Here is a 57,549-nt window from a genome sequence, read left to right as displayed (position 1 = left end):
CTTCTGGCACATCGAGCCGCTCGTGCTCGTGTTCAACGGCAGTCTGCTGGCGGTGCTGTGCTTTTACGCTTTCATCAACGCGGTCAAAGGCCTGCTCGACGGCGGCCGCGAACTCGAATTCGGCTGGGGGGTCTTCTACGCCGTGGTGGTCGCCGCGTTTTGCTTCTTCATGTTCTGGCGCGAACGGCGCGTGAATCGCGTGATCGACTCCGAACTGATCGGCCTCGACATCAAGAGCTGGTTGATGTCGGCGTGCATCAGCTCGGCGCTGCTGCTGGCGTTTTCGATTGCATGGCTGCTCGAACGCATCGGGCAAGGCCACCTGACGCCGTACATCGACCCCGGCGTGCTGGCCCTGCTAACTCTCGTGCTGATCCCGATGCCGATCGGAACCGTGATCGGCGCGGTCAAGGAAGTGTTGCTGATCACGCCGCCGGATCTGGAGCACGAGTTGCGCGACCTGATGCAACAACTGACCGCCGACTATGGCTTCGTCAAGCACTCGCACTACGCGACACGCGTCGGCCGAGGCCTGTTCGTCGAGGTGCATATCGTGTTGCCCGAGGCGATGGAGCACGCCGGCGTGCGCCAGCTCGATCATATCCGCGACAGAATCTCGCGCGCGATCGGTGAGTCGGGCCCGGACCGCTGGTTGACCGTCGCGTTTACGCGCGACCCGCGCTGGTTGTAACGACGCGTTGCGGGCGTGCGTTGCCATTCCCGTTTCCAACATGCGCATGCGATCAATAACGAACAAGGAATCGGTGTGTGTCGCGGCTAGTCACCGAACGGATTGCCGGTGTCCTTGACTTCGGTACTGAGGTTGTATTCCGCACGCATGGCCTTCAGTACACCCTCGATGTCGCGCTCGAAGCCAATCGCATTGCCGAAGTGGGTCATGTTCCAGTTGCAGCCAGTCTTGTCAGCCTCTTGCAGCTGCGGCCGCGGCACGCGAATCTTCACGCCATCATCGACGATTTCCTGCAGTCGATGAATTCTCCGATTGACCTCCTGCTGAAGCTGCGAGGCATTAAGCGTCTTGCGTATCATCCTGGGTCTCCTTGCGGTTGCTCGAGCCAGTCTAGCGCAAGTGAGGCGGTTCGCGACCCGGGGCGCTGAAATGCAAGAAGCGCCGACGCGCGCGCGAGTCTGGCGGCTTTAGACGACGCTAGTTGTGCGCCGCACCACAAATCCGTCTATTTTCGCTGTCGCCCGCCTGAATTGTTTCCCCGATAGCCAGACCTACGGATTCCGAGGAACATAGTCGTGCGCTACAAGTTGCACACGTGTAAAACCGGTGGGGGTAAGCATGGGACAACTCGACTTCAGCACCTTCGAACATGAAGGTTGGGAGCGGGTCGCGCAGGCCTATCATGAGTATTTCGGTGATTTGACCGCGCAGTCGAACCAGGCCATTCTCGAGACCCTTTGCATTCGTCGGGGTGCGCGTTTTCTCGACGTCGCATGCGGCCCCGGCTACCTCGCGGCGGCCGCCGCACTGTGCGGCGCGGATGTCGCTGGCGTGGATTTCTCGGTTGCGATGGTCGACAAGGCGAGACGCGTCTTTCCGGCACTTGAGTTCCGCGTCGGCGACGCGGAGGATTTGCCATTTCCCGACGAAAGCTTCTCGGCTGTGGGGATCAGCTTCGGAATGTTGCACTTCGCGCACCCCGAGCGCGCACTCGCGGAGGCGCTTCGTGTACTGCGACCCGATGGCAGAATTGCCTTCACGGAATGGGCGACACCGAACAAGGCGGTGGGCTTCGACATGGTGTTGAAGGCAATCGAGCAGCACGGGACGACCGATGTGCCCCTGCCGCCGGGACCAGCCCTCTTCCGGTTCAGCGATTGGCAGGAATCGAAGCGCACGTTGCTCGATGCCGGGTTCGTCCAACCCGAAATGCGGGAGTTGGACCTCACGCTCGTGCTTCATGCTCCCAATACCCCTTTTCATGCACTCCTGCGCGGCGGCGTGCGGTTTTCCGCGTTGCTACACGCGCAAACGCCGGCCGCGCTGGCGTCTATCGAACGGGCCGTCGCACGCGACGCCGAGGCGTATCGCAGCGATAACGGGGACCTGCGGCTTCCGATGAGCTGCGTTCTGGCCTCCGCGGTCAAGCCTTAGAGCGCTCGAAGAATCAGCGTTCATGTCTGGCGGCTTGGACTCTGTAGCGTGACCAGAACTAGACCGTCGCGGCCAGCTTGAATTCATCGAACCTGGCTACCGGTGGCGACAGTTCCTTGATTTCCAGGCGGTCCACCAGCGCTCCATGCGCACCGTCAACCAGCCAGTCGCAAATTCGCTCGAGGTCTTCAGCGCGCCCTTGCAACACAGCTTCGACCGAACCATCCATCCGGTTGCGCACCCAACCCGTGATCCCTCGAGCCGTGGCCTCCTCGATGCAAGCCTGCCGGTAACCTACCCCCTGCACACGACCGTAGACTCTCACCAGTCTGGTCCTCAAATCGGTATCGAACTGTGGTGTCATGGTGCACGCAACTCCAGGCTGAATAAAAGGCAGCGCAGTTGCCTCTCAACCTCCGCGCATCTCGTCGCTTTCGCCTGCGGAGTCTGTCGCCTCCCAATCCGCCTGGGTCGTTGCTGGTGGCGTCGCCGGCTGGACACGTGTCCACCACGCGGTATTTGCCGGTGCATGAAAGCGGAACTGCGTGCTCCATGCGGCCCAAAACTCCTGCTGCGCGGCCTGGGACGTCGGAAGAACAAAACCTAACTGCTCGGCGAGTGCCGGCAGATAAAGGTCAAACGCCGATTTGACAACGTCGCCCCAGCTTCTTGCCTCAAGAATCGCCAGCCGATACGCGATTACCGCAATAGCGGCCGCAATCGCGGCATTCTGTAAAAGATCGGCTAACACGTAATTTCCGCCCAGCCCGTCCGCAAGCCAGATGTCGAGCGCTCGCACGAACGTAAAGATGGACGTCAATGAACCCAGAACGACGAGTCCGACCAGAAAGTCAACTGGAGCTCTCGCGTCCGCAATGATTGCCTGATAGTCCTTTGGGATCACCGCAAGAAGACGCGGCCAGACGAATATGCTGTCGACCTTGTAGACTTCGCTCGAGTAACCCTCGAATGCACGCAACGTGTTCCCAAAGGCCGTAGAAAGAACGAGGTTTTCATAGCGAGGGAAATCACGCGCGTTGCGCTCCTGAGTGCGATACAGCCTCGCCCTTACGGTGGCTCTGTTCAATTCGGCTTTTCTGTATTCCGACGATTCCTTTGAGGCTTTGAGCCGCTCGATCGTACTGTTCTCAGTATCGAGTTCGGTACGGAGGCGTTCTATAAGGCCCAGCTGACGATTGCGGCGGTCGCGCTCATCGCGCTTCCAGGCCTCTCGATTGAATGGCCATTTGTATCCTTCGAGGACCTGATAAAACCAGTTGTTCAGCACCATCAAGAGCAGCGATAGAACCCATACGATTATGAGGAAAGTAAACAAGCCGCCGACCTTTTCGCTGTCCGAGGTCGCTTTGTTCAGCAAATCGCCGAATAGCGGGATGTCCGCATTAGCTGCGAGAAAACCTGTAAAGCCAAGCAGGGCTGGCAAAAAGAAGCCGAGGATAAATGCTTTGTCCAGTAGTTTCGATAGGCCCGAGAGCATCGGCGGTTATCCTTGGCAAGTTCAGCGACGCACTGGCGGCGGGTTGTCGTCATCGGGGTCTTGCTGCGACTGTCCCGGAAGACCTCCGAATTGAAGAGCCCTATGAACGGCATTCAAATCGATGCTTGCCAGTTTGCTCGGTGGCGTTGCTGAGCCGGAGTCGTCTACCAGATGTTGATAAAGGAAATCGACTACCGCTTTGAGGGCATTGAGGGCGCTCGCGTAGTCTTGTGCGGTCGCCAGGTCATGGACTTCTACGGCCCGCCTCATCACCAGTTCGCGTAGCGGTTCCGGTGCTGATTCATATTGGCGAGCAAATGCCGCGTTGCGCTTGATCTCTTCGAGCTGGTCGATCGCTATCGACGCACTCCTGCGGGTCTGCCCCCTGGGCACATGCATGGCGGCCCGCCCGGCTACTTTGGTCAGCAGTTCGACGATATCCCGAGACGAGTTTTGTTTCATCTTGGTCCTCCAGGAAGGAGGCAATTTGCCTCCCGGCCCCGCCCGGTCGTCAGTGCTCGAACCGTTACTCGATGTTAGTACAGCTGTTCGGTAGGAGGAAACAGTAAATCGTGTGCGCATGCCGCAGAGGCGTCGCGTCGGACTTCGCAATAAATGAACTATCGCGAGGCTTACTCGCTGCCGTCCTTCCCTGTCACAGGATGTTGCATGCGTCGCCGTCAACGTCGAAGCGCCCGATTCTCCGCGGGAACGTGTTGGTTTCGGACCGCCTCGGCCCACTCAAACTGTCTGGTGAATCCCACCATCCAATCCACGTTGCCGCTGTCGCGCGAGCAGCCGACGCGTATGCAGCCTTCCAGCGGCACGCTTGCCTGGCAGCCGGCTGCGTCGGCACAGTCTTTGCTTGCAGAAGCTGCGTCAATCGGAGATAGCCATCATGCGATGTTTTGCGGACTTCGTTCCCAGGCAAGCGGTGCGCGGCAGTGTAGCCGTACTGGCTGCCGCCCTACTCATAGCGGCATGCGGAACCGGCATTGCGGCATTCGTTGGACTGCTGCCGAAATCAGACGGGGTAGCGACTGCAGTGACTGCTACGCCGCTGGTCGAATTGCAGACCACGATGATGAATCTCATCGAATCCGGTTTCGAGGACGCTTCCGCCGCTCCCGATTGATGTTGGACACGGTTCGGCTCCAACTCTGCCGCCATTGGCTATGCTTCTGTCTGTGTCTTGCGCCTACCGCGTACTACACGAACATGGGAGCGAAACGTGGCAAGTATCGACTTCGAAAACCTCCGGCAGTTGTTTCCAGTCACCGACGATATTCCAGAGACCGCCCGCCTGGCGGAGCCCATTCATCAGCGCGTCTCGCTCGTCGATGGAGAACTGAAGGCATGGGATGGAAACTCCAAGACCGTGCTATCTCCGGTCTGCGTGCGACAAGCCTCCGGCGACGCTGAACAGGTCGTAATCGGCAGTTATCCCGTCATGGGCGAAGTCGAGAGCGATGCCGCGCTCGACGCCGCCGTGCGAGCCTACGACCACGGCCGCGGTGAGTGGCCGACGATGACGGTCGCGCAGCGCATCGGTTGCATGCAGGACTTCATTCGTCTGATGGCGGCCAGGCGCGATGAGATTGTGAATCTGATCATGTGGGAAATCGGCAAGAGCCTTGCCGATTCACAGAAGGAGTTCGACCGCACCATCAGCTATATGCAAGACACGATCTCGGCGCTAAAGGAGCTGGACAATAGCAACTCGCGCTTTGTCATCGCCGAGGGCACCATCGGCCAGATTCGCCGCACACCGCTTGGCGTCGTACTGTGCATGGGGCCTTACAACTATCCGCTGAACGAAACGTTCGCGACGCTCATTCCCGCATTGCTGATGGGCAACACCGTCGTATTCAAGCCGCCCCAATATGGCACGCTGCTGTTCTTCCCGCTGCTCGAGGCATTCCGTTCCGCTTTTCCGAAGGGCGTCATCAACACGATTTATGCACCGGGCGCGGTGGTCGTGCCACACATGCTCGCCTCGGGAAAGATCGACGTGCTTGCCCTGATCGGCTCGAGCAAGGTTGCAGACCATCTGAAAAAGCAGCACCCGAAGTCGCATCGGCTCCGCGCCGTTCTCGGCCTTGACGCCAAAAACGCCGCGATCGTGCTGGCTGATGCCGACATAGACCTCGCCGTGAAAGAATGTCTGCTCGGTACGTTGTCGTTCAATGGTCAACGGTGCACAGCGCTCAAGATCCTGATGGTGCACCGCTCGATCGTCGATACGTTTCTTGAGCGCTTCAACGCAGCGCTCAAGAATCTCAAGGTTGGTATGCCGTGGGAAAAGGGTGTGTCCATTACACCGCTGCCTGGCATGCATCGTACAGCCTACATGACTCAGGCGATTGACGATGCGAAAGCGAAAGGCGCGGCGGTCGTGAATGAAGGTGGTGGCGTGTTCTGCAAAACGCTTTTCTATCCGGCCGTGGTGTACCCCGTCAAGGAAGGGATGATGCTCTATCGTGAAGAGCAGTTCGGACCAATCATCCCGGTCGTGCCGTTCGATGACATCGATACACCGCTCGAATATGTCATCACTTCGGACCACGGTCAGCAGGTCAGCATTTTCGGCACCGACGCCGCCCAGATTGGCGCGCTGGTCGACCCGCTCGTCAACCAGGTGTGCCGTGTCAATCTCAACAGCCAGTGCCAGCGAGGCCCAGACGTCTTTCCGTTTGCGGGCCGCAAGGATTCGGCGGAAGGCACGCTATCGGTCACCGATGCATTGCGCGCGTTCTCGATCCGGTCCATGGTCGCAGCCAAGGAGACCGACTTGAACAAGACGCTGCTCGACACGATGGTCTCGAATCATCACTCGAAGTTCGTGAACACCGGTTTTATTTTTTAGCGGCTAAGTGCGGCTTTTGGAGGTTTGGCGGTTTCAGTGTCGGCGAGAATGCGCACAAATTCCCGCCGGCACCGCACGCATCAGTAGTGCTTTGTTCTTGGTTCAGGATGCGCAAAGCGGGTCACTGCGGCTCCGGATGAGCGAGGCCCGCTTCCTCGATAACCTGCTCGTATTGTTCCACGCCGACTACGGCTCGGTACTCCTGCATCAGCCGGATGAGCGCCTGCGACGTCTTGGAAATCACGCCGTGGACTTCCAACTGCTCGGCGTGCACCAGCGCCTGCCCCAAAGTTATGGCCACGTCGGTCTCCTTATTGCAGTTGAACAGCGAGCAAGTCGTTGGCGAACGCGGGCCGGGCGGAGGCAAGCTCCATCAGGTCGACGAAGCCCTCGCTGAGCGCAAACTCATGCAGCGCGTCATTGCCGCTGTCAGCCTTGATGCGACCGTAGCTTTCGACCATTTTCAGGTCGGTAATCAAGTACATCATCTCAACCTCTTTCTGCCGGGGATGCCCCGAGTTGTTACGTGCGTAGCTCGGCGGAAAGGGGCACTCCGTCGCGCCGTTTTTTCCTCTCCTGCTACGGTTCGAAGCGTAGGTCTCGTTGCTTAATTCAAGCTTAAACAATGCCAGCCGTAGGAAGTCACGCCGGGGACAGCGCTTCAGAAGCGCTCGCTGCGACGACGAATGCCGAAATCGCGTGGGTGATTCCGCGCACAGCTCGCCGCCTACACTCCGACCTCGAATATTGCTGCATCGCACTAAGCGACATCCCCGGTTGAAGCCGACCTTGTCGTTAATCAGGTATTGAATATGGTTCGGCGCCGACCTTGTCGTGATCCATTAGCAGCGGGAAGATCTGCCTTGTGTTGCATACCAGCCGGTAAAGTTAACCTACACTCAAGGCGCCTCAGCACCGCGGCCTTGTCCCCCGGTGCGTCTGCCGACCTCGCGCGACGCGTGCAACCGATGAGGACCCGTCGCGGCCCGCACAGGAGAAGAACATGCGCGCGCTCGACATCATGACTTCTTCGGTCATTACCGCCACACCGGATATGACTATCCACGACGCAGCGAAGCTATTCGTCGATCACCACATCAGCGGCATGCCGGTGCTCGGCGCCAATGGGCAGGTGATAGGCATCGTCAGCCAGGGCGATCTGCTCCATCGTGTGGAAACCGGCACCGGGCACGGCAAACGTCGATGGTGGCTCGAACTGCTGTCGTCGTCGGCGCGCGAGCAGGCCGCGAGGTATATCAAGGAGCATGGGCATGTGGTCGGCGACGTGATGTGCGAGAACGTCATTTCGATTCCCGAAGACATGCCGCTGCACCAGATCGCCGACCTGATGGAACGCCGGCATCTGAAACGCGTGCCAGTGCTGAAGGATGGGCAGCTCGTCGGCATCGTCAGCCGCTCTAACCTGATCCGCGCGCTCGCTTGCGCCGAGCCGATAATCGACACGGGCTCGCACGACGATGCGAGCCTGCGCGACGCAATCGTGCGCGAGATGCACGGACAGCGCTGGGGGCTCGCGAAACAAGGTGTGTTCGTCAAGGACGGCGTCGCGCATCTGTGGGGCATCATCGAATCCGAAGAGGAGAAGCGCGCGATCCGCATCGCCGCGGAAAACGTGCCCGGCATCAAGCGGGTGGAGAGCCATCTGGAGTCGCCGAGTGTGATTCCGACGATGTAGCCGGCGCGCCCGTCAAAGTGCCGAACCTTCCCTGATTGAGTGCGAGCGGCGCGGTTTCGGACCGCGCCGGGCTCGCACATTTGCTGGATGACGCAGCACGCGACTGATATTGAATGTCAGTCCGGAATCTCCGGCTCGACCAGCTTCGCAAGCTGCGCGAGCGACTCCTGCCAGCCGAGGTAACACATCTCGACCGGAATCATCTCGGGGATGCCCTCCTGCACGATGTTCAGTTCAGTTCCGCACGACACCTGCCGCAACGAAACGGTCGTATGCATCTGACCGGGCAGATTCGGATCGTCGAAATAGTCCGAGTAGCGGATCTTTTCGAACGGCACCAATTCGAGGTATTCGCCGCCGAACGAGTGACCCTTGCCCGAGCCGAAGTTATGAAACGACATCCTGTAGGTGCCGCCGACGCGCGCTTCCATCTGATGCACGTCGCAGGTGAAACCATACGGCGGCAGCCATTTCGCCATCGCGGCGGGTTCGAGGAACGCTCGATAGATACGCTCGGGCGTCGTGCGCAAAACACGGTGAAATTTGACGGTGCCGGTAGCCATGATGAGTGTGCCTTTCACGGGAGGGGTTGAACATACTGTCACGACGGGCCGCCGCTGCGGGAATCGACACGCGCGAGACCAGGCAAAACCCTGGACGGCTCTCAGCACCTGCGCGGCTCCTCGTTCATTACGAGCCTTGTACACTCGGCCGCGATGCTAGCAACGCGTGCTTTCTCTTCGCCTAAGATGGATTGTTCTCGCCATACCCGCAAAGGACGATCATGGGCATCGACTCTACCAGCCAAACCACCATCAAAGCATTCGTGTTCGATGTCTTCGGAACCGTGGTTGACTGGCGAAGCGGCGTCGCGCGTGAAGCGCAACCGTTTCTGCAGCGGTACGCACCGAATCTCGACGCATCCGATTTCGCGGACGCGTGGCGACGCGAGTATTCGCCTGCGATGGAAGAAGTGCATAGCGGACGCAGACCGTATGTAAGACTCGACGTGCTGCACCGGGAAAACCTCGTCAAAGTGCTGACGCGTTTCGGCATCGTCGACGTTACCGAGCCCGAGATCGATGAGTTGAACCTCGCCTGGCATCGGCTGGACCCGTGGCCCGATGCCGTCGATGCATTGCAGCGCCTGAAGGGGCGCTTCATCATCGCGCCGCTATCGAATGGCAACATTCGCCTGATGGTGGACATCGCAAAGCGTGCCGGTCTGCCCTGGGATGCCATTCTCGGCGCCGAAGTCGTCCGCGCTTATAAGCCCTCGCCGCGGGTGTATAGCGAAACGGCGGAAATCCTCGGCATCGCACCGCGCGAGCTATGCCTCGTTGCCGCGCATAACAACGATCTCGCCGCCGCCCGGCGCGTCGGTCTGAGCACCGCGTTCGTGCTGCGGCCCACCGAGCATGGCCCTCAGCAGACGAGCGATCTGAAGGCGAACGAGGCATGGGACTTCGTCGTCGGCGATCTGCACGAACTCGCGACGCAACTAGGCTGCCCGCGCTGACGCAAACCCACGTAAAGCGACGTACTGCAATAGCATGATCGTCTTGCCGTCGACGATTTCCCCTGCCTCGACCGCTCGCAACGCGGCTTGCAACGGCATTTCGATCACCTCGACATCTTCCCCTTCATCTTCGACGCCGCCGCCATCGTGGACGCGCATCGACGCCTCGTACTCGCCGACATAGAAGTGGAGCTTTTCGGTCACGGACCCCGGGCTCATGTAGGCCTCGAAAATCTTGTGGACCGCGCCGACGCGATACCCCGTTTCCTCCTCGACTTCGAGCCGGATGCGCTCTTCCGGCGAAGCGTCGTCGAGCAATCCGCCCGGCGCTTCGATCATCATGCCGTCGTGACCGTTCACGAACGCGGGCATGCGGAATTGTCGCGTGAGCATCACGTTGCCGGTGCGCGGGCTGTGCAGCAGGATCGTCGCGCCGTTGCCGCGATCGTAGGTCTCGCGGTTCTGGCGCTGCCATGTGCCGTCGCGGCGCAGGAAGTCGAACGTCACCTTTTTCAGGGTGTACCAGTCGTCCGACAGCAAGGTCGTGGCGACGATGCGAACCCGGTCTTTCGTTGCAGTCATGTTGTCCTCCTGTCGATCTCGACAATGATTCATGGTATCGTGCAACTTCGCGCAATTTCAAGTGATTTCGTGCAATCCAATGTTGACCACCCAACGCAAGAAAGCGATCCTCGACGAGCTCGCGCGCAACGGGCAGGTGCTCGCAGGCGAGCTGAGCGTGGCGTTTGGCGTGTCGGAAGATACGATCCGCCGCGATCTGCGCGAACTGGCCGCGGAGGGGCGCTTGCAGCGGGTCCACGGCGGCGCGTTGCCGGCGTCTGCCGCACTCGCGTCATTCGAGCAGCGTCAGGACATCGAGACGCTCGCCAAGCGGCGCATCGCGCGGCGAGCGGTCGAGCTGATCGCGCCGGGGCAAACCGTGATCGTCGACGGCGGCACCACGTCGGCGCTACTGGTCCGGGAACTGCCGGCCGATCTGCACGCGACCATCGTCACGCATAGCCCGAGCGTCGCGACGGCGCTGGCCGCGCATCCTTGCGTCGAAGTGATCCTGATTGGCGGGCGGCTCTACAAGCATTCGATCGTGGCCGTCGGCGCCGCGGCAATGGAAGGCATTTCGCGCATCCATGCCGACCTGTACTTCATGGGCGTGACCGGCGTGCATCCGAGCGCAGGGCTCACCACCGGCGACTTCGAGGAAGCCGCGATCAAGCGCGCGCTCGCCGCGCGCGCGGCGGAGACGGTCGTGCTCGCGTCGTCGTCGAAACTGAACGCCGCGTCGCGCTGCGTGATCGGTGATATCACGCTCGCGCAGACCATCGTGGTCGAGAAGAAGACCAGCGCGGAATTGACGAAGCCGATTGAAGCGGCCGGGGTGACCGTGGTGAGGGCGTAGGGTGTCTTCACGAATTGACTGATTCGCATCATCGTGGGCTCGAAGCGTCGCTCCACCGCCTCCGAACAAAGATAAAACAGACGACTTTTGGAGTGCTAGGATGACGCCGCACCCCGACATGATCCACGAAACGAGACAGTCGAGAGTGTGAACACGATGATGAAATCGTTGCGTTGTGCAGCCTGATACTCAAGTACAGAGGAGACACTCAATGAAACTTTCGAAGCTGCTGATTAACGCGCTGGCCATCTCCGCCTTCAGCTTTACCGCAATCGCGGCTCATGCCGAAGATCTGCTCGACTCGGTCAAACAGGCTGGAGTCCTGAAGATCGGTCTCGAAGGCACCTATCCGCCGTTCGACTCGCGCAACAAGGACGGTCAATTGGAAGGCTTCGACGTCGATGTCGCAAAAGCCGTGGCGGCGAAGCTCGGGGTAAAACCGGAGTTCATTCCGACCGAGTGGAGCGGCATTATCGCGGCGCTGCAGAGTGGCAAATTCGACGTGATCATCAACCAGGTCACCATTACCCCGCAACGCAAACAGGTTCTTGATTTCAGCCAGCCATACACGTACTCGGCCGCGCAGCTGATTCAACGCGCGGACGACAAGCGTGAGTTCAAATCGCTCGACGAATTCAAGGGCGACAAGAAGATCGGCGTGACGCTCGGCACCAACTACGACCAGATGGCGCGCGCAGTACCCGGCATCAACGTGCAGACTTATCCGGGCGCACCCGAGAAGCTGCGCGATCTCGCGGCCAAGCGTATCGACGCGACCATCGACGACAGGCTGATGCTGCCTTACATCATCAAGAACTCGCAATTGCCGCTGCGTACGGGCGCGGTGCTGAAAGGCGCCGACCAGGAAATGGGCATCCCGTTCCGCAAGGACAATCCGAAGTTCGCAAAAGCACTCGACGATGCGCTGACCCAATTGAAGCAGGACGGCACGCTCAAGAAGATCTCGATGCACTGGTTCGGTACGGACGTGACGCAGCCTCTCGCGCAGTAAATTTCTCGTTGTTCTCCCGTACCCGCGCCGGCCTGCAGAATGGTCGACGCGGGTACGTCGCTTGCTCTGCGAGCGGTTTTTCTCGCGGAATCGCTCGCGCTCATCGCTTCCATTGCTTCCAATCACGAAGCACGCGCAAATACGCGATTGCGCGCATCTTCCCCTTCGTTCATCACGTTTCGATCTTCATGCTGAGTGCATACAGGATGTGCTGCGCTGCAGTTGCCTGATGCTTCGAAAGCGTGCGATGCTTTCGGGGCCATTGATCCGGCCACCTCGTGCCGGACTCGCATGTCGTCGGGAGACGACGTCGAATGGCGTGCGAAGAGACCAGTGACATGCCCACAACCTTGGAGGCATCATGAGCACTCAATCACTGTCTCGCAGCAGCACCGCATCCAACACGCAGCTCTTCCCCAGCTTAAATGACCACTTCGTGCCGCGACGTTCGCCGATCACGCACGGCATCGCGTGCATCGCCACGCTCGTCTTCGCATCCGCGAGCTGTCTGGCCGATACCCAGGTGGGCGCCGCGCTGCCGCCCGCGCCCGACATCCTGTACGGCGATCTGTTCGTCGCCGTGCAAACCGCGCAGATCTTCAACGACCAGAAGACGTTCGTCGACTCGACGCCGAATGGCAGTCCCGCCGCGATCGTGCAGTTATACGAAGCGCAAAAGAACCAACCCGGCTTTTCGCTGCAGAAATTCGTCAGCCAGTACTTCACTCCCCCGCCCGATCAGAGCATCACGCCGCCGCCCAATCAGAGTCTGCGCGAGCACATCGACTGGCTCTGGAGCGGCCTCACGCGCACGACGACGAGCGCGCCCGACTACAGCTCGCTGATCCCGATGCCCAAACCGTACGTCGTGCCGGGCGGCCGCTTTCGCGAGGGCTACTACTGGGATACCTATTTCACGATGCTGGGGCTGCAGGAGTCCGGACGTGAAGATCTCGTCGACGATATGCTGGACAACTTCGCGTACATGATCGACACGTTCGGTCATATCCCGAACGGCAATCGCACGTACTATCTGAGCCGCTCGCAACCGCCGTTCTACTCGTATATGGTCGAGCTCGCGGCGCAAAAGGAAGGCAATAAGGTCTATCAGAAGTACCTGCCCGAGCTGCGCAAGGAATACGCGTACTGGATGCAAGGTTCGGCCAGCACGCCGCGCGGCGGCGCCACGCGCAATGTCGTCGTGCTCAACGATGGCACCGTGCTGAACCGCTACTGGGACGAGCTGGACACGCCGCGCGACGAGTCCTATCTCGAGGACGTGCAGACCGCGCAGGCGAGCGGCCGGCCGGCCAACCAGGTCTACCGCGATCTGCGCGCGACCGCCGAAAGCGGCTGGGATTTCAGCTCACGCTGGTTCGGCGACAACCAGACGCTCGCCACGGTGCGCACGACATCGATCATCCCCGTTGATCTGAACAGCCTGCTATTCCATCTCGAGACGACGATCGCGCGCGGCTGCTCGGCGACACGCGACTTCCATTGCGTCGTGCAGTTCATCGGCTACGCGGCACGTCGCGCGGAAGGCATCAACCGTTATCTGTGGAATAGCAACGGCTACTACGGCGACTACGACTGGCAACTGCGCAAGTCACGCGACAACCAGACCCCGGCGATGCTGTATCCGCTGATGGCCGGCGTGGCGTGGCCCGATCGCGCGTGGAAGACTGCGCAAACCGTGCAGAACGTGCTGTTGAAGCAAGGCGGCCTCGCGACCTCGATCTATAACACCACGCAGCAATGGGACGCACCGAACGGCTGGGCGCCGTTGCACTGGATCGCGATTCAGGGCCTCAAGCGCTACGGACGCACCGATCTTGCTCAGTCGATCGGCACGCGCTTTCTCGCGGATGTCCAGAACGTCTACAACACGCAGCAGAAGCTCGTCGAGAAGTACATCGTCGAAGGTGCGGGGGAAGGCGGCGGCGGGGGTGGCGAGTATCCGCTGCAGGACGGCTTCGGGTGGACCAATGGTGTGACGTTGATGCTGCTCGATCTGTATGGCAATGGGCAGTGAGGCGCCGCGGCATGTTCAGGCGAGTGCACTGAGCTTGGCCTTATGATTCCAGATACATCCCGAGTGGAAGCAGAATGATCTGGCTCGCCAATGTTGTTCTCGTGCTGCACGCGCTGATCGTGGTGTTTATCGTCGGCGGACTACTCGCGATCTGGATCGCCCACGGTTTGCGACTCCCGTGGGCGCGCAATCGCGCGTTTCGTACGCTGCATGTTCTCGCCATTGGTATCGTCGCAACGCTCGCGGTGCTCGATGTGCCGTGCCCGTTGACCGTGCTGGAGGACTATCTGCGCACGGGCACGGCTGGTCCGCAAGGCTTCATACAGCGGTGGGTAAGCGCCTGGCTGTACTACGACTTTCCACCGTGGGTGTTCGTGGTCGCCTATGTGGCGTTCTTGCTGGCGGTGATTCTTACCTGGTATCGAATTCGGCCACGGGCGTGACTCGAATATCGCATTTTTAATTCGATGGAGGATACGTTTGCACCGGTTAAATTTACCATTTAATTCTATTTTTTTAAACGCAATTAATTCCGACGACTTTCCCACGAAAATCCAATGCAATGCGGATAAATCCGGACAGCATTTCTCCCCGCCAAGCCGCCGAGACCGCACTGGTGCTCGCTGACAGACGCTCTTTATCTCGAATAGCATAATCACCGCTCCATCCTTGACAAGACCTCATTTCGCATTCTATTTTCACTCTTGCTGTAAGCACCGGAAAGATTCAATTTTAGATTTCTCTTGAAATGTCGAGATAAATCGACAGGGAATTCCTTTGCCCATTCAATCGATAACTCTGGAAAGCAAATAGAAATATCAACGCAAGCAAGTTGAATCAATGAATTCGGAAGAGCTGTCCATGCAAGCGCTGCGTGCCTTCGAGTGCGGTGCGGGTTATTCGATCTCCAACGCGCGCGACCGGCGAAAAGCGGCCTTTGTGTAGCGGTATCACTCACCAGGGAACGAGATGAAACCAGACAGAAAGAGTACCGACGATGGCCGCGTCCGTCGTCATGGCCGGCTAGCCGCGCTAAGCGTGCTGACACTCGGAATCGTGATCGTCGCCGGATGCGGCGGCAGCGATGGAGGTTCGTCGGCGTCGGCGGTCCCAGGCAGCATGGCGCAAGCCGCATCCGCGCCGCAGACGCCGTCCGCCAATCAGCCCTACACCGATCTCACCTCCTATTCGACGAGCGCGACGTCCGGCATTGCGTCGTCACTGGTCGCCGAGAAAGCGGCGATCATGCATTACCAATGGACGTCCGGCAGCACCACCATCAACTACACGACGACCACCGGCCATCTGACCGCAATGGATCTGACGAGCGGCGCACCCGAAGCGACGATGTCTTATGTCGCCTACACGGCGCCGAGCACGGATGGCAAACCGCGGCCCGTCACGTTCGTCTATAACGGCGGGCCGGGCTCTTCGTCGATCTGGCTGCGGCTCGGATCGTTCGCGCCGACGCGCGTCGCGACCACCGATCCGCTGCTGAACGGCACCAGCTGGCCGAACTACCCGCTCGTGAACAACACCGAAAGCCTGATCGACACGACCGATCTCGTGTTCATCGATCCGCCGGGCACGGGCCTCTCCGAAGCGATCCTGCCGAACACCAACCAGACCTATTGGAGCACCGATGCGGACGCGAACATCATGCGTGACTTCATCATTCGCTACCTGACGGTCAATTCGCGCAGCAGCTCGCCGATCTATCTGTACGGTGAATCGTACGGCACGCCTCGCACCGACATCCTCGCGCTCGCGCTCGAATCGGCCGGCGTGCACCTCACAGGGATCACGCTGCAGTCCTCGATCCTGAACTACTTCGCGGATGCGATCGAGGCGGTGGCGATCACGGGTTCGCCCAATCAGCTCGCGCTCGAAACCGATACGTTGAGCGGCTACATGCCGGGCTATGCCCAGGTCGCGGCGTACTACAACCAGGTGTCGCCCGCGCCAGTGAATCAGGCGACTTACGCGCTTCGCAGCGAGGCGTTCGTGACCGCCAACTACAACCTGTTCAAGAACTATTCGCTGTACTGGACGTTGAGCCAGCTCGGCGCGCCGACTTACGCGGGACCGCCGAACTTCCCGCCGACGTGGCTCGAGAAGTTCTGGGACGCCGAATCCGGCCTCACGTTGCAGGCGATGCAGGGTTACTTCAACATCAATCCGTTCAACATCACGCTGGTGCCGGGCTCGACGATCGGCCGCTACGATGGTCGCGTGTCGTTGCCCAACTCGGACCCGCGCCTGCGAAGCGACGGCGACCCGTCGGACATCCTGATCTCGCTGCCGTTCACCAATGCGTTGGCCACGCAGATGCCGGATTACCTCGGCTACACCGCACCGAACGCCGCGTATATGCCGCTGAACGACGCGGTCATCGAGGCGTGGAATTTCTCGCACGGCGGCCAGCCGCTGCCCGACACGATCCCCGATCTGCTCGGCGCACTGAAGCTGAATCCGCAACTGAAGGTGCTGGCGGAAAACGGCTACCACGATCTGGCCACGCCGTTCTTCAATACCGAGAAGCAGCTCGCGCGACTGAAGACGGTGCAGGGCCTCGAGCCGAATCTGCAGGTCAACTTCTTCCAGGGCGGGCATATGATTTATCTGGATGACGTGGCGCGCCCGCAGATGAAGGCGGATCTGGCGGCCTTCTATGGCGGCACGCCGATAGCGGGCGCACTCACGCTCGCGACGCTGCCGCAGCCGTGGGCCGACGAAGCGCCCGCCGCCACACCGACGAGCGAGGCGGTCGCCGCGGCCGCGCCCTGATCGATGGTGGTTTCGCTTCGCGCGAGACCCTCCGACTACTTTTTATGGCGAATGATCATGTCTTCAATCGATATCTTTCGACGTGCGCTGGCGTTGATCGTCCTCGGTGTGGTCGTCGGTAGTGCGCACGCGCTGCCGCCTCAGCCGGTCGCGCCCGTGACGCTACCCCACGGCGGACACGGCGTCGACGGTCCGTTCTTTCCTCATAACCGTGCTAGCGCGGTCGCGCCGACCACCGGCTCGACATTGCAGCAGCAGGCTCAGCAGCGCATGGAGAGCAGGCTGGGCGCGAATTCGGTGCTCAGCAACGGCTCGTCGATCACCAAGGCTCAGGCGCAAAGCAATGGGCTCGGCTATATCGCGAGGCATTTTGACGAGATCGATAGCGCGCATTCGGGTCGTGTGACGTTGAACGACGTGCGGCAGTATCTGCAGCAGCATCAGCAGTGATACCCGATTAGGCCATCGGTCCCGTAGGTGGGACGGCCGGCGAACGCGTCGCGATCGTGCGACTTGGCGCCGGCCGTTTGTGACTACGCGCCGCGCGGATCGCTTACGCTCGCTTCTCCGCCGCCGCCTGGATCATCTTCCATCCATTGCCCGCCGGATCGCGAAAGCCCGCATCGACGCTGCCGAAACGATCCACCGGCTCCTGCGTGAATTCCACGCCGCGCGCCTTCAACTGCTCGTAGCTCGCGCGACAGTCGGCAACGCAGAGCACCAGCGGCGGCATCGCTCCCTTCGCGACCATCGCGCGCAGCGTTTGCGCGGTCGCCTCATCGTGGATCGGCGGCCCCGGCGCGAACAGGCCCAACTGGAAAGTCGGCTGCTCCGGGTGCTGGACCGTGAGCCAGCGGTAAGCGCCGTTGCGCACGTCCGTGTGGACGCGAAAGCCGAGCTTGTCGACGTAGAACGAAAGCGCCGCGTCCTGATCGTCGACGTACAAACCGACCACATCGATACCCTGATTCATGACTCCTCCCTCGGTGGTTGAGGGCTCGACTGTATCGCCGAGCACCGAGCGGCGCTTCTCCAAAACTGCGCTCGGCTCGCGCGCCGGTTCAATCCAATTCGTTGAACTCGACGCGCCGGCCCTTCATCACCAGCGGGATACGCTCGCCCTGGCCCGTCAGACAACTCAGATCGCCCCTGCCGATGATCTCGGCGGGGGTCAGCACTTGTGCGCGGATCGAAAACTTGTCGCTTTGCATCCGATGGCCCGGGCCGAGCAGATCGGAACCGAAGCCCATCTTGACCCCGGCGCGCTTGAAAATCTCCAGCGACTTCGAACCGGCTTCACGCACGATGTCGATCTTGGCCGCGCTCTCGGCCGACAGGCCATAGCGCACGCCCATGCAAGGCCTCGCTATACGCGCGGGAATCGTCGACATAGCTTCCTTCCAGAAAGGGCGGCGCCGTGGCACCGGGCTTGGTCGAACGAGTATAGGAAGTCGAAATGGGCGGGTCTTGGTTGGAAACCGCATCGAATATGCGGATTCCGGCATCAAGGCGCGGCGGGCGCGAGCACTGCCTGATTCATGTTTTCTCGCTGGCAGGAGGCTCGGCAGCGTCGCCGTTCGCGCGGCGGCGCTTTTCCAGCACCGCGGTCGTCAGGTCCGGACGTTGCGCGGCCTTCAGCACACAGGCGGGCACGCGTTCGAGTTCGGTCTGATTGGCGCGTGCCTGCACGCGCATCTCGCTCGGGCTCAGGCCGGTGATGTCGCGAAACACGCGGCCGAACGTGCCGAGGCTTTGCCAGCCGGTCGCGAACGCGATGTCCGTGATGCCGAGGTCGGTGTCACGCAGCAGCGTGGTGGCTTGCTCGATACGCCGCGTCAACAGATAGCGGTGCGGCGGCACGCCGAAGGCCCGCTTGAACGAACGCGCGAAGTGCGCTTCCGACACGCCGCTGACTTCAGCCAGGCGCCGCACCGGCCAGGCTTCGTGCGACGCGGCATCGATGCGGTCTTTCGCACGCAGCAGGCGGCGCAACAACACCGGGTCTTCGAGCGCTTCGGCGCTGCCCGGGATGGGAAGGGGCTGGAGTTCAGGGTCGTGTGAGCGGGACATGAGTTCGCATTGGAACGGCTCGTCGAAGAATGCGCTGGTGAAAGGGCCGCCGCGGCGACCGCTTCAAGCGGTCTGCTCGGTCTTGCCGTAAGTGAGCCGGCCGTTTTTCGACAGCAGCACCGCGACCGGCCGCGTCATTTCGAACTCGGAGAAAATGATCGTCATGCTGGCGGTGATCGGCACCGCGAGAAAGGCGCCCGGCACGCCCCACAACGCCGACCACACCGCCATGCTCGCGACAATCGCGAACGGGCTCAGGTTCAGCGAATTGCCCGTCAGATACGGATCGAGAATATTGCCGATCACGAAGTGAATCGCGGACAGCGAAACGAGCACGATCAGGACCGAATTCACGTCGCCGAACTGCAGTACCGACATCAGCACCGGGAACGCAACCGCGAGCACCGAGCCGATATATGGCACATAGTTCAGCAGCGCGGTCAGTATCGCCCACAGCCCGGCGAACTCGAGGCCGACGCTGCGCATCGCGAGCCAGCAGAGCCCGCCGAGCAGCACGCCGAGAAACGTCTTCAGCGCGAGATACGCGCCAATGCGCCGGTTGATGTCGATGACCACGCCCCGGATGCGCGCCGCGTTGGTCGAATTGGCGGTCATGTTCGCCAGCTTGTCGCCGAACGTGCGGCGCTCGAACAGCAGAAAACTCGCATACAGCACGATCACGAACAGGTCGATGATCATCGACGAGAGCGACGCCAGCAGGCCCGTCACCATCGCCTGAATGTTGAGTTGCGTGAGTATGTTCCGCCGCAGTGACTCCCAGGTCGGCTCGCTTTCGAGGTGCAGCAGCGTCGAGATCTTGTGGATCATCAGCAAGACCGAGTCCTGGTAGCGCGGCGCGAGCGCGACGAGCGCGTCATAGTTGGCGACCAGCATGTCGACCGCGAAGAAAATCGCGGCGCAGATCAGGAACATCGACAGCCCATAGCGCAACTGCACCGGCAGCCGCGGGCCGATCAGCGGAATGCGTTGCAGCAGCCGCGTGAGGTCGACCACCAGGTACACCGCGATCGCGCCGAACACGATCGGCACGAAAACCGCACGCCCGATATACAGCAACCAGCCCACAATCAGCAGCAGCAGCACTACGTATACGGACGCTTGCAATCTGTCGGTCATTGGTCAGTGCTCCATGAATCCGCAAACAGGTGCGCCCGCGCTCGACCCGAGGACGACGGCGATCGCCGCGCACGCGCCCGCCGTACGAGCCCCTTACACAGCAGGCCGCGCGATGGACAGAACCGATCTTCGCACAGAACGATGACAGCTCACATATAAAGCGCGCCAGATCGTTCCGTCCGCAAACTCCAGGCCGATACCTCGAAATGCGCCAGCAGTATGTCGCGAAACGTTGTGATGCGCCGGTCTCGCTCGTGAAACCATCTGTTACGCTGTTTTAATCGGTTTCGATCACCTGAGGTGTTTCGACGCGAGCGCCTGCGCCACGCGGTGACAGCGTTCAGCCAAATCCACGCAGTGAAACCCGCGCCGCGCGTGGCGGTGCGATGTCCGCACTTTGTCTGTGCGCGATGTCCGCTGCACGCATCCCTCTCAATTCACGGCATGGAGAACGAGATGCTGCAACGGCTGGGGTCGCGATTCGTCGCATTGGGTCTGATCTGGACATTGTCCGCTTGTGGCGGCGGAGGTGGCGGCAGCGGCGCGGAGCCGGGCGGCACCGGCTCGAACGGCGCGGCCGGAGCGACCACCCCCGCATCGAGTCCCGCGCCCGCGTCGAGTTCGACACCGGCATCAAGTCCAACTCCGGCATCAAGTCCAACTCCGGCGTCGAGCCCGTCGGGCGCATCGGACGCGAGCGCGACGACGCCCAAGCTCGCCGCCGCGACGCCGATCATCGACGGCACGACACTCGGCGCCGCCATCTGGCCCGCGGGCGCCACCTCAGCGGGGGGAACCGGTCAACCCGTCGGCGGACTGAACTGCGCGTTGCGCAGCACCGCGTACACCTATGCACACGTCTCGATCTACCAGAACGGGCAACTCCTGACGCTGCCGCCCAACATCGGCATGGTCGAGCCGACCGTCTCCGCGCCGACTGGCTGCGCGTATCCGGTGCACACGGTCGATTCGAGCGGCAAGATCCATATGGACGCGACGACCGGCGCGACTTATACGCTCGGCCAGTTCTTCTCGATCTGGGGCGAGCCGCTGAGTGCGTCGAACGTGGCGGGTCTGACCGCCTCGCCGATCGCGATCTACGTGAACGACGGCGGCACGCTCACGCAATACACGGGCGACCCCGCGAGCCTCGTGCTGAAGCCGCACGACGAAATCACGATCATGGTCGGCACGCCTGTCACACAAGTGCCCACCTATACGTGGACCGATCCGCCGCCGTTCGACCCGAACCCGATCACGCTCGTCTTCGGAGGCGTGGTCGGCTCGTCGTTCTGGCCGAACGGCACGACGTCGACGGGCGGCAACGGCTCGCCGGTCGACGGCCTGACCTGCGCGCCGAACATGAGTGTGCTGTACCACGTGCACGCACACCTCGCGATCATCAAGGACGGGCAATGGCTCGCGTTGCCGGCGAACGTCGGCATCCTGTCGCAATGCACGTATGAAATGCACACGCACGACAACACCGGCATCATCCATATCGAAGCGCCGAACGAAAAGACCTATACGCTCGGCGACTTCTTCGATATCTGGGGCGAGCCGCTGACGAGCACGAACGTCGCGGGCATCATGGGCGACGTGGTCGCGTATATCAACGACAACGGCGATTCGCGCCGCTATATGGGCGACTTGCGCAATATCGAACTGACATCGTTGCGCGACATCACGCTGCAGATCGGCACGCCGCCGGTGAGCACGTTGGCGACGTATTCGTGGTACGAGCCGCAGTAACATCCGCCGCAGGCTGCATCACTTCGCCGTGACGCGGCTTCAACGCGGCGTACCCGAATGCCCGATGCCGCCCGGCCGGCGCGGCATGATGCCCGCGACGGAGCGCGGCGCCGTGTTCGCGACCAGAATCATCGACGCGCCGGCAAGACCGCTCGACACATGCTTCAACGCATGGCCGGCGATCACGTGATGCGTGAGCTCCCATATCTGCCAATCGAGGCTTTCGAAAATCTTCGCGACCCCGTAGAAGACGATCACGAGCGTCCATGCGATCACGCCGTCCACCTTGCGCGTGAGCGTCATGCCGACGATCAGCATGAGGCCGCCGAACTGCAGAATCGCGTAAGGCCACAGGCTGTTGAACACCAGCCAGTAGCCGACGGTGGCGGGCGACACGACCACCATGATGAGCATCTGCGCCCAGCCGACGCGCTGTCCGCTCCACGACGTCCATAGCATCGCGAGGATGCCGGCGAACACGATCGTCATCGGCAGGCGATCCCAGACGAGCGTCGCGTCGTTCGGCGCCATGTGGTAGTAAGCCGAACCGAATGCGGTGAACAGCAGCCCGATCGCGGCGACGACCATGCCGGGGAATTGCGCCGGCTGGTTCGACGCATGCCGCGTGACCCAGCGCAGACAGAGCACGCCGGCGATCAGAATGACGACGTTCGAGAGCACGTCCGCCGCATTGTGCAGCGGCCCCAGCGAGCGCTGATCGGCGAAGTGGTGATACGAGGCCGGCTGCGCGAGCGGCCATATCATCTGCAGCACGGTGCCCGCCACGAAAAGCAGCACGCTAGCCAGCAGCAAGCGGGAGATCTTCACGTTGCTCGACTCCACAGTGGGGCGAAACGCTCGAAGGCGCCGTGAACCGGACCTTTTACGCCTCCTGGCGACCCTTTACGCTGACGCGAAGCGGATCACGTTCGCTCGCACGGAAACCGTGCGGGCGATGCGCAGCCGGGTTGGCCCCCGTTCGAATTCGCGCAGCCTGCTCGTATCATCGGACAAAGCGCCTGGCGCAACAAGAGCGTCGGGCGGCGCACCGATGGACATGCGCTCATAGTATTCTTCTCAACCAATGCAAGCTGCGTGCAAGAACGCGCGACCCAAAGGAAGACCCGGACTCCATGCAAGCGCAGATACCCCACCCGTCGTTCCCGCATCGTCGATGGAAGGGCGCGCTGTGCGCGCTGCTGTGCGCAAGCCTGCTCGCCGGCTGCGCGCGGTTACCGTCGCTCGAGGACCGCAAGGAGTCGCATGCGTTGTCGCCCGCGGTGGCGGCCACCACGGATCTCGGTCGCGCGGTCGCGCCCGAGCTGGCCGCGCACGCGGGGCTGGCGGGCATTTATCCGCTGGCGGATGCCCATGTCGCGTTTGCCGCGCGCATGGACCTGATCCGTTCCGCGCAACGCACGCTCGACATCCAGTACTACATCTGGCGCGACGATCTGACCGGCACGCTGCTGCTCGAACAGATCCACGAAGCGGCGGACCGGGGCGTGCGGGTGCGCCTGCTGCTCGACGATCTCGGCATCGCGTCCGCGCTCGACCCGACACTCTCGGCGCTCAACTCGCATCCGAACATCGAGGTACGCCTGTTCAACCCGTTCGTCGTGCGCAGCCCGAAATTCCTCGGCTTTGTAACCGACTTCTCGCGCGCCAATCGGCGCATGCACAACAAGTCACTGACCGCCGACGCCACCGCGACGATCCTCGGCGGCCGCAACATCGGCGACGAGTACTTCGATGCCACCGACGGCGTCGTCTTCGCCGACCTCGATGTCCTCGCGATCGGACCGGCCGCGGCCGACGTGTCGCGCGATTTCGACCGCTACTGGGCCAGCGCGTCGGCGTATCCGGTCGACAAGATCCTGCCGCACGAGAGTGTCGATGAACTGGCCACGCTCGAGCGTGATGCGCAGGCGATCGAACAGGCCCCCGCCGCCGCGGAGTACAAGGAAGCGCTGCGCGGTCCGCGCGTCGTGCAGAACCTGCTCGACCACAAGCTGCCGCTCGATTGGGCCAAAACGAAGATGATCAGCGACGACCCCGCGAAAGGCTTGAACGACGCGCCGCCGGAAGCGCTGATTCCGCACCAGCTACGCGAAGTGATGGGCCAGCCGACGAAGTCGCTCGACCTCGTCTCGCCCTATTTCGTGCCGGCGAATACGGGCACGCAGTTTCTGAGCGGCCTCGCCGCCCAGGGCGTCGATGTGCGCGTGTTGACGAACGCGCTCGAAGCGACCGATGTCGCCGCCGTGCACTCGGGCTATATCAGGCGGCGCGTCGAGTTGCTGCAAAACGGCGTGCACCTGTACGAATTGCGGCGCGTGGCGGGCGTCACCCAGAAGAAAGAACAGTCGCCGGGGCCGTTCGGCAGCTCGGGTTCGAGCTTGCATGCGAAAACTTTCATCGCTGATTCCCAGCGGGTTTTCGTCGGTTCGTTCAACTTCGATCCGCGCTCCGCGCATCTGAATACCGAGCTTGGCCTCGTGATCGACAGCCCCGATCTCGCGACGCGGGTCGATCGAAAATTTCTCGCTTTGCTGCCGACGGTCGCGTACGCGGTGCATCTCGACGCAAACGGCAAGCTGTACTGGATCGAAACCAACGACGGCGTCGAAACCCGCCTCGGTACCGAACCGAATGCGACGTGGTACGCGCGGCTCGGTGTATGGATGCTGTCGATTATGCCAATTGAGTCGTTGCTATAGCTTGCGGTTCAGAACCGTCGCAAATCGCGATCCCGCAATGGATCGGGCGAGCGCTGCGTCGCGCGCAACACGCCGTTGGTGTCGAACGCAAAATTGAACAGCATGTGGTTGATGTTGTTTTCGATGTAACGGTACGACCAGACTTCGCGTTGCGAGAGCCGGAAAAACTGCGTCTGCACGGGGCGGCCGAAATTGGTCAGCACATCCTCGCGCGTCCATTTGCCGATTTCCGCGCGATTGAATTCGCTCAACTGCAACACTTGACGCACGCTCACGATCTTGCCTGAAGCGTCGATGTCGGCGGCGACGGTGGTCGAACCCATCGGCTGGGTCGGCCACATCAGCCTGCGGCCGCCTCCGGGCAGGTCATAGGTTTCGCGCGGCGGACCCATGCGGGCGATGATCGCCGCTTGATCCTGGCCAGCCTGGAATTGCTGCCACGGTTGCGCGCAAGCCGCGAGCATCAACGCCGTCACGCACGTGAGCGCGGCGCGGCGCAAGACCAGCGGCGCCCGTGCCGTTCGCGCAACAGCGTTTCGAACGTGGGCGACTCGGGCAAGCATGGGTTCCTCCCGTTACGTTCGATCGCGCGTCGATCGGGAAACCCTCACCGCGCAAAAGCCAAGGCGACACCGGCAATGCGCCCGCTCGCCGATGGCTGCACTGAGGTAACCGACGCTTACTGCACGAGCTTCGCGCGCAGACGCGAGTGCTCGTCCGCAGAAATGGAACCGGACGCCTTCAGCTTGTCGAGCTTGTCGATTTCATCGGCGACACTGAAGCCCACCACATTGCGCAAATCTTCGCGCATCTGCCTGGCCCGCGCCTGATCGCGTTCCGCCATGCCGCGATGCTGCGTGAGCAGATACGCGAAGATGCCGATATACGGCAGGATGATCAGGAAAATCACCCACAGAACCTTGCCCCATCCCGACACGTCATGGCGGCGGAACAGGTCACTCGACACCGTGATCAACAGCCAGAACCACAGAATAAAGATGAAGATGGAAAAAACGTCGGCCAGAAAATTCGGGAATGTGAAACCATCATTGAAGAAGAGCATTGTTGTTCTCCAGTCATTCCGGTTGCAATTGAAAGGCGTAACGGATTTCGACCTATGGTTGCCTGCTATGGATGGCGCATACGATTAAGCATGGCAGCGCTGAAAATCTACCATGACCGCATGTCGATTGGGCACGTGCATTGATACTGTATGAAAGACATGCGCATGATGCGGAACTTTTTGTCTTTATAGACTATTCCGATCAAGTAACGCGAGCAATTTTTAAGGATTCCCTTCGATTGGCCATTTCTGACGATCTGGCGATCATGCCGCTGGCACTAGACATGCATCATGTGAAAACGATGTCAAATGCGAGCGCCATTCCTATGCAAAAAAAATGCCAAAAAGAGTGCTTGCGAGATGCATCGATTGAATGGCAGCCTTCGTTCACTTTCGTAAACAAACCTGAATAAATTCGGAGCATGCGTCAGCAGCTAGCCCGGACCACGAGTGCATCCGCAGGTGCCGCAGCCGGATCGGTCACCTCGATTGTCATATGCGTGAGCGCGCTTTTCGCTGCAAACGCATCGAGCCACTGCCGTGCGAGGCGCGGCAGCACGTGCTGTTCGATAAAGCCGATCAAAAGACGCGCCCCGGTCTCCTGCACGAGGCAGCGCCCGACGATGTAGTCGACCACCTCCGACGCATAGCTCAGCGCGATGCCGTGGTTATCCGCCATGCGCCGAACGACGCGATCGAGATGCAAACGCACGATCCGCGCGAGCGAATCCGAGCCCAGCGGACGATATGGCACCAGCGTCACACGCCCGAGGAAGGCGGCCGGAAACGCCTTCAGCAATTCCGTCGCAAGCGCGGAACGCAGACCGTCAAAATCCGGTGCAAGCATTTCGTCCGCGCATAGGCTCGAGCTCAGATCGGCGCCCACATTGCTGGTCATCAGGATGGTCGTATTGCGGAAATCGATATAGCGACCATCGCCGTCTTCCATGCAGCCCTTGTCCAGCACCTGGTAGAACATTTCATGCACGTCGCCGTGCGCCTTTTCAATTTCGTCGAGCAGCACGACCGAGTACGGACGTCGGCGCACCGCTTCGGTCATCACACCGCCCTCGCCGTAGCCGACGTAGCCAGGCGGCGCGCCCTTGAGTCCCGAGACCGTATGCGCCTCCTGGTATTCGCTCATGTTGATCGTGATGAGATTCTGTTCGCCGCCGTAGAGCGCCTCCGCCAACGCGAGCGCGGTTTCCGTCTTGCCGACGCCGGACGGTCCCGCGAGAAGGAAGACGCCGAGTGGCTTGCGCGGGTCCGCGAGCCCGGCGCGCGCCGTCTGCACGCGCTCGCCGATCTGTTGCAACGCGTCGTGCTGGCCGACCACGCGCGCCGCCAGCGTGGCGGGCAGCATCTGCACGGCGCTCACCTCGTCTGTGATCATGCGTCCGACTGGAATACCGGTCCAGTCAGAGACGATGTCGGCGACGATCGCTTCGCCGACTTCCGGAAACACGAATGGCGTAGCCGCCTGCAGGTTCGATAGCGTGCGCTCCCGCTCGCGCAACGTCTGCAGCTCGCTCGCCGCGCTATCGTGCGCGTCGGCCTCAGGTCCGCCTGCCGCGGCGCGCGCGCTCACGGCCTCCCGCGCGGCCGCCAGCGCCTTCGCCGCCTCGGACTGGGTCTGCCAGGCGGTTTCGACAACACGATCCTCGAGCTCGAGGGTTGCGATGGTCGCGTTGACGTCGGCCAGCGCGGCCTCGCTGCCAAGCCCGATACGCACCTCGTTCCCGAGCAGCTCGGCTTCGACGCGCGCCGCTTGCAAGCGCTCGCGAATCCGCTGCAATTCGCGCGGCGGCGCATGCTGCGATAGCGCGACGCGCGCGCAGGCGGTGTCGAGCAGGCTGATCGCCTTGTCAGGTAACTGACGCGACGGAATATAGCGATGCGACAGTGTCACGGCTGCGCGAATCGCTTCGTCGAGAACCACGACGCCATGATGGCTCGCGAGCGTCCGCGCGAGTCCGCGGACCATGTCGATCGCGGACGGCTCCTCCGGCTCGGCGATCTGCAGCACCTGAAAGCGCCGCGTGAGCGCCGGGTCTTTCTCGATGTGCCGCTTGTACTCGGCCCACGTCGTCGCGCCGATCGTGCGCAACGTGCCGCGGGCGAGCGCCGGTTTCAGCAGGTTTGCCGCGTCGCCGGTGCCGGCCTGACCGCCGGCGCCGATCAGCGTGTGAATCTCGTCGACGAACAGCACGACCGGAGCCGCCGACTTCGCCGCCTCCTCGAGTACCGACTTCACCCTGGCCTCGAATTCGCCCTTCATGCTCGCGCCCGCAAGCAGCGCACCGACGTCGAGGCTCAACAGCCGCACGTCGGCAAGTTTCGGCGGGACTTCGCCGGCCGCGATCGCGCGCGCGAGACCTTCGACGACCGCCGTCTTGCCAACCCCGGCGTCGCCGGTCAAAAGCGGATTATTTTGGCGCCGCCGCAACAGCACGTCGATCATCGTGCGAATCTCGACTTCGCGGCCAACCACCGGATCGATTTCACCGGCGCGCGCACGTGCGGTCAGATCTGCGCAAAACTGCGCAAGTGCCGCCGCGCCCTTCGCCGAGGCTGCGAGCGCACCGGACCCCTCGCCCGGCACCGCGGACGAAAAGTCGCTCTGGTCGTACGGGGTGTCCTTCTCTTCGGGGGAACCGTCGATCCAGGCCGGCAACGCATCGTGAAGGCCGTCGACGGCAATCTTGCCGAACTCCGGCGAAATGGCCAGCAGCAAGCGCCGCAAATCCGGCGTCTCGACAAGCGCCGCCATCAGCCATGCACCGCGAATCCGCCCGTCGCCGAATGCCAGCGTCGCGACGACCCACGCGCGCTCGATTGCCGTCTCGACATGATGCGAAAAATCCGTGAGCGCGCTCGCCCCGGACGGCAGCGCGGCAAGTGCCCTCTGCAGGTCCCGCTCGAGCAGTTCGCGGCTGATGCCGCAGTGTCTGACGATGCGGTGCAGGTCGCTATCGGACTGCGCGAGCAGCTGGTGCAGCCAGTGCACCAGCTCGATATACGGGTTGCCGCGCAGCTTGGAAAACGCCGTAGCGGATTCGATGCTCCTGAAGAGCGTCGCGCCGAGCTTGCCGAACAACGCGTGGCGTGAAATGGACATGGTGACGTTGCAGGTAAAGATGTTTGTTGCGGAAAGGCGTGGCTCTGCCGTGGCATCCGGCACACCGCGCGCAGATATCCGAAAAAGCGTGCTGGCCACACTGATCGAGCGACAAGGATAGCCGGTCGATCGCTGCGTGTATTTGGGCCGTCGCCCATATTCCGCTCGAGGTGCGCGAAGTAGCATTCACATCTGCCAGGCGCCAACCGCATTTTTAGTTGGTGATCCTTTTATTTCTGCGTCGGGAGAGTCTTTTACCAATGCGCGCTTTACAGACAGATCTGATTCGCCATTGCATACCGGCCAAGCCATGACTGGATATCACGCTCGTTGGGACCATTCGCCTTTCGAAGCGGGTGCGCTGAGGACGTTCGCACGAACCATCCAATCTCTCGGGCTCGTTCGTACCGCTTCGCGCAACGGTCACGCCGGCGTGGCGTGTTCGTCTGACGCTGCTCCGAGCGCGCATCCCGACCTTCAGCTTATGCCCGATTTGTTACTGAACCCGCCTCTCGAAAATACGAACGCGCCTGAAGAATCCGTCCCGACACCACCGTCGAGCGTGAATCCGCGCGCGGACCGGATCGAGCCCGTGCTCACGAAGCCGGATGACTTCAGCGACCTGATCGCACTAGCCGACGAGGACGATGACGATCCGCTGCAGTTGCGGCGCGAACCGCATGCAGCGGAACGCGGCGGACACGACGGCATGGCAAAGCTTCTGGCAGCCGACATCGATGACGCGGACCCGCTCGCCGCGCTCACGCTCGAATACCGTGACGCGCTACTGAACCGGAAGAGCGAGAACGGGCCCGAGCCCAAGGCGTCAGCCGAAGCTCGGAGCGAGTCGATCATCGGGTCACCTCCCGATCCGTTCGCGGAACTTGTCGATCCGTCGCGGACGGAAGCGTCCGTGTTCGACCTGCTGACGCAGGGGAAGAACATCGACACCCTGCTCGATGGTCTTGACTCGTTCGGTGCCGAGCAGATTTTCGAGGCGGACCAAACGCGCGAGATCCTCGCGCTGCTCGCGCCGCGCGGAATTCCCGCACACCGTGCGGGCAGGACCGCGCTGCTCGCACGCGAAGAACATCACCTGGTCAGCATGGACAGCCACATCGCCATGCCTGAATCGATCGAATACGAAGAGCCTGCATTTTCAGATGAACATAACCGCTGACCTGCCCAAGTCGGACCCTCCAACCCTCAGCAGCCTGCTCGACGCGCAGACCTACGGCGAACTGAAGGAGCAAACCATCGACAAAGTGCGCAAGCATCCGTCGAACGTGCGCGAACGCTGGCTGCTGTTCGAGCTGTTGTGCCTGGACGGCGAATGGAACCGCGCGCTACAGCAGTTGCAGACGTGGGCCACGCTCGAGCCGGAAGGCACATCGCGCGCCCAGATGTATCGCGGGCTGATCCGCAGCGAGATGTTCCGCGCCGAGGTGTTCGCGGGTCAGCGCACGCCGGGCGAGATCGAGCCGCCGCTGCCCGAATGGGTGAAAACACTGCTGCAAGCCAACCTCGAGCTCGGCGAGGGCAATCTCGCCGCCGCCGACGAACTGCGCGGAGCCGCGTTTGACGCCGCGCCGGCCACGCGCGGCGAAAGCACGCCGATCGGCGAATTCGAGTGGCTGACCGATAGCGATAGCCGGCTGGGTCCGGTGTGTGAGCTGACCGTCGCGGGCGGTTATCGCTGGGTGCCGTTCGACTCGATGAAATCGCTGACACTCGGTCCGGTCACCGCGTTGACCGATCTCGTCTGGCGCTCGGCCGTCGTGGGCCTACGCGACGCAACTGTCCTGCGCGGCTATCTGCCGGTGCGCTATCCCGGCTCGGAAACTGGCTCCGCTGCCACCCGGCTCGCGCGCGAAACCACCTGGAAAGACGTTGGAGAAACGGGCGTGATTGCGCTCGGCCAGAAAACCTGGAGCACCGACAAGGGCGACATCGGCCTGCTCGACATCGCCGAATGCCGGTTCAATCACGACGAGCGCGTATGACCAGGTCCGACGCGCGGCACCGGCAAGCCTATATGCCGTCGCTGATCGACCGCCTGCTCGACGACGCGCCCGCGCGGCGCAGCGAGCGGCCCGACGCCTATGCGCCGAATAGCGAAGGCATGCGCCGCATCATCCAGCGTGATCTGAGCCTGCTGCTCAACACGACGAACCTGGACGACGAAAGGGACATCGCGCGCTACCCGATGCTAGCCGAATCGGTCGTCAATTACGGCATCCCCGCGTTGTCCGGCAGCTACCTCGCCAGTCGCAACTGGGAGACCGTCGAGAAGATGGTACGCAACGCAATCGTGCGCTTCGAGCCGCGTCTGATTCCCGAGTCGCTGCGCATCCGGCCGCTCAATAGCGAGAACCCCGTACGCTACAACCAGCTCGTGTTCGAGATTCACGGCCTCATGCGCTGGTCGCCCTATCCACTGGAATTTCGCATCCAGAGCGCATTCGACATCGAAACGAATCACGTCACGTTCGACGCGGATACCGGCAGGGGAAATTGACATGGACCCGCAATTTCTCGACTACTACAGCCGCGAACTGACGTACATGCGGGAAATGGCCGGCGAGTTTGCCGCGCAGCACCCGAAAATCGCGCGCCGCCTTGGCATGGAGGGCATCGACGTTGCCGACCCGTACGTGGAGCGGCTCATCGAGGCATTCTGCTTCATGTCGGCGCGCACGCAGATCAAACTCGATGCCGAGTTTCCGCGCTTTACGCAGCGCCTGCTCGAAGTGGTCTATCCGAATTACGTCGCGCCGACGCCGGCGATCGCGGTCGCGCAGTTGCGTCCGAGCCTGCGTGAAGGCGATTTCACGAAAGGGCTGAAAGTGCCCCGGGATAGCATGCTGCGCTCGGCCATCCCGCCCGGCGAGCAAACCGCGTGCGAATTCCGCAGCAGCCAGGACGTAACGCTATGGCCTATCGAGATCGTTGAAGCCCGGCTTACCGCCGTGCCACCGGATATCCCCGACACCGATCGCCATCTGTTGCCGCACGTGCAATTGCGCGGCGCTTTGCGGCTGCGCCTGCGCACAACCGGCGAAGTGAAGTTCAGCCAGATGACGAACTTCGACCGGCTGCCCATCTACATCGGTGGCGACGAACGTATCGCTTCGCATCTGTTCGAGCTGATCCATGCCGGTAGCGTCGCTTCGGTCGTGCGCGCGTATGGTGCGTCGCGAGACGAAGGGCACGTGGTCGCGAAAACGCCGGTCGCATTCGAAGGTCTGCAAGCGGAGCAGTGCCTGCTGCCGCTTACCTGGAATACGTTTCACGGCCACAACCTGCTGCAGGAATACTTCGCATGCCGCCAGCGCTTCTATTTCTTCGCGCTGACGCAGCTCGCGGCCGGTCTCGCGCGCGTGGACAGCAAGGAAGCGGAGATCGTGCTGCTGCTCGACCGTCTGCCGGAAGAGCTTGCCACGCACGTCGACGCAGCGCGTTTCCTGCTGTTCTGTACACCGGTCATCAACCTGTTTCGCAAACGCACCGATCGTGTCGAAATCAATCGAGCGCAAACCGATTTTCATCTGCTCGCCGACCGCACCCGGCCGCTCGACTATGAGATTTTTTCGGTGTCCCGCGTATTCGGTCAACGGGCGCAGACATCGCTCGAAGTCGAATTCAATCCGCTTTATCAAACACTGCATAGCGACGTGGGCAACCACGGCCGCTATTTTTCGGTGCGTCGCGAGCAGCGCGCGCTGTCCGCCAATGCGCGCAGGTACGGCACCCGCACGCCGTATATCGGCACCGAGGTCTACGTGTCGCTCGTCGATCAGGCGGAGGCGCCGTACGCCGACGACATCCGCTACCTGTCGGTCGAGGCGTGGGTCTCGAACCGTGACCTGCCGCGCCTGATTCCGCGTAACGGCAAAACCGACCTCACGATGTCCGACTCCGTGCCGATCGAAGGCGTGCGCCTCGTGCATGCACCGAGCGCGCCGCGCGCGCCGTACGCGAGCGGTGAAACGGCGTGGCGTCTGATCCGGCAGCTGAGCTTCAACTACATGCCGCTCGCCCAACTCGACCACGGCGACGGCGGCCAGGCGCTGCGCAACATGCTCGGCCTCTTCATCGCGCCGGGCGAGCGCGAACAGGCACGGCAAATCGAGGCACTGGTCGGTGCACGCACCGAACCGGTGGTGCGGCGTCTGCCGGGCGACGGGCTCCTCGTCTATGGGCGTGGCGTGCGCTGCGAACTGACGGTCGATGAAACCGGCTTCTCAGGCATCAGCCCGTATCTGTTCGGCCTAGTGCTCGAGCATTACCTCGCGCGCCACGTTTCGATCAACGTGTTCACGGAAACCGAACTTCGTTCGATGCAACGTGGCCTGATCACCCAATGGCGGCCGCGCATGGGCGGACGCGGAGCGGTATGAGCATGGCTGGGACATTTGCGAGCGCCGTTGCGCCGACGCGATCACCGCTCGATCCGCAATCGCTCGACGCCTGGTTCGATCCCGACACGCCGTGGCAGTCCGGCTTTCTGAGCCTGCTGCGCGCGATCGCCGCGCGCGACCCGCTGATGCCGTTGCCGGGCACCGCGAGCCTGCCGCAAGAAGAGCCGTTCCGGATCGGTCAGCACCCCACACTGGCCTTTGCGCCGCGCGAAATCGCGTCGCTCGGCACGCGAGACGGCCGCCTCGACGTGCGGCTGTTCGGGCTCGGCCTGTGGGGGCCGCAAGGGCCGCTGCCGCTGCATATGACGGAGCTGGCGCACAGTCGTGTGGAAAGCCACCAGGATCATGCGCTCGTCGGGCTCGTCGATCTGTTCCATCACCGCGCACTGTCGCAGTTTTATCGCGCGTGGGCTTCAGGGCAAGCCACCGCGTCGCTCGACCGTGCCGGCGACGAAACGTTTTCGTTCTACGTCGCCAGTCTGATCGGCGTCGATCCGGCCGAGGCGGGGCAGTCCTGTCTGCCCACGCACTCGCGTTACAGCGCGGCGGCGCACCTCGTGCGCGAGGCGCGAACGCCGCACGGCATCGAGGCGACGCTCTCGCATTACTTCGGTGTTCCGATGACCATCGAGGAGTTCGTGCCGCACTGGATCCACCTGTGCGCATCGGAACATACGAGGCTCGGGGTGCCGGGGCCCGCGGCGATCATCGGTGAATGCGCGCAGCTCGGCGAGGCCATTCCCGACCGGCAACACAAGTTCCGGCTCGTCGTCGGTCCGCTCGACCTCGATCAGTATCTGCGCCTCACGCCACACGGCGAGGACTTGCCGACGTTCGTCGAATGGGTGCGGGCCTTCGTCGGCCATGAATACGCGTGGGAGGTCAAGCTGCTCGTCAACCCGCGTGCGGCGCCACCCGCCTGCATCGGCACGTCTCAGAGACTTGGTTACTCGACGTGGCTCGGTGATTCCGTCGACGACCTTCCGGTCGTCGGCATGGTTTTCGAACCTGAACAGTACAACGACCGACCCCGGAGTTCCTTCGCATGAACGCCAACACTCCCGCCGTCGTGCTGCGCTACGCCGATCTGCTCGAACCGGTGTCGGCGCACGCGCCTTGCGGTCCCGATCTCGAATACGATCCGGCTTTCGTGATGCTGCAGGCGGCCGCGGCCCCACGCGCCGAAGCGCAGTACGGCGACTTCGTCGACGTGCCGCCAACGGCCAACTGGGCCGACATCGAACGCGATTGCCGCGCGCTGCTGCTGCGGACGAAAGACATCCGCCTCGCGGTGATCCTGTTGCGTTGTCGAACCCGGCTCGACGGCGCGGCCGGCCTGCGCGACGGACTGGCTTTGCTGCTGGCGATGTTCGAATGCTATGGCGAAGCGCTCCACCCGCTGCCAGTGTTCGAAGGCGAACGAGACCCGGCGATGTTCGCCAACGCGATCGGCGGACTCGTCGAACCGGATGGCATGCTGGCCGATGCGCGCGACATCCCGATGCCGCGGGCGGCCGGGCTGCAACTGCATTTGCGCGATATCGAAAAATCATTCGCGACGCCGCGCCAGAAGGACGCGCTCGCCCCTGAATCCGTCGCCCGCTTGCTAAAGGAATGGTGGGGCCGACGCGACGCGGCGATTGCCGCATTGGTCGAAGCGCAGGGTCTGACGCAGCGCATCGCTGACTGGTGCGATGAGACGCTCGGCGTCGATGCGCCCGATCTCGGCGCGTTGTCCCGAGCGCTGCAGCCATTCGCGCAGCATCGGGTGGACGGCGGCGGTGCGTCCGCGCCGGCGCCTGCGGCCCCCCGAGCCGCCAACGAGCAGGACAACGATATCGTGCGTGGACCGGCGCCGGCTAGCGTCGCTACGGCAACCCTCGCGCAGTCCGACGCGCCGGCCGATCCGCCAATCACCGCGCCGTGTCCAACGGATCGCTGGAGCGCGCTCGCAGCCATTCAGGAAACACGCATGTGGTTCGAACAAAACGAACCGAGCAGTCCCGTCATTGTTTTGCTGCGCCAGTCGGAACGAATGGTCGGCAAACGGTTTTCAGAACTCGCCCATATCATTCCCGCCGATTTACTCGCTAAATGGGATGAGTTCGACGGTTGAGGCAATGTGCGCGCATCTGCGTACTTTCTCCGCTGTCGGCCCCTACAGTCCGCCGGTCAACCAACAAGCTCCAATGAAAAGACTCGTTCAATTTTTTATCCTGATTTGCTTCGCGATACCCCATTTCGCGTTCGCCACCTGCACCCAGTTGAAGCCTGCACAAATCTCTGAACTGCTGTCTCAAGGCTACATCGCGGGGTATCCAATAGCGGTCAACATACCGTTTCAGGAAAGCTCGGTATCGATCGATCCGGGCTTACCGGTCGGCTCGGTGATCGCCACGGGCTTGTCGCCGGCGTACGCTACCTATGGGAACTTCGCGGACTGCACCAACGGGGGCACGGTCACATTCGGCTATTTCAACGCAACGCCGTCCACGATGTCAGGGGTCTATAACACCAACGTTCCCGGAATCGGCTTTCGTGTGACCTACCTTCGCGCGAGCGGCACGAATTCGCCACTTCCGTTTACGCCATCCTTTCCCGCCGGCGAGCCCAATCAGGTGATCTACGGTCGCTTCGGCATTGGCTCGCAGTTCCTGATCGAACTGGTCAAAACCGGCGACATCGCGAGCAACGTCGACGTGATGTTCAACACCTTGGGAACCGGCATTGCCGATGGTGACGGCAGTCGGGTCGTGACGATCACAGGCGGCAGCATCAACGTCAAGGTTCTTCCGAGTTGCTCGGTCAATACCAGCGCACTGAACATCGATTTCGGCACGTTCGGCCCAAGCGATGTGTCGACCACGAACGGGCCGACCCAGCCAGTCGACTTTACGGTGCTCTGCACCGGTCCCACGCCACCGGCTTCGATCACCGCTGCACTTTCCGGAACCCCCGATACCGAAGATAGCAGCATGTTGAAGAACACGGGCGCGACGCATCTTGCGATTCGTTTGCGGGACGTTTCAAGCAAAACCGTTTTCCGGCCCAACGATCCGTCGAGCACCCTCGTCCACGCACCGCGGGGCGCGATGCAATCGCCGTTCGCACTCGAGGCGACCGTGCTGCGCGTCGGCACAGCGACGCCAACCGCCGGCAAGATCCAGGCAACCGCAACAGTCACGATGACCATTCTTTAAACCGACTATCAACGGCGAACGTCTACCAGAAGCAACTAGCATGACCGAGATACCCGTGGCACCACCGAACTCGATCTTCGTGCAAATCGCGAGTTATCGCGACCCGCAGTTGGTCCCCACCCTGCTGGATTTGATCGACAAAGCTGGAAGGCCAGATCTGTTGCGGATCATCGTCTGCTGGCAGCATGCGCACGACGAAACGATGATCCAGTTCTGGCAGCAGGGCTTTGGCGAATGGCGAGCCGAACAGGCCGACAACTGGACCGTTCACCATCTCGGTCATCGTGAAGCGAAGATCGAATTGATCGACGTCCCCCACATGATGACGCAGGGCGCATGCTGGGCCCGCAATCTGGTCCAGCAGCGATACAGCAGTGAGCGCTACACGCTGCAACTCGACTCGCACCACCGCTTCGTCGACGGATGGGACACGCTCGCAATCGAGATGCTGGAGTCGCTACGCGATGAAAGCCCGAAACCCGTTCTGACCGCTTACCTTCCGATGTACGACCCCGAAAACGACGATGCGCGATCGAGCGACGAGCCGAGGATATTGGCCTATGCGAGGTTTTCCGGGGAAGGGGTCGTCCTGTTCCGCTCGAATACACTTTCCGACTGGAGAACCCGGGCTCGCCCGGTCCGTTCGCGCTTCTTCAGCGCACACTTCGCATTTGCCGACGGTCACTTTGCCGAAGTGGTCCGGCACGATCCCGACTATTTCTTTCACGGCGAAGAAATTTCGCTTGCCGTCCGTGCGTTCACCCACGGCTATGACCTGTACAGTCCGCACAGGCTGATCGGGTGGCACGAATATCTGCGTTCCTACCGCGTCAAGATGTGGAACGATCACAGTCACGAGGCCAAGGAACGGGGCGAAATCGACGAGCCCTGGCACGAGCGCAACGAGCGCTCATTGCAGCGCAATCGTGCGCTGCTCGGTATCGACGGACAAACGCTGGCTGACGCCGAGTTCGGCGAGTATGGACTCGGGGCCGAACGCACGCTCGCCGATTATGAGGCCTACGCGGGCATCAGCTTCAAGTGGCGCGGAGTTCAGCAGTCGGTATTGAATGACGATCCGCCTGTCCCGGGCTCTCAACGTCCCGACGAAGCGACATGGAAGGCCTCTCTGCTACGCGCAAACGACGTCCGTGTGTGCATACATCGGAATGGATTCGACAGGCATGTGCTCACGCCCGGCGTCGAGCACGCGTTGCCGGCCGCAACGTCGGTTGCCGTGGTGATCTACGACAACGGCGAGACGCAGCTGCGCCGGGAAACCGTCAACGCCAGCGGTCTTTCCCGATACCGGAAAAACGACTGGCTCGACTTCCATCTGACTTTCGAATCAGAACTTGGCCGGGTCCCAGCCAGTTACGTCGTGGAGTTGTTCGACGACGCCGGCAACGTATTGAGCCGGGTCCGACGCGTCATCGATGCATGACGCGTCCGCGACGACGACGCACCAAGACGCTTCCGGCGTCGCGCGGCCAAGAGGATTGCACCACGTCAGCGGATTCGGCGCGTAGCGGTATGGACTGGCTCCGGCTTCGCCGTTGCGATCGGGGCTGATGTAGCGGCCCGCGTGAGGATCATAAAAACGCGCGCCGTTGCAGTACAGCGTGGTTTCATCGTCGGCGTATTGGCCGGCATAGCGAAGCGGCTGCGCAAACGCGTCGCTGCTTTGCCACTCCGGCGTCACGAGACCGCCCCACGCACGATAACGCCCACGCCATACCACCCGGCCCGTCTCGTCCGTGAGCGCGACGGCCGTACCGGCCACGTCAGTGTGATAGTGATAGACCTGCGTGCTTTTGATCGCGCCATCATCGGCGAGGGTCTGGTCCACGCGAGCGAGCGGCGCGAAGCCGGTTGAGCCGTCGGGCTCGGGTTGATACAGGTAGGTGCGCAGTTCCATCGCGCGGTGCTGCTGGATCAGTCTGTGCCCTTGCCACAAAAAGCGCGTGAGCTGGTCGCGCTCCGGCATCGATAGCTGCTGCGTGCGCCGCGACGCAGTGGATTCGACACGCCTCGCGATACGCCGACCGATTGCGTCGTACTGGTAGCGCACGGTATGGCCGTTGCGATGCGCGGCGATGATGCGCCCCTCCGCATCCCAATCAAGCGATAGCGTATGGTCGCGGCCGCTTCTACGCACCAATTGTCCCCACACATCGTAGTCGTAACGATGTCCGCGGCATTCCCGCAACCGGTGGTCCGGACACACGGCCGGGAACCAGCTGCCGCCAGGCGTATCGAGCAGATTGCCAGCGGCGTCCCAAGTGAAATACTCGATGTCCCCGTTCTCCGACACCGATCGCAACAGACACCCACGCCGGTCGTAGTCGTACCACATCTGACCGTCGCTCTCGCCGCCCGTCCTGACGATCAGGTCAGCGAGACTGTAATCGGCTTCGCGCCACAATTCGGTGACAGATTCTGTCGCGGAGCCCGGCGTATCCACGTCGCGCCCCGTCACCGCGCGCCACCACACCGGCAAGCCGAGCGGCGAAAAGCCCGTATGCGTGCGCAAGCGACCTTGCGTGCGCGCAACCGGACGCCTCATCGCGTCATACCAGAAGCGCGCAATCTGCCGTTCGCCCAGTTCGATGAACGCGATGTCGCCGGTTTCGAAGCGGCGCGTACGCAGCTCCTGCCCCTGCGGCAGCTGAGTCGCGACAAGGCGTCCAGCGGCGTCGTACGTGTAACGCAGTGTGCCGTTTGCGCCGTGCTCGGCGATCAGACGGCCACCGGCGTCGTGTTCGAAGCGGATCTCATCCGCTCCGATACCGAGTAGCTCGCCTTCCGGTGTCGGCTCGCGGATCACGCCGTCGAGCAATCCGCCCGGCCCGTAGCAATATATATAGCGGTTATGCGCGGTTTCGCGCTTGGTCAGACGGCCCGCACGGTCGTAGTCGAACGTTTCGCAACGCTGTTGCTCGCCCGCCTTCCACGTGAGACAACGGACCTGCCCGCTAGCCGCATAGTCGAAGATGCGTTGCACGCCATCGGCGTCCGTGATCGACAGGCAACTGCTCGCATTCCACCGAAGCACCTGCACCGCGCCGTTCGCGCCTTCGATTCGAACCGGACGCCCATGTGCATCGTACCGACGCACGATCACGTGACCCTCTTCGTCGACCGCGCGTAGGACATTGCCGCGCCGGTCTCGATACCAGTGCCGGCTTCGGCCACTCGGGCCAACGAACGACGTGCGCTGGCCAGCCGCATTCCATCCGTGACGCTCGGCCTGTCCGTCCGGGCGCGTGATGGTCAACGGCCGGCCGAGGCCATCGCGCTCGATTCGCGTGACGGCGCCGAGCGCGTCGGTCACGCTCACGACGTAACCATTGACGTCATACTCGTAGCGCGTCGTGCTCCCGCCGACTCCCGTACGACGCGTCACCTGCCCCCACGCGTTATGCGCGAAGGTCGTGACGGTCCCCAGCGCATCCGTCGAGCGTACGACGTCGCCAGCGTCGCCATATTCGAAACGCGTGAATTCTCCCGACGGGGTCTGATAGTGCAATGGCTGTAGGCGATCGTTGCGTGCCCACATCCACGCACGGCCATCGCTCAACGCGACCGACACGGGCTCGCGTGACGCAAACGCATACTGTGTCGAGCGGGTGGCGCCCTGCGGGTCCGTCTCGCACGCGACGCGTCCGAGCGCATCGTATTCGATGCAAACCTCCCGCTCGCCGGGCAGTTGCAGTGTGACCGGCGCGACGGCGGCGTCGTAGCCGAACCGGTAGCATCGGCCGTCGAAGTCCGTGTGCGACAGCACGCGGCCCTGCTCGTCGTATTGCCAATGCGCCGCGTTGCCGAAGACATCGCTGACCTGAATGGTCCGGCCATCGAAGTCGTAGGCGAAGCGATCACGCGCGCCTTCCGACGTGACTCGTCGAACCACGCGCGCGGCGCCGCCGATCGTCTGCCATACGTAGCGTGTTGCCATGCCGAGCGCGTCGGCTTCTTCGACGATCCGCCCATCGCGGTATGCAAAGCGACGCACGATTTCGCCGACCCGGTTGCGCACCTCGTTGAGTTCGCCATGCTGGCTGTAGCCGTACTGAACCAGCGCGCCGGTTGGACCGCCGTCGACACACTCGACAGCGCTCAGACGCGGTCCCATCCGCGCTTCGTAGTGCATGCGCAGCTCGTGGCCGCAGGTCCCACGCATGCGCAGCAAGCGCCCGTCGGGGTCCCAGATCAGGCCGATCCGCTGCTGACGCAGATCCTCGACGTATTTGAGCCGTGCGATTCCGTTGGCGTCGAATTCGCCGAACACGCGGTAATGCGGCGTCAGATCCGCAACGACGAGGCTTCCGTCGCTTCGATGCGCGATGTGCAATTGCGCAGCCGACGCTATTACCTGTGTCCCCCGCTCGGGAAACGGCACGCTGAGCGTGCTGCCGTATTCGTCGGTATAGAGCAGTTGATCGTCCCGCTTATGCAGCGTGACTTCCCAGTTCGTGCGCCAGCCAACCCCGAGCAATCCGGGCGCATGCTGCGCGCTCGAATAACAACGCGACCATGCAAGCGGAAGACGGCCTCGCAGCCTGAAGTCGGTTTCGTCGGCGGGCAGGCAGATTTTGCTGCCGCTGATCACATCGACCGAGCCGCACAGAATGCCAGACAGCGCACGACGCATTCGAAAGCGGTCGACCAGGTCGCCGAGGCGCTCACAGCGATCGACCAACGGTCCGACACAGGCGACGGGCAATACGACGCCGGGCAGTCTGACCAGCTCGGCGCCGATTCCCGCGAGACCCGTCGTCACGTGGCTACCGTCGTCATCATGAACCGATGCGCACGTCTGGCGAACCAGCGGAACACGGCGCGCCACACGAAACCTTGCCGCCAACCAATGCCGCCGGCAGGTTGTTGATCAGCACCGTCCCCGAACCCGCGACCACAGCTTGGGAGCCCGGGTGCAGCGTGCAAACGGCAGAGCTCATACCGACCAGCGCCGCAGGCATTTGATTGATGAAGACCGTCGGGGAACCCCCGGCGATCGAACCGCCATGTCCGATCGCATCGCCTTTGCGAGCCGCTGGAAACATGATCGATTTTCTCCTAATGAAAATTGAAAGACCGTGCAGGGCGATGCGCGAAGGCATTCGCGGGCTGCACGGTATTGCGAAATACGCTGTTACGCGTCGTTGCCGGTTGCCGGCGGTGTTTCAATCGGCGGCGGCGGTTCTTCCGACGGTGGCGGTTCTTCCGACGGTGGCGGCTCCTCCGATGGCGGTGGCTCCTGTGATGGCGGCGGCTCCTCCGACGGTGGCGGCTCTTCCGACGGTGGCGGCTCCTCCGATGGCGGTGGTTCCTCCGATGGCGGGGGCTCCTCCGATGGCGGTGGTTCCTCCGATGGCGGTGGCTCCTCCGACGGCGGCGGCTCTTCCGACGGCGGCGGCTCTTCCGAAGGCGGCGGCTCTTCCGACGGCGGCGGCTCTTCCGATGGCGGGGGCTCCTCCGATGGCGGCGGCTCCTCCGACGGCGGTGGCTCTTCCGACGGCGGCGGCTCTTCCGATGGCGGTGGCTCCTCCGAAGGCGGCGGCTCTTCCGACGGCGGCGGCTCTTCCGACGGCGGTGGCTCTTCCGACGGCGGTGGCTCTTCCGACGGCGGCGGCTCTTCCGTCGGTGGCGGCTCCTCCGATGGCGGTGGCTCCTCCGATGGCGGCGGCTCCTCCGATGGCGGTGGCTCTTCCGATGGCGGTGGCTCCTCGGAAGGCAGCGGCTCTTCCGATGGCGGCGGCTCTTCCGTCGGAAGTGGATCTATCGTCGGAAGTGGTTCCTCCGAAGGCGGCGGCGGAATAATTGGAACGTCCAGCGCATCAAGCACCACTAAAGGAACCGGCACCGTCACTGCGCTACCGCATTCCATGTCACCGGGGTTGAGGTCCAGAGGCGTGCCTTGCACCACAACTCGGGTGTCGCCCTGGATGCGGATCGACTTACCGATGAGCTTGATCTCGCCATCCTTGTTCATCGTCAGAGACGACTTGCCGCACACGATGGACAGCACCCCTCCAGCCGACAGCGAATAGGCTCCGCCCACCGCGTGCGTTGACGCGCCACCGACCGTGACCGTACGTGCCCCGCCTACCGTCAGAGTGGAGGCACCCCCAACCGCAGTCTCGTCGAGCCCCCCGATCGAAACGAACTGTCCAAGATCCACGGAATGGAAGGCAACATTCTTCACCCTCATCGAATACTTGCCGCCAACGACCGTGCTGGAAGTCGCCCCAACGGTCATGCTGTGCGCCGCGGCCACGCCGATCGTGTAGTCGGCACCGATCACGTGCGATTCGTTGAGCTTCGTCAGGCGGTTCATGTCCCGCTCAGCCTGCACCGTGAATTCCTCGGCACCCGCCTTGTCCTCGAAGCGAATGCTGTTGTAGTTCTGCAAGCCCCCTTTCATCGACCGGCTCATGAAACCGCTTTGCGTCGCGTTGCCTGGCAACTCATAAGGCGGACGCGTCACCGTGTTGTACAGACTCCCGGTGATCAGCGGACGATCCGGGTCGCCGTTCCAGAAATCGACGATGACTTCCTGGCCGATGCGCGGAATATAGATGCCACCGAAACCCTGACCGGCCCACGCCTGGCTCACACGGACCCAGCAGGAGTCGGTTTCGACGTTGCGGCCATAGCGGTCCCAGACGAAGCGGACCTTCACGCGACCGAATTCGTCGGTCCACAATTCCTTGCCCTCGGGACCCACGACGACAGCCGACTGAGGCCCGCTGACGATCGGTTTCGACGTCTCCCGCGGCAGTCTGAACACTTCGCTCGTCGGCTGTACGTCGAACTTGTTGCTGCAGGTGTACTCGTAACCGCTACCCGATTCATCCGGCGTACCGATCAGGGCGAGTTTCGTACCGATCACGAGGTATTCGCAGTTCGCAGCCGTATGGTCGTAGTGGGTCAACCCAAACGTCTGCCCGCACGCGAGTCCGCGCACGTTACCTTCGCCTTGCGCTCGCGTGCCCGGCGCGCGCAGCGCTTCCATGCGCGTACGCGCGAGCAGTTCACCGTGGTTGCCGTCGGTGTAGTCGCCCGGCCAGTCGTAGCGCTCGAGCAGGTTCCAGCTGGTATCGCGCGGCTGTTGATTGATCGCTCGCATGTCGGCACGCGAACGCGTGAAGTCGAAGTCGCTCGTCAGATAGTGACCGGTGCACAGAACTTCCGCCGTCGAAAACGCGCTGATGTATTCGGTGTCGGTCTTGCCGTTCTGCGGTTGGAACGCGAGCGTCCGGTATGCGGAGTTCGGCGACTGGCGGTGCGCGCCAATGTGATCGCACAGCACGAGCCGGTGCTTGCCGTCGGCATGCTCAAAAAACCAGTAGATGCCCCACTCCTCCATCAGGCGTTGAATGAAGTGGTAGTCGGTCTCGCCGTACTGGACCTGGAACGCGCGCGGCTCGTTGGTCGGACTCTCACCCTCGAGCGCATAGCGGCTCACGTCGAGACGCTTTTCGACCGGATACGGATAGTCCTTCAGAACCTCGTCGATGATCTCGATGACCGTCTTGTTCTGGAAAATCTTGTAGTCGGTCGTCAAGGTGGCCAGCCACAGCCAGGGCTTCAGCACGACACGATAGACGTTGTAGCGGCCTTCCCGACGCAGGTATTGCGCGGCGGCGACGAGTCCGGTGATTTCGCGCCGAGCCGCTTCGGGATCGGCGCTCGGCTCGAGGTCGATTGCGACGGTCATTTCCTTTCCTAGCAGCGCCTTCAGGTCGAGATTGGCACTGACGGCAAGCGGCACCGTGTAATCGTCGGGCGTGCGCAGCAGCAGTTCGTATTCGAACAGCTTGCCGAGATGCTCGTCGCCGTTCAGCGACATGAACTGCAGCGCCGGCTGCGTCAGTCCGTCCGCGCTCTGAGCCGGCCACTTCGGTATCGCCGCGCTGGATACGGTCACTGCGCGGCTTTGCACACCTATCGCGTTCAAGGGATTACTTGACATGCACTCCTCTAAGTTCTCTTTATCGAAAAGGCGCTACAGCTCATTGGGACGATGCGGTGCCTGACGACGCGTCCGCTCGCCTTGCCAGCGTGTTTCCACTGCCAGGGCAGCGAAAATCCCGCAGCAACGCGGTGAGTTGCGGTCCCGACTGCCCGCCCGATGTCAGTTCGATAACCGCGTGCCGGTCGTCGAAATTGAAGTCCACTGCCGAACGGCTCGACGACAATGTCGACGTCACACGACCCCGGTCGATCAGACGGAACAGCGCCCATGGACCCTCGGTCATCACGGTCGACGTGTCCGGACGCACGCGCGGATTCGCGGTGAGGCCGGCCATCGAGCCGCCGCGCGGCCCCGGCCATGTGATCGGGAATGTCGCGACCGGACCGTGCGCATAGCGCAGGCTTTGCCCGTCGACGTCGATGAGCAGATCGGTAATCTCGGGGTCCAGCGACACGACCTTGAGGCCCGCATTCCACGACATCCGGGTCGCGCCGGGATCGCGGAAAAATGTCTGGCGGATCGCCGCGGCGCGCTCGAACGGTTCGAGGCTCGGTCCCTGCATGGGCGGCATGCCGGGGCTGACCGGTTTATAGCGCCACGGCCGTATGCTCGTATCGACACGGCTGGCAAGCGTCTTGTGGAAGAAGTCGTCGAGCAGGCCGCCGGCCGCGAACACGCGGTTGAAATCGTCGATGTCGACTTCCTGGACGCTCGCGACGAACGGATATTTGCCGTCGACAGCACGGCGGCATTGCGCGCCAACGCTCGATTCGACCTGCATCGTCAGCAGCGACCCGACGTTGCGGTCCACCTTGCGCATCGACTGCGTCGCGAGGCCCACGAGCACGGCCCGAAACGGCGGCGGCAGCTTCTGCGCCTCGAGCTGCATCGTGGCGCCGAGGTCGTCCGTCGGCGGCATGCTGTTGGTGGCGAGCACGTCGCCGGCGGTCGTCAATCGCGTGTACTGCTCGTTGATCAGCCCGATGACGCCGCCCAGCTGCAGCACGCCGCTGCCGCCAGGCAGCGCGCTCCCGCTATCGGCCTGGCCGGTCACGACTTCGCGCAGCGCGGCAAAGCGTCGGTCGACCAGTTCACGTTCCATCTTCTGCTGCGCGAGCTGTCCGATGGTGGCGGTTGCGGCCACGGCGCTCGCGGCGCGCGCCGCCTGCGAGCGACGCATGATCCCGTTGATGGCACTCCCGGCGGCCGACGATTCGTCCGCGCCGTCAGCGACCGACAGCGACGTCTCGCGCGCGGCGGTTCGCGCGAGTCTCGCCAGCGGCGAATCCGGCGCGGCCAGCGTACGCAGCGTCTGCAGATCGGGCGCCAGCGTGCCTTCGCTGCCGGACACCGGTCTCACGTCGTCGAGAAACTGGCTCCAATAGTTGCCATAGTCGGTCAAGTATTGGCGACGGATATCGTCGGCGAGCTTGTTCTTGCGCAGCGCGTTGCCGTTTGCCATGTGCCGCCACCGCGTCGATGTATCGGCCTCGCCCATCACCCACGCGTCCTGTTTGCGCGCCTGCTCGAGAAATTCCGGCAGGCGCTTGTTGAATACCGCGTGATAGCCGTCGTAGGTATAGAGACCGGGGATGCCTCGCGCGAGCGTCGAGCCGTTGGCCAGCATGAACACGGTAGTGGCCTGCGGACCACCGGCGCTCAGCAGCGTGACGTTCTCGGGCGCCTCCGGCGCCATGGTGTTCATCGCGCGTTCGTAGAGCCGTCCGGACGCCGGATTGCGGCCGAGGAACTCGCGCGCGCGACGCACTAGCTGCGCATTCACCGGTTTTGCCGGCACCGCGGGCACCCCTTCACCGATCAGCGCGTCGAGGTGTCGCGCCATCACACTGCGCTCGCCGAGCGGTGCGACGCTGTTGGCGTGCTCCCAGTCGCCGAGCACCCAGGCCTTGATCGCTTTCGCGTCGTAGTGCGAGCGGTCGAACAGCATCAGATAGACCGTCAGCGTGCGATAAACGCCGTCCGCGTCCTGCGCGCCGATTTGTGTATCGAGCACCGTTTCGAGCCGGCCGATGACTTGCGGCAGCAACATCTGTTTCAGCAGACCGTCGTAGGTCTCGCCGGCGGCGGCGCTGATGGCGGGCGCCGTGTACAGCCCGTAGCGCCATGCGAGACCGGGACTGTCGAGTTCGATGCCGTCGAACTGCGGCAGGTCACGCGACGCTGACAGCATCGACCCCATCGCCCCGGGCTGCGGCGCCTTGCGCTGCGACAGGACCCGCGCGGCGAGCCCATTGGCCTTGGCGTCGATCGCGGCAAGATACTCGCGGTTATTGTCGAAGCTAACGACGAGCGCACCGACTAGCCACACCGCGACGACGATCGCGAGCAGATGCCCGACAACACGCAACGCGCGGAAACGGATTTCCCAGTACAGGTTTGGCCGCACCAGATGCGCTTCGGCCAGGATCACGTGCTGAAACAGATTGCGCAGGAAATAGCCGCGATAGGCGGTAGGCGTAGCGCCACCGGATGACGGCGAGACCGTTTTCGGCGCGGCGCCGAACGAACCCGCAAGCCCGCGACGCAGCCGCTGCAACAGTGTGGTGCGGTCGGCGGACACGGCCCCGTGAGTTTGCGCCGCGCTCGTGAAATAGACGCCGCGCAGCGTGCTGTTCAATTGTGTGTCGTCGTATTTCGAATCGAGAAACACCAGCGCAAGCAGTTCATTGAGTTCCGCGCACAGGCTACGAAATTCAGACGGCAACGCATAAAGCTTCTTGCGCAGATCGACCTCGTACACCTCTTGCAGCCTCGTGTTGATGCTGTCTTCGAGTCCCTGCTCCAGCTCACGCATCTCGGCCGCGCAGGCCACGCGCAATGTGTCGCGGCCGTGTTGTTCCGGCTCCTCCTGATAAGGCAGTGTGAAGCCGAAAATCTGCGCGCGGCTCTCCGCCGTCAACGACTGGAAATACTCCCCGAAGCCGGGCAACAAATCGAGCTTCGTGACGAGTACGTAGACGGGGAATCGAATCCCTAACTGCTGGCGCAGCTCGCCAAGCCGCGCGCGCATCGACGCGGCGAGCGCCTTTCGTTCGGACGCGGGGCGCGTCAACAACTCTTCGACCGAAACGGCCAGCAGCGCTCCGTTGATCGGCGCGCGCGGGCGCCGCTTGCGAAGCAGTCCGAGAAAGCCGCGCCATTCGGCCTCGTTCGCGCTCTTCAGGTCTTCCGGTTTCACGTCGATCTTCGCGGCGTCTTGCGATGCTGCGTCCTGAACCGTATAACGGCCAGCGGTATCGATCAGCACCGCCTCGTTCGCGAACCACCAGTCGCAATTCTCAGTTTCGACGCGGCCTCTCAGCGACGCTGCGGCCATCTGCTCCGCCTCCGGAAAATCCAGACCCGAGTTCAGGACCAACGTCGTCTTGCCGGCGCCCGGCGAGCCCACCACCATGTACCACGGAAGTTCGTACAGATAGCGCTGGCTTTCGAGCAGACGACGCAGCCCCGCCGGTCCGCCGCGCATGCGTTTGAGTTTGTCGATGGCCTTCGCGACGACTGCGTGAAGCGCGCGGATTTCGTCACGTGCGACAGGGGTCGCGGCCGACTTCTTCGTGAACGGGTTCAGAACGCGCTGCAGCAGCACGTCGTCGCTGCGCACTGCCCGCCACAGGCGATACAGCCCATAGATCGCGTAGCAGGCAAGCAGCACCGAGATCAGCAACACGCGGGACCATGTGGTGCCGAGCGGATGAGTTTCGCCGAACGCGAGTATCGGTCCGAAAAACCAGAGCGCGACATACAGCAACGCGACGCCGATGACGCCCGGCGACCAGCCGAGCAGCCAGAACAGCAGCAGCAACAACAGCACGACGATCGACAGCGCGCGCGAGAACACGCTGTCGAGCGGCCGGTAGTCGCCAAAAGCGATCAGAGGCCCCACGAACCAGACAGCCGCAGCCGCCACGAGGATCGCGGCGAGCACCAGCGTCTGGCGCGTCAGCACCAGTTTCGATAAGCGGTTCAAATAAGACATCAAGGCTTTCCCGTTAGTGCGTGACGAAGACTTCCACGCGTCGATTGCGGGAACGACCTTCCGCTGTAGTGTTGTCCGCGACAGGTCGTGCATCGCCCTTGCCGACGGCCAGGATGCGATTGGCAGGCACGCCGTGCGCCTTCAATACGTCGGCGACGAACGCCGCGCGCTGTTCCGATAACACCCGGTTGTCGGGAAACTCCGCCGTATGGATCGGCTGGTTGTCGGTGTGCCCGGTCACCGTGACATGTCCGCCGACCCGCGCGACCTCCTGCGCAACCCTGCTCAGCACTGGATCCAGTTCCGGTCGAATGCGGCTTTGCCCCGGAAGAAACACGTAGTCGCCACGAAACACGACCCGGCTGCTGCGCTCGTTCTCTTCGACCAGGACCTGGCCGCGAGCAATCTCATCCTTCAGCAGAACGGACAGGCGCAAGCGCTCGTGAATGACCGGAGCCGCGACCTTGATCGGCACTCCGATCGCGAGAATCTTTGCTTGCAGCGCATTGCTTTGCGCCAGAAGCCGATACTCGTACCAGGTGAACAACGAGAACACGCATAGCGCGGCGACGCCCACCGTCGCCCAGACCGGCACGCTTTTCAGCAGCCGCATCCTGCCCGGCTCCTCGCCGCGCCAATGCGGCGACAGTTCGAGCCGCAGCGTGTCGCGCGTGCCGCTGATGAGCGTCAGCATCCGCTGCCGGATCTGCTCCAGATGACGTGGACCGTCCGCGGCAACGCTGTAGCGTCCTTCGAATCCTAGGCTGAGAACGCGATACAGCACCTCGAGCACGTCGATGTACTCCTGGGGGTCGGTTGCCATGCGGCCGATCAGCAGGAAGAACTTCTCGCCACCGTCCACCTCTCCTTCGAAGTTCAGCAACAGACCCCGTGCGGCCCAGATGCCACCGCTCCCCCAACGCGTGCGGTTGGCGGCTTCGTCGAGCGCGGTGGACAGCGCGTAACGAACAGCCGCCACATGTTTCCACGGCAAACCTGCTTTGTCGCAGACCTTCTGGAATGCGGCGACCTCACGCACCAGCAGCGAGCGCAAGCTCGCGACCGCGGCCAACGAATCGAGCGAAGCCGGCATGTCTGCCAGCATGCGCAACAAAGGCTGCGCGGCTTCACGCAATGGATTGCGCGCGGTCTTCATGCGCTCGAGGCGCGTCTGCACCTCTTCCGGCGGATCGAAGGCGGTCGCATCGACGACCGGTTCCTGATTGGCGGCGGCCGCGGTTGCGGGACGGCCAGCGGGCAATCCAGACGGCAGGCTCTGGCAAGAAGCGGTGTTCTCGGGGTTCAGCAGAAAGTCGAACGCATCATCCCCGTATGCGCCGGTACTCATTTTTGACGCACGCCCCACAGTTCAAGCTTGAGTTCCGGGAAGTGTCCGGCGACATGCATGGCAAGCCCTCCGTGCCGTGCAATCTGCTCCCAGAACGGTCCGGTACGCGACAGTTCGAAATATATAAAGCCCGAGTTGAACGGAATCTGGCGCGGAGGAACCGGCAGCGCGGCTATGGTCAGACCCGGCAGGTGCGAACGGATCAATTCCGGCAAGCGCTGTGGATGGCTGATCTTCGTTTGGGCAAGAAACTGCTGCTGCAGCAACTCGGAAGGCATCTGCGCGCCCACCGCGAGCACGAGGCTCGAATAGCCTGCCAGTTCGTTCGGCAACATGGCGGCCGTGCGGATGCCGTGCGCCTGCTCCGTAAGCGCAATCGGCTGCGCACCGCGAATCAACACCTGGTTCAACAGATAGTGAACCTCCTCGACGAGCGGCCTGATACTGCTGTACAGCTGCGCGTGGTCATAGCCTGGAGCCGGCCGCGGACGACGCGTTTGTGGACGCACGAAGGTCGAAAGCTCGCCGGCAAAAAGCGCGAGCTCGCGATACAGGTTTACCGGCGCTGTTTCCTCGAGCTGGCAAATATGTTCGAGCAGCGGCTCATAGCGATTGAGCACCTGGAGCAGCAGATAGTCGGCCACTTCGGCCGCCGCACCCGACCGACCATCGGCACCTGACAGCCGAGCGGCGAGCGCGTCGGCGCGTAGTCGCGCGAGGCCGTGCAGCTGCATCGCCCATTCGCGCAGCAGTGGATTCGCGCCGTAGCCGGTCACGGGCGGAATGTGGTCGGTGCTGTGCAGCGACACGGCGCCGTCCGCGTGCAGCGCCTTCACGCGCGTCAGCGCAACACCGATCCAGGACTGTGTCAGCTCTTTCTCGGGCAACAGCCGCAGGCGCAGCTTCGACAGTTGGACGGGCTTCGGGCCCTGGCCGATCGCATTGCTGTCGCGCAGTTCCGTGTCGTACGCATGGTAACGGGCCAGCGATCCGCTCTGCTCGGTGAAGCCGGTTTCCTCGGTATTCGGCAGGCGAAGCGGGATCGCCAGGTAAATCACCTGCTCCTGATGTTCCGGTCCGATCGTCAGTGGGGGCGGAGGCTGCGTCAGACCCGGCACCTCGAACGGCGTGCCGTCCGGAAATACGCCGAGCCCGCTTTTGAATACCAGCTTGCCGAACGCGAGCGATTCCTGATCGATTTCATAACGGCTGAAGCCCCAGAAAAACGGGCTCAGCGGCGCACTGCGGCGATGGGCGAACGACTCGAAATATCGTTCCTGCTGCTGAAACAATTGCGGGCGCAGGAAAAGTCCCTCGCTCCAAACAACTTTGCTATACCAACTCATCGGAATTAGTCTGACTTTGAAATCGAAACAGTGCGCTGGTCAAGCTGGATCGTCAGCTTCTGTTCCTTGTCTGGAAGAGCCATCCTGTACCAAGCGGCGTCGGGCGCGACTGGCAACCGGTACACCCCGCGCCAGACTGATTTCCCGAGATCCCGGTAGCCGGCCAGCACGCCAATTGCGGTAGTGGCGGCATTCGACTTGCGGACGATCTCGCGGGTGTCGCCGGGACGCAGAATGAATTCGTCGACGATCAGCGCGTCGTCGCCAAGGATTTTTTTCTCGTCGCTTTGCAGCGTGAAAAAGTCGGCGGTTTGAAACGCGGTGGGTGACTTCAGTTCGTAGATCCGCACGAGGATCGGCGCCGCCGTTCCCCACTCGTTCCGATTGACGTTCTCGTTTGCCGCGATCTGAAGCCGGAGGGTCGTTCGCTCCTTGATAACGGGAGCCGGCGCGCCAGCGCACCCGGACAGCCATGCGCTCACCCCGCTTAGGGCTAGCCAGCCCCCGATGCTCAGCCATATCGCGAAGCGAGAAAGAAAGATCGAAACCATCTGACGGTATCAAGGAGGTCTCGCACGTAGTCCTGAATGAACCAGGATGCCTGCATCCAGCCCGGCATCCTGGCTAACAGTCTTGACACTGTCCACCGGACAAAGGAGTGGTGGTGTCAGGATTCAGGAATCTGTGCGACTTTAGGCTTTGTTCTTCTTGATATCGAAGGTCGCCGTGATCGCACCGCCGCTGCCGCCTTGCGCGTTCTGCACCACATATTCCTGCTTCAGGCGAGCAAAGGACAGACTCACCGTTTCGCGGGGACGTGATTCGCTGTCGCTGACGCCGGACGGATGCACCGAGGTAACCAGCACGTCGCTCATGGTGAATTTGATGTATTCGAGCGGATTGCCGCCGGCTTTACGCACGACCAGCTTCGCTTCATCGATGTGCTTACCGGTCAGGCAGTATTGCGTCAGATTGGGCGTTGCACGATCGATGAAATGCTCGAACGTGAAGTCTTCGACCGTTGCCCGGCCGGCGCCACCGCCGGAACCAACGTGCATATTCGATTGCTGCGTAACGCCCCACCCCCAGCTCAAAACGTCGATTTCATCCTTGTGGTTAGCGTCTGCCGACTCACCATCAATCCCGTTAATCTTGAGAAAGATGTCTTGCGCCATAAAAGTACTCCTTGGTACACGTTAGTTTTGAGTTGCTCAATGAAAGCCAGGCATATTTAGTGAGCGCCTGTCCGTCGCTCAATCACCGCATAAGCGGTAGACGCCGGATCAGGCGGCTTCCTTCACGAGCGGCAGCTTCGCGACGAGACGCAAAGAAACCGTCAGACCTTCGAGCTGGAAATGCGGGCGCAGGAAGAATTTCGCCTGGTAATATCCAGGATTTCCCTCGACGTCCTCGACGACCACTTCGGCCGCCGCCAGCGGTCGACGTGCCTTGGTTTCCTGCGACGAATTCGCGGGATCGGCGTCGACGTAGTTCATGACCCATTCATTGAGCCATTGCTGCATTTCGTCGCGCTCCTTGAATGCGCCGATCTTGTCGCGCACGATGCACTTCAGGTAATGCGCAAAGCGCGAGCATGCAAACAGATACGGAAGACGCGCCGATAGATTCGCGTTAGCAGTTGCGTCCGGATCGTGGTACTCGACCGGTTTCTGCAACGATTGCGCACCGATGAACGCCGCGTAATCAGTGTTCTTGCGGTGGATGAGCGGTATGAAGCCACTCTTGGACAATTCCGCTTCGCGGCGGTCGGAGATCGCGATTTCCGTCGGGCACTTCATGTCGATCCCGCCGTCATCCGTCGGGAACGTGTGACACGGCAGGTTTTCAACCACACCGCCGCTTTCCACGCCGCGAATCAGCGTGCACCAGCCGTAGTTCTTGAACGAACGGTTGATATTCACCGCCATTGCGTAGGCCGCGTTCGACCATACATAGCGTTGATGATCCGCGCCGTCGGTCGCCTCTTCGAAATTGAATTCGTCGACGGGATTAGTCTTGACGCCATACGGCAGACGCGCAAGAAAACGCGGCATTGCAAGGCCGATGTAACGCGCGTCTTCGGAACTGCGCAGCGAGTTCCAAGGCGCGTACTCGAGATTTTGCGTAAAGATCTTCGTCAGGTCGCGTGGGTTCGCGAGTTCCTGCCACGAGTCCATCTGCAGCACGGACGGCGCGGCGCCGCTAATGAACGGCGCATGCGATGCTGCCGCCACCCTTGCAATCGAGCCCAGCAGGTCGACATCGGCCGGTGTGTGATCGAAGTAGTAGTCAGCGACAAGACAGCCGTACGGCTCGCCACCCAACTGCCCGTACTCTTCCTCGTAGATTTGCTTGAAGAACGGACTCTGGTCCCACGCAATCCCTTTATAACGCTTCATCGTGCGGCGCAGATCGTCCTTCGACACGTCCATGAAGCGTATCTTCAGTTTCTCATCCGTTTCCGTGTTCGCGACGAGGTGGTGAAGTCCACGCCATGCGCTTTCAAGACTCTGGAAATCTTCGTGATGAAGAATCAGGTTGATCTGTTCGGACAATTTGCGATCGATCTCCCCAATAATCGACTCTATGTTTTTGTAGGCGTCGTCCGACACTGTTGCCGATGTAAGCAGTGCTTGCTGAGCGAGCGTTCGGACAGCCCCCTCGACAGCCTCGCGCGCGCGCTCCGTTTTGGGCTTGAATTCGCGAGACAGGAGTGCATTGAAATCGGATTGATTGGTCACGCTCGCCGTTGCCTTGGCGCGCGTATTCGCTTGAAGTTCGGCCATCATTTCCCCATTGTTTCAGGCTGTGCTTTCGTGCGGAAAGCAAAAATCATTCGTCGGTCACTGGCTCGCCGGTCGATGCCGCTTCTGGTTTGGGCGCCTTGGCAAGCGCTTCGAGCAATGCAGGGTCTCTCAACACCTTGCTGACCAGATTTTCCGCGCCACTCTTGCCATCCATATACGTTTGCAGATTGGCGAGTTGCGTACGCGCCTCCAGCAGTTGCGCGAGCGCGTTAACCTTCTTCGCGACGGCTGCGGGCGAGAAATCGTCCATGCTTTCGAACGTGATATCGACCATCAGCTGACCTTCGTTCGACAGCGTGTTGGGCACCGCGAACGCGACACGCGGTTTCATGGCCTTCATTCGCTCGTCGAAGTTCTCGATGTCGATATTGAAGAACTTGCGATCGCCGACGGCGGGCAACGGTTCGAGCGGCTTGCCCGACAAGTCGGCGAGGACGCCCATCACGAACGGGAGTTCGACTCTCTTATCGGAACCGTAAATTTCGACGTCGTATTCGATCTGGACGCGAGGAGCACGATTACGTGCGATGAATTTTTGAGAACTGGTAGAAGCCGACATAGTGCTCTGAGGTTATCGCTCAAATAAAATAAGAAGCGGTGGCACCGCTCGTTTTCACTTAGGAAATACGCTATCCGGTGATGGTATGTCTCGAAGCAGCGTGACGATATGGGCGGTTGCCCAAAATTCGGTCTCGATTGCAAGAACAAGTGAGGGGTTTGACGTGCCACGAATGCCGCAACCTGGACGGATACCCGCGACGAGTACTTTTATTGGGCGCCTGAATCGGTAATAAGGGTAATTTCGGCACGACGATTCTTCTCGCGGTCCTGAGTATTTTCATTGCTGGCAATCGGCCGCGTGTCGCCATATCCCTGAATGGCGAAACGTGTCACGGGCAAGGAAGCAGTGTTGACGAACCAATCGCGGATGGCCTGTGCGCGTGCCTCGGACAGCTTCTGATTCGCGACGCTGGGACCCATGTTGTCCGTGTGACCTGCGATCAGGATCCGCTTGTCGGGATTGGCGCGAATCAGATCGAGAACGCCTTTGAGTCTCGGCTCTGCACCTGGCTTCAGCGTCGTCTTGCCGCTGTCGAACAACAGGAAATTGTCGATCGTCACAGCGAACGGCGGCGAATGCGCGGGAATCGATGGGGAATGCGATGTGGCGGTCACGCGTTCAAGCGCGACTTGCAACCGCTTGCCCCGATACAGTCCCCAGCCGAGTCCCGTCGGCACACCGTTGCTCGCATAGCGAGCCAGCTCGGCGGAATGCCTGCGCAACGATTCGAATCGCTCACGCTTCGCGTCCGCACGGGCTGTGGGTATATGCGTGTAGACCTCGAGGTCGTTGGCGACTCGCGCGACTAATCTGCTGTTCGACCATGCTGACACACCAACCGATACCATCAGTACGACGGCCGACGCAGCCACTGCGTGCGGCATTGCGGAGTACGGTCGGCCCCGCTCGCTCTTCGAGACCCGGAAGCTCTCGTTCCGCACAATGGTCCTGAGTAAGGGTAGAGACAGCGGCTGCGGCTGCGCCTTCGGCGTCATCAGCGGCGGCCGCAGCGTGGTTTTGCCGGTTAGCCATCGCGACCAGGCGCCGGGACGCATCGGCGGGTGTCCGATATCGGCCAACAGCAAGCCACGCAGCGAGAGCGGCGCGGTGTTCGCGAGCGACGAAAGTATCGACAACAGCGCCGCATCTTCTAGCCAGTCGAACACTGCGTGTCCCACGCCGGCACGCGAGGCACGTTGCGGCTGTGCAACCGCGAGCCATGCCTGGTCCAGCTGTTGCCTGAGTGCTTGCGCATGTTGCCGAGCGGTTGCGGTCGCGGGTGGCATTGTCGACAAACTGATTGCATCGCCGAACCAAACCGGTTCCACTGCGCGGTCGCGATTCGCGCCGAGATAAGCGTAGATCCCGAGATAGCAAGGTAATACGAACGCCCGGGGAGCGGTGCTTGCGGCGATTTCATGCTTCCAGCGGGCAAATTCGCGGCGAATCACCGCGTCGTCGCACTCAGCGTCGGGAACAACGGGCATCAAAACAGCATCCGGCGGACGTTGATACGACTCCATCACCGTGACCAACACGCTGGACAGCGCCCCAGGGGACGTGACATGAAACCACACGGCATCAACGTTTCGGCGCAGCGTGGCTGCTTGGCCATCGCGCGCAAACAACGCACCGGCATGCGGCCCGGCGACAAGAACGATCGATAACTCGCGCATGTTCCCGGTCTGAACGTGCTGGTCATCGTGGGTCGGCTTCGATCGCCCGCAAGTTGGCAATACCGCCGTGCCCACCGCCGTCACCAGAACAAGGCTAAGCACAACGGGCCACGACGGTTGAAGAGCAAGCGGCAAACACAGCCAGGTCAGGCCGGCAACGGAGACAGCGACCCAGATCAGCGCCGCTCGGTAGCTGTTTGCGGAAATCATTGCGTACTCTGCGGGGACGATGATTCAGGTAGATCACTTATCGCAACGTCCAGGCTAACGTCCAGCGCCGCCCATAGTGACGCGACGGCAATCGCGCCAGCAATGAGCACGCCGGCGGTCCTGCGCGAAAGTGTGATGCGTGATATGTCCGCCGGCCGAATCGAATTGGACGGTGTCATGGCGGTTTTCGGTGCGTCGGGTGTGGACAACACCGCCCTGTCACATCTATGCCAGTTCAACTCCGATCTCGCACGCTCCAGGTATGCGGTTGCGTCTCTGCGTCCGCCGTCGAAGCCCAACCCCAGCAACATGCTGTAGAACTCGAGTCCGGCGAGATCTCGGCCGCCTCCATCCAGCACCGTTTCGATCCGTTCCCAAACCAATGCAGTGCCATCGCGCACGCCATGAAAACGCCTCTGCAATGGGTCACGCAACCATTCTTCGTGCTGGTTGGAAGGCAATGCATGCAACGTCAGCTCATCCAGCAGAACGCACTGTGCGAGGCTGACTTCCTGAATATCCGTTGGCGGAAAGTTTCGATCCTGCATTTGCTGCTGTAGCGTTTCGATCAACGTGCTACAACGCGCGCGCCAAAAAGGAACAGCCGGCATTTGCGCGCCGTCGGACAGCAGTGCCGCATGCAAGGCTGTCGCTCGCATCAGCGCGACCGTTGAATCAAACATCATATAAACGTATGCGCGCCGGCACCCTCAGGGCATTTCGACGACATAGGTGACGAATGTACTCACAGTGCCAGCCGTGGCTCGACCCGTTGCGTAGTAGCTGGCAATGAAATCCACCGGCGTCGGATCCGTGGACGTGATCGGAATGACCTTCATCGTGGATCGGTCGCCGACCTTGATCCGCGATCCGTCCGCATTCGCCAGCATGACCTGTATATTCTTTGCCGATGTCGTGCCGCCCGCGTTTTGCAGGTCCAGATTTCCCGTATTGGGATCGGTCGACGAACCACTCTCGAAATACACGCGCGCACCCGTCTCGCCGCTTGGGCATCGGATCGTGATGGTGAAGACCTTTGAGCCATCCGCCACTCCGGCTCTCGGCAGCGATTGCGTCGAAAGCCTCGGCAATGTGACCGTCATGTCGGGCGAACTGACCAGCGAACACGTCGTCGCGTTGTAGGTGCCACTAAAGTTGAGCGTGACCGAGGGCGATCCTTGCGCAT

At 62.1% G+C, this 57,549-nt stretch carries 51 protein-coding genes and 1 pseudogene (2 of these 52 running past the window's edge); 23 read left to right on the top strand and 29 right to left on the bottom strand.

Features of this window, described 5'->3' with window-relative positions; genetic code table 11:
• On the top strand, positions 1-691 hold the 3' portion of the coding sequence (locus AB4Y34_RS19485) for a cation diffusion facilitator family transporter (protein WP_368716903.1). Its footprint begins 215 nt before the window's first position; 691 of the gene's 906 nt are visible here — the last part of the coding sequence; the start codon falls outside the window, past its left edge; the stop codon is at positions 689-691.
• 86 nt (positions 692-777) lie between these two features.
• Here the strand turns inward: AB4Y34_RS19485 and AB4Y34_RS19480 are convergent, their stop codons facing one another.
• A complete protein-coding gene (locus tag AB4Y34_RS19480; protein WP_013093856.1) occupies positions 778-1,050 on the bottom strand; it encodes a hypothetical protein in 273 nt (90 codons plus the stop codon).
• Positions 1,051-1,309: 259 nt separating this feature from the next.
• Here AB4Y34_RS19480 and AB4Y34_RS19475 point away from each other — a divergent pair, with 259 nt between their 5' ends.
• Entirely contained in the window at positions 1,310-2,125 is an 816-nt protein-coding gene (locus AB4Y34_RS19475) for a class I SAM-dependent methyltransferase (protein WP_176369363.1), read from the top strand.
• A 58-nt stretch (positions 2,126-2,183) separates the two neighbouring features.
• Here AB4Y34_RS19475 and AB4Y34_RS19470 read toward each other — a convergent pair whose 3' ends face one another.
• Genes AB4Y34_RS19470 through AB4Y34_RS19460 form a run of 3 tightly spaced genes read right to left on the bottom strand, consistent with a single transcriptional unit; the run spans position 2,184 to position 4,085 of the window.
• Positions 2,184-2,489 (bottom strand): acylphosphatase, encoded by a 306-nt coding sequence (locus AB4Y34_RS19470; RefSeq protein ID WP_176111499.1) that lies wholly within the window; start codon positions 2,487-2,489, stop codon positions 2,184-2,186.
• A gap of 45 nt (positions 2,490-2,534) precedes the next feature.
• Entirely contained in the window at positions 2,535-3,623 is a 1,089-nt protein-coding gene (locus tag AB4Y34_RS19465) for a hypothetical protein (protein WP_368716902.1), read from the bottom strand.
• 21 nt (positions 3,624-3,644) lie between these two features.
• Positions 3,645-4,085, bottom strand: a complete 441-nt coding sequence (locus tag AB4Y34_RS19460; RefSeq protein ID WP_176369361.1) for a hypothetical protein — start codon at positions 4,083-4,085, stop codon at positions 3,645-3,647.
• Positions 4,086-4,518: 433 nt separating this feature from the next.
• Between AB4Y34_RS19460 and AB4Y34_RS19455 the strand changes: the two genes are divergently transcribed.
• On the top strand, positions 4,519-4,758 hold the full coding sequence (locus tag AB4Y34_RS19455) for a hypothetical protein (RefSeq protein WP_368716953.1): 240 nt from the start codon (positions 4,519-4,521) through the stop codon (positions 4,756-4,758).
• Between the two features lie 96 nt (positions 4,759-4,854).
• Positions 4,855-6,489, top strand: a complete 1,635-nt coding sequence (locus AB4Y34_RS19450; RefSeq protein ID WP_368716901.1) for an NADP-dependent glyceraldehyde-3-phosphate dehydrogenase — start codon at positions 4,855-4,857, stop codon at positions 6,487-6,489.
• 121 nt (positions 6,490-6,610) lie between these two features.
• Here AB4Y34_RS19450 and AB4Y34_RS19445 read toward each other — a convergent pair whose 3' ends face one another.
• Positions 6,611-6,790, bottom strand: a complete 180-nt coding sequence (locus AB4Y34_RS19445; RefSeq protein WP_176111502.1) for a hypothetical protein — start codon at positions 6,788-6,790, stop codon at positions 6,611-6,613.
• A 10-nt stretch (positions 6,791-6,800) separates the two neighbouring features.
• Entirely contained in the window at positions 6,801-6,968 is a 168-nt protein-coding gene (locus AB4Y34_RS19440; RefSeq protein WP_176378148.1) for a hypothetical protein, read from the bottom strand.
• 524 nt (positions 6,969-7,492) lie between these two features.
• Between AB4Y34_RS19440 and AB4Y34_RS19435 the strand changes: the two genes are divergently transcribed.
• Positions 7,493-8,185, top strand: coding sequence for a CBS domain-containing protein (locus AB4Y34_RS19435; RefSeq protein WP_368716900.1), 693 nt, complete (start codon positions 7,493-7,495; stop codon positions 8,183-8,185).
• Positions 8,186-8,301: 116 nt separating this feature from the next.
• Here AB4Y34_RS19435 and AB4Y34_RS19430 read toward each other — a convergent pair whose 3' ends face one another.
• Positions 8,302-8,748 carry an SRPBCC family protein gene (locus AB4Y34_RS19430; protein ID WP_368591330.1) on the bottom strand — a complete coding sequence of 149 codons (447 nt, stop codon included), beginning with the start codon at positions 8,746-8,748 and terminating at the stop codon, positions 8,302-8,304.
• A 221-nt stretch (positions 8,749-8,969) separates the two neighbouring features.
• On the opposite strand from AB4Y34_RS19430, the gene AB4Y34_RS19425 reads away from it, so the two are divergent.
• A complete protein-coding gene (locus tag AB4Y34_RS19425; RefSeq protein WP_368716899.1) occupies positions 8,970-9,704 on the top strand; it encodes a haloacid dehalogenase type II in 735 nt (244 codons plus the stop codon).
• On the opposite strand, the gene AB4Y34_RS19420 is transcribed toward AB4Y34_RS19425, so the two are convergent.
• The gene (locus AB4Y34_RS19420; RefSeq protein ID WP_176111506.1) at positions 9,687-10,286 is read right to left on the bottom strand and encodes an NUDIX domain-containing protein; all 600 of its coding nucleotides are present in this window, start codon (positions 10,284-10,286) and stop codon (positions 9,687-9,689) included. The genes AB4Y34_RS19425 and AB4Y34_RS19420 overlap by 18 nt on opposite strands.
• A 79-nt stretch (positions 10,287-10,365) precedes the next feature.
• On the opposite strand from AB4Y34_RS19420, the gene AB4Y34_RS19415 reads away from it, so the two are divergent.
• The 6 genes from AB4Y34_RS19415 to AB4Y34_RS19390 all read left to right on the top strand — a co-directional run bounded on the left by AB4Y34_RS19415 (position 10,366) and on the right by AB4Y34_RS19390 (position 17,405).
• The gene (locus tag AB4Y34_RS19415; RefSeq protein WP_368716898.1) at positions 10,366-11,121 is read left to right on the top strand and encodes a DeoR/GlpR family DNA-binding transcription regulator; all 756 of its coding nucleotides are present in this window, start codon (positions 10,366-10,368) and stop codon (positions 11,119-11,121) included.
• 211 nt (positions 11,122-11,332) lie between these two features.
• On the top strand, positions 11,333-12,133 hold the full coding sequence (locus AB4Y34_RS19410; protein ID WP_368716897.1) for a transporter substrate-binding domain-containing protein: 801 nt from the start codon (positions 11,333-11,335) through the stop codon (positions 12,131-12,133).
• A 361-nt stretch (positions 12,134-12,494) separates the two neighbouring features.
• Positions 12,495-14,168 (top strand): alpha,alpha-trehalase TreA, encoded by a 1,674-nt coding sequence (gene treA, locus AB4Y34_RS19405; protein ID WP_368716896.1) that lies wholly within the window; start codon positions 12,495-12,497, stop codon positions 14,166-14,168.
• 74 nt (positions 14,169-14,242) lie between these two features.
• Positions 14,243-14,611: a DUF2784 domain-containing protein gene (locus AB4Y34_RS19400; protein WP_176369355.1), complete on the top strand. Its 369-nt coding sequence runs from the start codon at positions 14,243-14,245 to the stop codon at positions 14,609-14,611.
• A gap of 526 nt (positions 14,612-15,137) precedes the next feature.
• Positions 15,138-16,955 carry a peptidase S10 gene (locus AB4Y34_RS19395; RefSeq protein WP_176378490.1) on the top strand — a complete coding sequence of 606 codons (1,818 nt, stop codon included), beginning with the start codon at positions 15,138-15,140 and terminating at the stop codon, positions 16,953-16,955.
• Between the two features lie 51 nt (positions 16,956-17,006).
• Positions 17,007-17,405 (top strand): 2-oxoglutarate dehydrogenase, encoded by a 399-nt coding sequence (locus tag AB4Y34_RS19390; protein ID WP_368716895.1) that lies wholly within the window; start codon positions 17,007-17,009, stop codon positions 17,403-17,405.
• 103 nt (positions 17,406-17,508) lie between these two features.
• Here AB4Y34_RS19390 and AB4Y34_RS19385 read toward each other — a convergent pair whose 3' ends face one another.
• The 4 genes and pseudogenes from AB4Y34_RS19385 to AB4Y34_RS19370 form a co-directional block, all read right to left on the bottom strand.
• Complete coding sequence (locus AB4Y34_RS19385; RefSeq protein WP_368716894.1) at positions 17,509-17,928, bottom strand: VOC family protein; 420 nt, start codon at positions 17,926-17,928, stop codon at positions 17,509-17,511.
• A gap of 88 nt (positions 17,929-18,016) precedes the next feature.
• Positions 18,017-18,307, bottom strand: a pseudogene (locus AB4Y34_RS19380) (amidohydrolase family protein); the annotation flags it as partial.
• Positions 18,308-18,491: 184 nt separating this feature from the next.
• On the bottom strand, positions 18,492-19,025 hold the full coding sequence (locus AB4Y34_RS19375; protein WP_368716893.1) for a helix-turn-helix domain-containing protein: 534 nt from the start codon (positions 19,023-19,025) through the stop codon (positions 18,492-18,494).
• A 63-nt stretch (positions 19,026-19,088) separates the two neighbouring features.
• Positions 19,089-20,162 carry an AI-2E family transporter gene (locus AB4Y34_RS19370; protein WP_176111517.1) on the bottom strand — a complete coding sequence of 358 codons (1,074 nt, stop codon included), beginning with the start codon at positions 20,160-20,162 and terminating at the stop codon, positions 19,089-19,091.
• 456 nt (positions 20,163-20,618) lie between these two features.
• On the opposite strand from AB4Y34_RS19370, the gene AB4Y34_RS19365 reads away from it, so the two are divergent.
• On the top strand, positions 20,619-21,914 hold the full coding sequence (locus tag AB4Y34_RS19365) for a hypothetical protein (RefSeq protein WP_368716892.1): 1,296 nt from the start codon (positions 20,619-20,621) through the stop codon (positions 21,912-21,914).
• A gap of 39 nt (positions 21,915-21,953) precedes the next feature.
• Here AB4Y34_RS19365 and AB4Y34_RS19360 read toward each other — a convergent pair whose 3' ends face one another.
• Positions 21,954-22,742 carry a hypothetical protein gene (locus AB4Y34_RS19360; RefSeq protein WP_176378495.1) on the bottom strand — a complete coding sequence of 263 codons (789 nt, stop codon included), beginning with the start codon at positions 22,740-22,742 and terminating at the stop codon, positions 21,954-21,956.
• A 305-nt stretch (positions 22,743-23,047) separates the two neighbouring features.
• Here AB4Y34_RS19360 and AB4Y34_RS19355 point away from each other — a divergent pair, with 305 nt between their 5' ends.
• Complete coding sequence (locus AB4Y34_RS19355) at positions 23,048-24,634, top strand: phospholipase D family protein (protein ID WP_368716891.1); 1,587 nt, start codon at positions 23,048-23,050, stop codon at positions 24,632-24,634.
• Between the two features lie 8 nt (positions 24,635-24,642).
• Here the strand turns inward: AB4Y34_RS19355 and AB4Y34_RS19350 are convergent, their stop codons facing one another.
• Positions 24,643-25,197: a hypothetical protein gene (locus AB4Y34_RS19350; protein ID WP_176111521.1), complete on the bottom strand. Its 555-nt coding sequence runs from the start codon at positions 25,195-25,197 to the stop codon at positions 24,643-24,645.
• Between the two features lie 116 nt (positions 25,198-25,313).
• Positions 25,314-25,697 carry a PLDc N-terminal domain-containing protein gene (locus tag AB4Y34_RS19345; RefSeq protein WP_176111522.1) on the bottom strand — a complete coding sequence of 128 codons (384 nt, stop codon included), beginning with the start codon at positions 25,695-25,697 and terminating at the stop codon, positions 25,314-25,316.
• Positions 25,698-25,936: 239 nt separating this feature from the next.
• On the opposite strand from AB4Y34_RS19345, the gene AB4Y34_RS19340 reads away from it, so the two are divergent.
• Positions 25,937-26,110 (top strand): hypothetical protein, encoded by a 174-nt coding sequence (locus AB4Y34_RS19340; protein WP_176378497.1) that lies wholly within the window; start codon positions 25,937-25,939, stop codon positions 26,108-26,110.
• 14 nt (positions 26,111-26,124) lie between these two features.
• Here AB4Y34_RS19340 and tssH read toward each other — a convergent pair whose 3' ends face one another.
• The gene (gene tssH, locus AB4Y34_RS19335; protein WP_368716890.1) at positions 26,125-28,815 is read right to left on the bottom strand and encodes a type VI secretion system ATPase TssH; all 2,691 of its coding nucleotides are present in this window, start codon (positions 28,813-28,815) and stop codon (positions 26,125-26,127) included.
• Between the two features lie 136 nt (positions 28,816-28,951).
• Here tssH and AB4Y34_RS19330 point away from each other — a divergent pair, with 136 nt between their 5' ends.
• The 8 genes from AB4Y34_RS19330 to AB4Y34_RS19295 are packed head-to-tail and all read left to right on the top strand — an operon-like array spanning position 28,952 to position 37,880.
• Complete coding sequence (locus tag AB4Y34_RS19330) at positions 28,952-29,995, top strand: TagK domain-containing protein (RefSeq protein WP_368716889.1); 1,044 nt, start codon at positions 28,952-28,954, stop codon at positions 29,993-29,995.
• Positions 29,979-30,818 (top strand): type VI secretion system accessory protein TagJ, encoded by an 840-nt coding sequence (locus AB4Y34_RS19325; RefSeq protein WP_368716888.1) that lies wholly within the window; start codon positions 29,979-29,981, stop codon positions 30,816-30,818. The genes AB4Y34_RS19330 and AB4Y34_RS19325 overlap by 17 nt, the downstream gene beginning before the upstream one ends.
• Positions 30,815-31,333, top strand: a complete 519-nt coding sequence (gene tssE, locus AB4Y34_RS19320; protein WP_176378501.1) for a type VI secretion system baseplate subunit TssE — start codon at positions 30,815-30,817, stop codon at positions 31,331-31,333. The genes AB4Y34_RS19325 and tssE overlap by 4 nt, the downstream gene beginning before the upstream one ends.
• 1 nt (position 31,334) lies before the next feature.
• The gene (gene tssF / locus AB4Y34_RS19315; RefSeq protein WP_176378502.1) at positions 31,335-33,215 is read left to right on the top strand and encodes a type VI secretion system baseplate subunit TssF; all 1,881 of its coding nucleotides are present in this window, start codon (positions 31,335-31,337) and stop codon (positions 33,213-33,215) included.
• A 2-nt stretch (positions 33,216-33,217) separates the two neighbouring features.
• The gene (gene tssG / locus AB4Y34_RS19310) at positions 33,218-34,285 is read left to right on the top strand and encodes a type VI secretion system baseplate subunit TssG (RefSeq protein WP_368716887.1); all 1,068 of its coding nucleotides are present in this window, start codon (positions 33,218-33,220) and stop codon (positions 34,283-34,285) included.
• Positions 34,282-35,352 (top strand): ImpA family type VI secretion system protein, encoded by a 1,071-nt coding sequence (locus AB4Y34_RS19305; RefSeq protein WP_176378504.1) that lies wholly within the window; start codon positions 34,282-34,284, stop codon positions 35,350-35,352. Before tssG ends, AB4Y34_RS19305 begins: the two co-directional genes overlap by 4 nt.
• Complete coding sequence (locus tag AB4Y34_RS19300) at positions 35,336-36,436, top strand: fimbrial protein (protein WP_368716886.1); 1,101 nt, start codon at positions 35,336-35,338, stop codon at positions 36,434-36,436. The genes AB4Y34_RS19305 and AB4Y34_RS19300 overlap by 17 nt, the downstream gene beginning before the upstream one ends.
• Before the next feature lie 40 nt (positions 36,437-36,476).
• Positions 36,477-37,880 carry a GlcNAc-transferase family protein gene (locus AB4Y34_RS19295; protein WP_368716885.1) on the top strand — a complete coding sequence of 468 codons (1,404 nt, stop codon included), beginning with the start codon at positions 36,477-36,479 and terminating at the stop codon, positions 37,878-37,880.
• Here AB4Y34_RS19295 and AB4Y34_RS19290 read toward each other — a convergent pair.
• The 13 genes from AB4Y34_RS19290 to AB4Y34_RS19230 form a co-directional block, all read right to left on the bottom strand.
• On the bottom strand, positions 37,785-41,219 hold the full coding sequence (locus tag AB4Y34_RS19290; RefSeq protein ID WP_368716884.1) for an RHS repeat-associated core domain-containing protein: 3,435 nt from the start codon (positions 41,217-41,219) through the stop codon (positions 37,785-37,787). The two genes, AB4Y34_RS19295 and AB4Y34_RS19290, sit on opposite strands and share 96 nt — an antisense overlap.
• A 16-nt stretch (positions 41,220-41,235) precedes the next feature.
• The gene (locus AB4Y34_RS19285) at positions 41,236-41,502 is read right to left on the bottom strand and encodes a PAAR domain-containing protein (protein ID WP_176111993.1); all 267 of its coding nucleotides are present in this window, start codon (positions 41,500-41,502) and stop codon (positions 41,236-41,238) included.
• An 89-nt stretch (positions 41,503-41,591) separates the two neighbouring features.
• A complete protein-coding gene (locus AB4Y34_RS19280; protein ID WP_368716883.1) occupies positions 41,592-44,414 on the bottom strand; it encodes a type VI secretion system Vgr family protein in 2,823 nt (940 codons plus the stop codon).
• Between the two features lie 40 nt (positions 44,415-44,454).
• Positions 44,455-48,414: a type VI secretion system membrane subunit TssM gene (gene tssM / locus AB4Y34_RS19275; RefSeq protein ID WP_368716882.1), complete on the bottom strand. Its 3,960-nt coding sequence runs from the start codon at positions 48,412-48,414 to the stop codon at positions 44,455-44,457.
• Positions 48,415-48,427: 13 nt separating this feature from the next.
• Positions 48,428-49,762, bottom strand: coding sequence for a type VI secretion system protein TssL, long form (gene tssL, locus AB4Y34_RS19270; RefSeq protein ID WP_368716881.1), 1,335 nt, complete (start codon positions 49,760-49,762; stop codon positions 48,428-48,430).
• Complete coding sequence (gene tssK, locus AB4Y34_RS19265) at positions 49,759-51,108, bottom strand: type VI secretion system baseplate subunit TssK (RefSeq protein WP_176378510.1); 1,350 nt, start codon at positions 51,106-51,108, stop codon at positions 49,759-49,761. Before tssK ends, tssL begins: the two co-directional genes overlap by 4 nt.
• 5 nt (positions 51,109-51,113) lie before the next feature.
• Positions 51,114-51,659, bottom strand: a complete 546-nt coding sequence (gene tssJ, locus AB4Y34_RS19260) for a type VI secretion system lipoprotein TssJ (protein ID WP_368716880.1) — start codon at positions 51,657-51,659, stop codon at positions 51,114-51,116.
• Positions 51,660-51,800: 141 nt separating this feature from the next.
• Entirely contained in the window at positions 51,801-52,283 is a 483-nt protein-coding gene (locus AB4Y34_RS19255; RefSeq protein WP_176111536.1) for a type VI secretion system tube protein Hcp, read from the bottom strand.
• A gap of 108 nt (positions 52,284-52,391) precedes the next feature.
• On the bottom strand, positions 52,392-53,894 hold the full coding sequence (gene tssC / locus AB4Y34_RS19250) for a type VI secretion system contractile sheath large subunit (protein WP_176378614.1): 1,503 nt from the start codon (positions 53,892-53,894) through the stop codon (positions 52,392-52,394).
• A gap of 46 nt (positions 53,895-53,940) precedes the next feature.
• Complete coding sequence (tssB, locus tag AB4Y34_RS19245; protein WP_176378512.1) at positions 53,941-54,474, bottom strand: type VI secretion system contractile sheath small subunit; 534 nt, start codon at positions 54,472-54,474, stop codon at positions 53,941-53,943.
• A gap of 209 nt (positions 54,475-54,683) precedes the next feature.
• Positions 54,684-56,363 (bottom strand): OmpA family protein, encoded by a 1,680-nt coding sequence (locus AB4Y34_RS19240; protein ID WP_368716879.1) that lies wholly within the window; start codon positions 56,361-56,363, stop codon positions 54,684-54,686.
• The gene (locus tag AB4Y34_RS19235) at positions 56,360-57,049 is read right to left on the bottom strand and encodes a DotU family type IV/VI secretion system protein (RefSeq protein ID WP_176378514.1); all 690 of its coding nucleotides are present in this window, start codon (positions 57,047-57,049) and stop codon (positions 56,360-56,362) included. The genes AB4Y34_RS19240 and AB4Y34_RS19235 overlap by 4 nt, the downstream gene beginning before the upstream one ends.
• A 24-nt stretch (positions 57,050-57,073) precedes the next feature.
• On the bottom strand, positions 57,074-57,549 hold the 3' portion of the coding sequence (locus AB4Y34_RS19230) for a fimbrial protein (RefSeq protein WP_368716878.1). 85 nt of this gene lie beyond the right edge of the window; 476 of the gene's 561 nt are visible here — the last part of the coding sequence; the start codon falls outside the window, past its right edge; the stop codon is at positions 57,074-57,076.

This window comes from Paraburkholderia sp. BR10954, from assembly GCF_040965775.1.
Taxonomy (GTDB): Bacteria; Pseudomonadota; Gammaproteobacteria; order Burkholderiales; family Burkholderiaceae; genus Paraburkholderia; species Paraburkholderia youngii.
Note: the sequence above shows the minus strand (reverse complement) of the source record. Positions and strands in the feature narration are given on the sequence as shown.

What these genes read in the sequence shown, in the direction of transcription:
- AB4Y34_RS19400 (WP_176369355.1), top strand. Translation starts at nt 14,243, where the DNA reads ATGATCTGGCTCGCCAATGTTGTTCTCGTGCTGCACGCGCTGATCGTG.
- AB4Y34_RS19300 (WP_368716886.1), top strand. Translation starts at nt 35,336, where the DNA reads ATGAGTTCGACGGTTGAGGCAATGTGCGCGCATCTGCGTACTTTCTCC.
- tssB (WP_176378512.1), bottom strand. Translation starts at nt 54,474, where the DNA reads ATGTCGGCTTCTACCAGTTCTCAAAAATTCATCGCACGTAATCGTGCT.
- tssF (WP_176378502.1), top strand. Translation starts at nt 31,335, where the DNA reads ATGGACCCGCAATTTCTCGACTACTACAGCCGCGAACTGACGTACATG.
- AB4Y34_RS19385 (WP_368716894.1), bottom strand. Translation starts at nt 17,928, where the DNA reads ATGAATCAGGGTATCGATGTGGTCGGTTTGTACGTCGACGATCAGGAC.
- AB4Y34_RS19465 (WP_368716902.1), bottom strand. Translation starts at nt 3,623, where the DNA reads ATGCTCTCGGGCCTATCGAAACTACTGGACAAAGCATTTATCCTCGGC.
- AB4Y34_RS19285 (WP_176111993.1), bottom strand. Translation starts at nt 41,502, where the DNA reads ATGTTTCCAGCGGCTCGCAAAGGCGATGCGATCGGACATGGCGGTTCG.
- AB4Y34_RS19355 (WP_368716891.1), top strand. Translation starts at nt 23,048, where the DNA reads ATGCAAGCGCAGATACCCCACCCGTCGTTCCCGCATCGTCGATGGAAG.
- AB4Y34_RS19480 (WP_013093856.1), bottom strand. Translation starts at nt 1,050, where the DNA reads ATGATACGCAAGACGCTTAATGCCTCGCAGCTTCAGCAGGAGGTCAAT.
- AB4Y34_RS19235 (WP_176378514.1), bottom strand. Translation starts at nt 57,049, where the DNA reads ATGATGTTTGATTCAACGGTCGCGCTGATGCGAGCGACAGCCTTGCAT.
- tssJ (WP_368716880.1), bottom strand. Translation starts at nt 51,659, where the DNA reads ATGGTTTCGATCTTTCTTTCTCGCTTCGCGATATGGCTGAGCATCGGG.
- AB4Y34_RS19305 (WP_176378504.1), top strand. Translation starts at nt 34,282, where the DNA reads ATGAACGCCAACACTCCCGCCGTCGTGCTGCGCTACGCCGATCTGCTC.
- AB4Y34_RS19470 (WP_176111499.1), bottom strand. Translation starts at nt 2,489, where the DNA reads ATGACACCACAGTTCGATACCGATTTGAGGACCAGACTGGTGAGAGTC.
- tssC (WP_176378614.1), bottom strand. Translation starts at nt 53,894, where the DNA reads ATGGCCGAACTTCAAGCGAATACGCGCGCCAAGGCAACGGCGAGCGTG.
- treA (WP_368716896.1), top strand. Translation starts at nt 12,495, where the DNA reads ATGAGCACTCAATCACTGTCTCGCAGCAGCACCGCATCCAACACGCAG.
- tssM (WP_368716882.1), bottom strand. Translation starts at nt 48,414, where the DNA reads ATGTCTTATTTGAACCGCTTATCGAAACTGGTGCTGACGCGCCAGACG.
- AB4Y34_RS19280 (WP_368716883.1), bottom strand. Translation starts at nt 44,414, where the DNA reads ATGTCAAGTAATCCCTTGAACGCGATAGGTGTGCAAAGCCGCGCAGTG.
- tssL (WP_368716881.1), bottom strand. Translation starts at nt 49,762, where the DNA reads ATGAGTACCGGCGCATACGGGGATGATGCGTTCGACTTTCTGCTGAAC.
- AB4Y34_RS19370 (WP_176111517.1), bottom strand. Translation starts at nt 20,162, where the DNA reads ATGACCGACAGATTGCAAGCGTCCGTATACGTAGTGCTGCTGCTGCTG.
- AB4Y34_RS19255 (WP_176111536.1), bottom strand. Translation starts at nt 52,283, where the DNA reads ATGGCGCAAGACATCTTTCTCAAGATTAACGGGATTGATGGTGAGTCG.
- tssE (WP_176378501.1), top strand. Translation starts at nt 30,815, where the DNA reads ATGACCAGGTCCGACGCGCGGCACCGGCAAGCCTATATGCCGTCGCTG.
- AB4Y34_RS19295 (WP_368716885.1), top strand. Translation starts at nt 36,477, where the DNA reads ATGACCGAGATACCCGTGGCACCACCGAACTCGATCTTCGTGCAAATC.
- AB4Y34_RS19460 (WP_176369361.1), bottom strand. Translation starts at nt 4,085, where the DNA reads ATGAAACAAAACTCGTCTCGGGATATCGTCGAACTGCTGACCAAAGTA.
- AB4Y34_RS19375 (WP_368716893.1), bottom strand. Translation starts at nt 19,025, where the DNA reads ATGTCCCGCTCACACGACCCTGAACTCCAGCCCCTTCCCATCCCGGGC.
- AB4Y34_RS19325 (WP_368716888.1), top strand. Translation starts at nt 29,979, where the DNA reads ATGAACATAACCGCTGACCTGCCCAAGTCGGACCCTCCAACCCTCAGC.
- AB4Y34_RS19345 (WP_176111522.1), bottom strand. Translation starts at nt 25,697, where the DNA reads ATGCTCTTCTTCAATGATGGTTTCACATTCCCGAATTTTCTGGCCGAC.
- tssK (WP_176378510.1), bottom strand. Translation starts at nt 51,108, where the DNA reads ATGAGTTGGTATAGCAAAGTTGTTTGGAGCGAGGGACTTTTCCTGCGC.
- AB4Y34_RS19430 (WP_368591330.1), bottom strand. Translation starts at nt 8,748, where the DNA reads ATGGCTACCGGCACCGTCAAATTTCACCGTGTTTTGCGCACGACGCCC.
- tssG (WP_368716887.1), top strand. Translation starts at nt 33,218, where the DNA reads ATGGCTGGGACATTTGCGAGCGCCGTTGCGCCGACGCGATCACCGCTC.
- AB4Y34_RS19395 (WP_176378490.1), top strand. Translation starts at nt 15,138, where the DNA reads ATGAAACCAGACAGAAAGAGTACCGACGATGGCCGCGTCCGTCGTCAT.
- AB4Y34_RS19410 (WP_368716897.1), top strand. Translation starts at nt 11,333, where the DNA reads ATGAAACTTTCGAAGCTGCTGATTAACGCGCTGGCCATCTCCGCCTTC.
- AB4Y34_RS19390 (WP_368716895.1), top strand. Translation starts at nt 17,007, where the DNA reads ATGATCATGTCTTCAATCGATATCTTTCGACGTGCGCTGGCGTTGATC.
- AB4Y34_RS19420 (WP_176111506.1), bottom strand. Translation starts at nt 10,286, where the DNA reads ATGACTGCAACGAAAGACCGGGTTCGCATCGTCGCCACGACCTTGCTG.
- AB4Y34_RS19365 (WP_368716892.1), top strand. Translation starts at nt 20,619, where the DNA reads ATGCTGCAACGGCTGGGGTCGCGATTCGTCGCATTGGGTCTGATCTGG.
- AB4Y34_RS19415 (WP_368716898.1), top strand. Translation starts at nt 10,366, where the DNA reads ATGTTGACCACCCAACGCAAGAAAGCGATCCTCGACGAGCTCGCGCGC.
- AB4Y34_RS19475 (WP_176369363.1), top strand. Translation starts at nt 1,310, where the DNA reads ATGGGACAACTCGACTTCAGCACCTTCGAACATGAAGGTTGGGAGCGG.
- AB4Y34_RS19350 (WP_176111521.1), bottom strand. Translation starts at nt 25,197, where the DNA reads ATGCTTGCCCGAGTCGCCCACGTTCGAAACGCTGTTGCGCGAACGGCA.
- AB4Y34_RS19240 (WP_368716879.1), bottom strand. Translation starts at nt 56,363, where the DNA reads ATGATTTCCGCAAACAGCTACCGAGCGGCGCTGATCTGGGTCGCTGTC.
- AB4Y34_RS19435 (WP_368716900.1), top strand. Translation starts at nt 7,493, where the DNA reads ATGCGCGCGCTCGACATCATGACTTCTTCGGTCATTACCGCCACACCG.
- AB4Y34_RS19425 (WP_368716899.1), top strand. Translation starts at nt 8,970, where the DNA reads ATGGGCATCGACTCTACCAGCCAAACCACCATCAAAGCATTCGTGTTC.
- tssH (WP_368716890.1), bottom strand. Translation starts at nt 28,815, where the DNA reads ATGTCCATTTCACGCCACGCGTTGTTCGGCAAGCTCGGCGCGACGCTC.